Source organism: Mesorhizobium sp. M0296 (genome assembly GCF_040321675.1).
In the GTDB taxonomy this organism is placed as follows: domain Bacteria; phylum Pseudomonadota; class Alphaproteobacteria; order Rhizobiales; family Rhizobiaceae; genus Mesorhizobium.
The window spans coordinates 57,672-113,578 of sequence record NZ_JAMYRZ010000016.1; the positions used below are offsets into that span (position 1 = coordinate 57,672).

At 61.5% G+C, this 55,907-nt stretch carries 51 protein-coding genes and 10 pseudogenes (1 of these 61 only partly in view); 35 read left to right on the forward strand and 26 right to left on the reverse strand.

The window, feature by feature from the left end:
- Positions 1–22: 22 nt before the first annotated feature.
- Positions 23–1,363: an oxygen-independent coproporphyrinogen III oxidase gene (gene hemN / locus NKI97_RS17210; RefSeq protein ID WP_352835474.1), complete on the forward strand. Its 1,341-nt coding sequence runs from the start codon at positions 23–25 to the stop codon at positions 1,361–1,363.
- 227 nt (positions 1,364–1,590) lie between these two features.
- On the opposite strand, the pseudogene NKI97_RS17215 reads toward hemN (NKI97_RS17210), so the two are convergent.
- Positions 1,591–1,818, reverse strand: a pseudogene (locus NKI97_RS17215) (PIN domain-containing protein); the annotation flags it as partial.
- On the opposite strand from NKI97_RS17215, the pseudogene NKI97_RS17220 reads away from it, so the two are divergent.
- A pseudogene (locus NKI97_RS17220) lies at positions 1,815–2,156 on the forward strand (transposase); the annotation flags it as partial. The pseudogenes NKI97_RS17215 and NKI97_RS17220 overlap by 4 nt on opposite strands.
- Before the next feature lie 4 nt (positions 2,157–2,160).
- On the opposite strand, the gene NKI97_RS17225 reads toward NKI97_RS17220, so the two are convergent.
- Positions 2,161–3,123 carry an NUDIX hydrolase gene (locus NKI97_RS17225; RefSeq protein ID WP_352835477.1) on the reverse strand — a complete coding sequence of 321 codons (963 nt, stop codon included), beginning with the start codon at positions 3,121–3,123 and terminating at the stop codon, positions 2,161–2,163.
- A 147-nt stretch (positions 3,124–3,270) separates the two neighbouring features.
- On the opposite strand from NKI97_RS17225, the pseudogene NKI97_RS17230 reads away from it, so the two are divergent.
- Positions 3,271–3,483, forward strand: a pseudogene (locus NKI97_RS17230) (3-methyl-2-oxobutanoate hydroxymethyltransferase); the annotation flags it as partial.
- Between the two features lie 261 nt (positions 3,484–3,744).
- On the forward strand, positions 3,745–4,362 hold the full coding sequence (locus NKI97_RS17235; RefSeq protein WP_352835480.1) for a cold-shock protein: 618 nt from the start codon (positions 3,745–3,747) through the stop codon (positions 4,360–4,362).
- Between the two features lie 116 nt (positions 4,363–4,478).
- Here NKI97_RS17235 and NKI97_RS17240 read toward each other — a convergent pair whose 3' ends face one another.
- The 5 genes and pseudogenes from NKI97_RS17240 to groES all read right to left on the reverse strand — a co-directional run bounded on the left by NKI97_RS17240 (position 4,479) and on the right by groES (position 8,997).
- Positions 4,479–5,561: an HPP family protein gene (locus NKI97_RS17240; RefSeq protein WP_352469026.1), complete on the reverse strand. Its 1,083-nt coding sequence runs from the start codon at positions 5,559–5,561 to the stop codon at positions 4,479–4,481.
- An 820-nt stretch (positions 5,562–6,381) separates the two neighbouring features.
- Positions 6,382–6,540 (reverse strand): hypothetical protein, encoded by a 159-nt coding sequence (locus tag NKI97_RS17245; RefSeq protein WP_352492851.1) that lies wholly within the window; start codon positions 6,538–6,540, stop codon positions 6,382–6,384.
- A pseudogene (locus NKI97_RS17250) lies at positions 6,537–6,812 on the reverse strand (ABC transporter permease); the annotation flags it as partial. The gene NKI97_RS17245 and the pseudogene NKI97_RS17250, both read right to left, overlap by 4 nt.
- 167 nt (positions 6,813–6,979) lie before the next feature.
- Positions 6,980–8,635 carry a chaperonin GroEL gene (groL, locus tag NKI97_RS17255; protein WP_352835483.1) on the reverse strand — a complete coding sequence of 552 codons (1,656 nt, stop codon included), beginning with the start codon at positions 8,633–8,635 and terminating at the stop codon, positions 6,980–6,982.
- 65 nt (positions 8,636–8,700) lie between these two features.
- Positions 8,701–8,997: a co-chaperone GroES gene (gene groES, locus NKI97_RS17260; RefSeq protein WP_352453535.1), complete on the reverse strand. Its 297-nt coding sequence runs from the start codon at positions 8,995–8,997 to the stop codon at positions 8,701–8,703.
- A gap of 443 nt (positions 8,998–9,440) precedes the next feature.
- On the opposite strand from groES, the gene NKI97_RS17265 reads away from it, so the two are divergent.
- Positions 9,441–9,785 carry a S46 family peptidase gene (locus NKI97_RS17265; protein ID WP_352708404.1) on the forward strand — a complete coding sequence of 115 codons (345 nt, stop codon included), beginning with the start codon at positions 9,441–9,443 and terminating at the stop codon, positions 9,783–9,785.
- A gap of 4 nt (positions 9,786–9,789) precedes the next feature.
- Positions 9,790–10,496 (forward strand): annotated as a pseudogene (locus NKI97_RS17270) (S46 family peptidase).
- Between the two features lie 566 nt (positions 10,497–11,062).
- On the opposite strand, the gene NKI97_RS17275 reads toward NKI97_RS17270, so the two are convergent.
- From NKI97_RS17275 to NKI97_RS17325, 11 genes and pseudogenes are all read right to left on the reverse strand, one after another.
- Positions 11,063–11,206: a hypothetical protein gene (locus tag NKI97_RS17275; RefSeq protein ID WP_352823275.1), complete on the reverse strand. Its 144-nt coding sequence runs from the start codon at positions 11,204–11,206 to the stop codon at positions 11,063–11,065.
- A 105-nt stretch (positions 11,207–11,311) separates the two neighbouring features.
- Positions 11,312–11,607 (reverse strand): annotated as a pseudogene (locus tag NKI97_RS17280) (aspartate 1-decarboxylase); the annotation flags it as partial.
- A 60-nt stretch (positions 11,608–11,667) separates the two neighbouring features.
- Positions 11,668–12,651 (reverse strand): 3-oxopimeloyl-[acyl-carrier-protein] synthase BioZ, encoded by a 984-nt coding sequence (gene bioZ / locus NKI97_RS17285; protein ID WP_352835486.1) that lies wholly within the window; start codon positions 12,649–12,651, stop codon positions 11,668–11,670.
- Positions 12,648–13,913, reverse strand: a complete 1,266-nt coding sequence (locus NKI97_RS17290) for an adenosylmethionine--8-amino-7-oxononanoate transaminase (protein WP_352503072.1) — start codon at positions 13,911–13,913, stop codon at positions 12,648–12,650. The genes bioZ and NKI97_RS17290 overlap by 4 nt, the downstream gene beginning before the upstream one ends.
- Positions 13,913–14,548: a dethiobiotin synthase gene (gene bioD, locus NKI97_RS17295; protein WP_352740758.1), complete on the reverse strand. Its 636-nt coding sequence runs from the start codon at positions 14,546–14,548 to the stop codon at positions 13,913–13,915. Before bioD ends, NKI97_RS17290 begins: the two co-directional genes overlap by 1 nt.
- An 11-nt stretch (positions 14,549–14,559) precedes the next feature.
- Complete coding sequence (locus tag NKI97_RS17300; protein WP_352503071.1) at positions 14,560–15,699, reverse strand: 8-amino-7-oxononanoate synthase; 1,140 nt, start codon at positions 15,697–15,699, stop codon at positions 14,560–14,562.
- On the reverse strand, positions 15,696–16,694 hold the full coding sequence (gene bioB / locus NKI97_RS17305) for a biotin synthase BioB (protein ID WP_352835565.1): 999 nt from the start codon (positions 16,692–16,694) through the stop codon (positions 15,696–15,698). Before bioB ends, NKI97_RS17300 begins: the two co-directional genes overlap by 4 nt.
- Before the next feature lie 95 nt (positions 16,695–16,789).
- Positions 16,790–17,644, reverse strand: coding sequence for a carboxylating nicotinate-nucleotide diphosphorylase (nadC, locus tag NKI97_RS17310; protein WP_352503117.1), 855 nt, complete (start codon positions 17,642–17,644; stop codon positions 16,790–16,792).
- Positions 17,644–19,185, reverse strand: a complete 1,542-nt coding sequence (locus tag NKI97_RS17315) for an L-aspartate oxidase (RefSeq protein ID WP_352610563.1) — start codon at positions 19,183–19,185, stop codon at positions 17,644–17,646. The genes nadC and NKI97_RS17315 overlap by 1 nt, the downstream gene beginning before the upstream one ends.
- Positions 19,182–20,156 (reverse strand): quinolinate synthase NadA, encoded by a 975-nt coding sequence (gene nadA / locus NKI97_RS17320; RefSeq protein WP_352610560.1) that lies wholly within the window; start codon positions 20,154–20,156, stop codon positions 19,182–19,184. Before nadA ends, NKI97_RS17315 begins: the two co-directional genes overlap by 4 nt.
- A gap of 66 nt (positions 20,157–20,222) precedes the next feature.
- Positions 20,223–21,191: an NUDIX hydrolase gene (locus NKI97_RS17325; protein ID WP_352835568.1), complete on the reverse strand. Its 969-nt coding sequence runs from the start codon at positions 21,189–21,191 to the stop codon at positions 20,223–20,225.
- 173 nt (positions 21,192–21,364) lie between these two features.
- On the opposite strand from NKI97_RS17325, the gene panB reads away from it, so the two are divergent.
- The 8 genes from panB (at position 21,365) to NKI97_RS17365 (ending at position 28,801) form a co-directional block, all read left to right on the forward strand.
- Complete coding sequence (gene panB, locus NKI97_RS17330; RefSeq protein ID WP_352835489.1) at positions 21,365–22,225, forward strand: 3-methyl-2-oxobutanoate hydroxymethyltransferase; 861 nt, start codon at positions 21,365–21,367, stop codon at positions 22,223–22,225.
- On the forward strand, positions 22,222–23,082 hold the full coding sequence (panC, locus tag NKI97_RS17335; protein ID WP_352496587.1) for a pantoate--beta-alanine ligase: 861 nt from the start codon (positions 22,222–22,224) through the stop codon (positions 23,080–23,082). The genes panB and panC overlap by 4 nt, the downstream gene beginning before the upstream one ends.
- Positions 23,083–23,176: 94 nt before the next feature.
- Positions 23,177–23,902, forward strand: coding sequence for a LuxR family transcriptional regulator (locus tag NKI97_RS17340; protein ID WP_352496586.1), 726 nt, complete (start codon positions 23,177–23,179; stop codon positions 23,900–23,902).
- A gap of 93 nt (positions 23,903–23,995) precedes the next feature.
- Positions 23,996–24,646, forward strand: a complete 651-nt coding sequence (locus NKI97_RS17345) for an acyl-homoserine-lactone synthase (protein ID WP_352835492.1) — start codon at positions 23,996–23,998, stop codon at positions 24,644–24,646.
- Positions 24,643–25,017, forward strand: a complete 375-nt coding sequence (locus NKI97_RS17350; protein WP_352835495.1) for a transcriptional regulator domain-containing protein — start codon at positions 24,643–24,645, stop codon at positions 25,015–25,017. Before NKI97_RS17345 ends, NKI97_RS17350 begins: the two co-directional genes overlap by 4 nt.
- A 157-nt stretch (positions 25,018–25,174) precedes the next feature.
- Complete coding sequence (locus tag NKI97_RS17355) at positions 25,175–25,486, forward strand: DUF2285 domain-containing protein (protein WP_352835571.1); 312 nt, start codon at positions 25,175–25,177, stop codon at positions 25,484–25,486.
- An 815-nt stretch (positions 25,487–26,301) separates the two neighbouring features.
- Positions 26,302–28,125: a glutamine--fructose-6-phosphate transaminase (isomerizing) gene (gene glmS, locus NKI97_RS17360; protein WP_352717904.1), complete on the forward strand. Its 1,824-nt coding sequence runs from the start codon at positions 26,302–26,304 to the stop codon at positions 28,123–28,125.
- Between the two features lie 421 nt (positions 28,126–28,546).
- Positions 28,547–28,801, forward strand: a complete 255-nt coding sequence (locus NKI97_RS17365) for a helix-turn-helix domain-containing protein (protein ID WP_352835499.1) — start codon at positions 28,547–28,549, stop codon at positions 28,799–28,801.
- A 693-nt stretch (positions 28,802–29,494) separates the two neighbouring features.
- Here NKI97_RS17365 and NKI97_RS17370 read toward each other — a convergent pair.
- Both NKI97_RS17370 and NKI97_RS17375 read right to left on the reverse strand, forming a co-directional pair.
- Positions 29,495–30,840: pseudogene (locus tag NKI97_RS17370) on the reverse strand (IS1380 family transposase).
- A gap of 97 nt (positions 30,841–30,937) precedes the next feature.
- Positions 30,938–31,039, reverse strand: a pseudogene (locus tag NKI97_RS17375) (LysR family transcriptional regulator); the annotation flags it as partial.
- A 575-nt stretch (positions 31,040–31,614) separates the two neighbouring features.
- Here NKI97_RS17375 and NKI97_RS17380 point away from each other — a divergent pair.
- Positions 31,615–31,890, forward strand: coding sequence for an acyl carrier protein (locus NKI97_RS17380; RefSeq protein WP_023679611.1), 276 nt, complete (start codon positions 31,615–31,617; stop codon positions 31,888–31,890).
- Entirely contained in the window at positions 31,891–33,096 is a 1,206-nt protein-coding gene (locus NKI97_RS17385) for a beta-ketoacyl-[acyl-carrier-protein] synthase family protein (RefSeq protein WP_352835502.1), read from the forward strand. It begins immediately after the preceding gene.
- Here the strand turns inward: NKI97_RS17385 and NKI97_RS17390 are convergent.
- The 4 genes and pseudogenes from NKI97_RS17390 to NKI97_RS17405 form a co-directional block, all read right to left on the reverse strand.
- Positions 33,083–33,247: pseudogene (locus NKI97_RS17390) on the reverse strand (LysR family transcriptional regulator); the annotation flags it as partial. The gene NKI97_RS17385 and the pseudogene NKI97_RS17390 sit on opposite strands and share 14 nt — an antisense overlap.
- A gap of 168 nt (positions 33,248–33,415) precedes the next feature.
- Positions 33,416–34,300, reverse strand: a pseudogene (locus NKI97_RS17395) (IS1380 family transposase); the annotation flags it as partial.
- 514 nt (positions 34,301–34,814) lie between these two features.
- On the reverse strand, positions 34,815–34,943 hold the full coding sequence (locus NKI97_RS17400; RefSeq protein WP_023722056.1) for a hypothetical protein: 129 nt from the start codon (positions 34,941–34,943) through the stop codon (positions 34,815–34,817).
- A 32-nt stretch (positions 34,944–34,975) separates the two neighbouring features.
- On the reverse strand, positions 34,976–35,365 hold the full coding sequence (locus tag NKI97_RS17405) for a hypothetical protein (RefSeq protein WP_352835504.1): 390 nt from the start codon (positions 35,363–35,365) through the stop codon (positions 34,976–34,978).
- Between the two features lie 611 nt (positions 35,366–35,976).
- Here NKI97_RS17405 and queC point away from each other — a divergent pair.
- The 3 genes from queC to queE are packed head-to-tail and all read left to right on the forward strand — an operon-like array spanning position 35,977 to position 37,762.
- Positions 35,977–36,675: a 7-cyano-7-deazaguanine synthase QueC gene (gene queC, locus NKI97_RS17410; RefSeq protein WP_352835507.1), complete on the forward strand. Its 699-nt coding sequence runs from the start codon at positions 35,977–35,979 to the stop codon at positions 36,673–36,675.
- On the forward strand, positions 36,675–37,031 hold the full coding sequence (gene queD / locus NKI97_RS17415; RefSeq protein WP_352457393.1) for a 6-carboxytetrahydropterin synthase QueD: 357 nt from the start codon (positions 36,675–36,677) through the stop codon (positions 37,029–37,031). The genes queC and queD overlap by 1 nt, the downstream gene beginning before the upstream one ends.
- On the forward strand, positions 37,028–37,762 hold the full coding sequence (queE, locus tag NKI97_RS17420; RefSeq protein ID WP_352684181.1) for a 7-carboxy-7-deazaguanine synthase QueE: 735 nt from the start codon (positions 37,028–37,030) through the stop codon (positions 37,760–37,762). The genes queD and queE overlap by 4 nt, the downstream gene beginning before the upstream one ends.
- A 557-nt stretch (positions 37,763–38,319) precedes the next feature.
- Here the strand turns inward: queE and hemN (NKI97_RS17425) are convergent.
- Complete coding sequence (hemN, locus tag NKI97_RS17425; RefSeq protein WP_352835511.1) at positions 38,320–39,663, reverse strand: oxygen-independent coproporphyrinogen III oxidase; 1,344 nt, start codon at positions 39,661–39,663, stop codon at positions 38,320–38,322.
- Positions 39,664–39,817: 154 nt separating this feature from the next.
- Here hemN (NKI97_RS17425) and NKI97_RS17430 point away from each other — a divergent pair, with 154 nt between their 5' ends.
- The 11 genes from NKI97_RS17430 (at position 39,818) to NKI97_RS17480 (ending at position 53,097) form a co-directional block, all read left to right on the forward strand.
- On the forward strand, positions 39,818–40,564 hold the full coding sequence (locus NKI97_RS17430) for a Crp/Fnr family transcriptional regulator (RefSeq protein ID WP_031194961.1): 747 nt from the start codon (positions 39,818–39,820) through the stop codon (positions 40,562–40,564).
- Positions 40,565–41,169: 605 nt separating this feature from the next.
- Positions 41,170–42,801: a cytochrome-c oxidase, cbb3-type subunit I gene (gene ccoN / locus NKI97_RS17435; protein WP_352835515.1), complete on the forward strand. Its 1,632-nt coding sequence runs from the start codon at positions 41,170–41,172 to the stop codon at positions 42,799–42,801.
- Complete coding sequence (ccoO, locus tag NKI97_RS17440) at positions 42,792–43,523, forward strand: cytochrome-c oxidase, cbb3-type subunit II (protein ID WP_023722047.1); 732 nt, start codon at positions 42,792–42,794, stop codon at positions 43,521–43,523. The genes ccoN and ccoO overlap by 10 nt, the downstream gene beginning before the upstream one ends.
- A gap of 11 nt (positions 43,524–43,534) precedes the next feature.
- Positions 43,535–43,684 carry a cbb3-type cytochrome c oxidase subunit 3 gene (locus NKI97_RS17445; protein WP_352484158.1) on the forward strand — a complete coding sequence of 50 codons (150 nt, stop codon included), beginning with the start codon at positions 43,535–43,537 and terminating at the stop codon, positions 43,682–43,684.
- Between the two features lie 2 nt (positions 43,685–43,686).
- Positions 43,687–44,550: a cytochrome-c oxidase, cbb3-type subunit III gene (gene ccoP, locus NKI97_RS17450; protein WP_352835519.1), complete on the forward strand. Its 864-nt coding sequence runs from the start codon at positions 43,687–43,689 to the stop codon at positions 44,548–44,550.
- Positions 44,551–44,791: 241 nt separating this feature from the next.
- Positions 44,792–46,351 carry a cytochrome c oxidase accessory protein CcoG gene (gene ccoG / locus NKI97_RS17455; protein ID WP_352835522.1) on the forward strand — a complete coding sequence of 520 codons (1,560 nt, stop codon included), beginning with the start codon at positions 44,792–44,794 and terminating at the stop codon, positions 46,349–46,351.
- Complete coding sequence (locus NKI97_RS17460; protein WP_352835524.1) at positions 46,348–46,845, forward strand: FixH family protein; 498 nt, start codon at positions 46,348–46,350, stop codon at positions 46,843–46,845. Before ccoG ends, NKI97_RS17460 begins: the two co-directional genes overlap by 4 nt.
- Positions 46,842–49,130: a cation-translocating P-type ATPase gene (locus tag NKI97_RS17465; RefSeq protein WP_352835527.1), complete on the forward strand. Its 2,289-nt coding sequence runs from the start codon at positions 46,842–46,844 to the stop codon at positions 49,128–49,130. The genes NKI97_RS17460 and NKI97_RS17465 overlap by 4 nt, the downstream gene beginning before the upstream one ends.
- On the forward strand, positions 49,127–49,279 hold the full coding sequence (gene ccoS, locus NKI97_RS17470; protein ID WP_023722040.1) for a cbb3-type cytochrome oxidase assembly protein CcoS: 153 nt from the start codon (positions 49,127–49,129) through the stop codon (positions 49,277–49,279). Before NKI97_RS17465 ends, ccoS begins: the two co-directional genes overlap by 4 nt.
- A gap of 435 nt (positions 49,280–49,714) precedes the next feature.
- Positions 49,715–50,896 carry a 5-demethoxyubiquinol-8 5-hydroxylase UbiM gene (ubiM, locus tag NKI97_RS17475; RefSeq protein WP_352835574.1) on the forward strand — a complete coding sequence of 394 codons (1,182 nt, stop codon included), beginning with the start codon at positions 49,715–49,717 and terminating at the stop codon, positions 50,894–50,896.
- Positions 50,897–51,189: 293 nt separating this feature from the next.
- The gene (locus NKI97_RS17480) at positions 51,190–53,097 is read left to right on the forward strand and encodes a putative bifunctional diguanylate cyclase/phosphodiesterase (RefSeq protein ID WP_352484163.1); all 1,908 of its coding nucleotides are present in this window, start codon (positions 51,190–51,192) and stop codon (positions 53,095–53,097) included.
- A gap of 95 nt (positions 53,098–53,192) precedes the next feature.
- Here the strand turns inward: NKI97_RS17480 and NKI97_RS17485 are convergent, their stop codons facing one another.
- Positions 53,193–53,462, reverse strand: coding sequence for a DNA -binding domain-containing protein (locus NKI97_RS17485; protein ID WP_023722036.1), 270 nt, complete (start codon positions 53,460–53,462; stop codon positions 53,193–53,195).
- A 117-nt stretch (positions 53,463–53,579) separates the two neighbouring features.
- Here NKI97_RS17485 and NKI97_RS17490 point away from each other — a divergent pair, with 117 nt between their 5' ends.
- The 5 genes from NKI97_RS17490 to NKI97_RS17510 form a co-directional block, all read left to right on the forward strand.
- On the forward strand, positions 53,580–53,831 hold the full coding sequence (locus NKI97_RS17490) for a helix-turn-helix domain-containing protein (RefSeq protein ID WP_023722035.1): 252 nt from the start codon (positions 53,580–53,582) through the stop codon (positions 53,829–53,831).
- Between the two features lie 135 nt (positions 53,832–53,966).
- Complete coding sequence (locus tag NKI97_RS17495; RefSeq protein WP_023722034.1) at positions 53,967–54,194, forward strand: hypothetical protein; 228 nt, start codon at positions 53,967–53,969, stop codon at positions 54,192–54,194.
- Positions 54,167–54,493, forward strand: a complete 327-nt coding sequence (locus tag NKI97_RS35500; protein WP_502904626.1) for a sunset domain-containing protein — start codon at positions 54,167–54,169, stop codon at positions 54,491–54,493. The genes NKI97_RS17495 and NKI97_RS35500 overlap by 28 nt, the downstream gene beginning before the upstream one ends.
- Before the next feature lie 425 nt (positions 54,494–54,918).
- Positions 54,919–55,881 (forward strand): ArdC family protein, encoded by a 963-nt coding sequence (locus tag NKI97_RS17505; protein ID WP_352835533.1) that lies wholly within the window; start codon positions 54,919–54,921, stop codon positions 55,879–55,881.
- Positions 55,878–55,907: the beginning of a hypothetical protein gene (locus tag NKI97_RS17510; RefSeq protein ID WP_352502724.1), read on the forward strand. The gene runs 174 nt beyond the window's last position; the window shows 30 of its 204 coding nt (coding positions 1–30); the start codon lies at positions 55,878–55,880; its stop codon lies off the right edge, out of view. The genes NKI97_RS17505 and NKI97_RS17510 overlap by 4 nt, the downstream gene beginning before the upstream one ends.

Genomic DNA, 55,907 nt, shown 5'->3' on the forward strand with positions numbered 1-55,907 from the left:
TATCAGCATGGGACGGTAACTGTTGCAGACCACAAAATATCGCGAGGCCGGCCTGCCTTGGTACACTATCTATCCGACTGTGTCAGAGTTCTCTGGGGCGGTCGGCGCCGAGGCTTATGAGGAATGGCTCAGGAACCTGCCGGCTGACGATCCGGTGTCGCTCTATTTCCACGTTCCGTTCTGCCGATCAGCTTGCTGGTATTGTGGCTTCCCCACCACCATCACCCGCCATGATGCGCCGATCCTCAACTATCTGGCGGCCCTGCGTGACGAGATCCGTTTGGTCTCGGAGCGAGCGCCGCAGACGCTGCCCGTGAGCGACATGCATTTCGGCGGCGGAACGCCGTCTCTCATAGGACCAGCCGAGTTCCTGGCTCTGATGGAGTTCCTGCGACGCCGCTTCGCTCTCACGAAAACAGCTACGGTTGCCGTCGAGATTGATCCGCGCACGTTCACGGCCGAGATGGCCGAGGCCTTAGGAGCAGCCGGCGTGAACCGTGTGAGTCTCGGCGTGCAGAGCTTCGATCCCATTGTTCAAAAAGCAATCAACCGGGTTCAGAGTGAGGCGCAGACGTCGGCTGCCGTGGAAATGCTGCGCCGGCATGGAGTAAGCCGCATCAACTTCGACCTCATCTTCGGTCTCCCGCATCAAACGGTGCAGTCCTGCGTCGAGACCGCGAGGGCGGCGGTCGCAATGCGCCCCGACCGGCTTGCGGTGTTCGGCTATGCGCACATCCCGTCGCTTATAAAGAATCAGCGCCTCATCGAGGAGGCAGTTCTTCCGGGCAGCGCTGCCCGCGCCGAACAGTATGCGGCCGTGGCCGCGACGCTGATTGCCGCCGGCTACCGCGAGATCGGGCTCGACCATTTCGCCTTGCCGGACGACGAGCTCGCGCTGGCACAGAAAACGGGTCGCGTGCGGCGTAACTCGCTGGGCTACTCGGCCACCACCTGCAGAACCCTGATCGGTTTCGGCGCGTCGGCTATCGGCCGCGTCGGCGAGGGGTACGTCCAAAACGAAGTTACACGGGATTCCTACATCCAGCACATCGCAGCTGGCCGTCTGGCGACGTCAAAGGGCTATCGCCTCACCGACGACGACCGCGTGCGAGCCGCAATTATCGAGCGACTAATGTGCGATCTCGAGGCCGATGTGCAGGCAATCTGTGCCGCCCACGGATCTGATCCGATCCGTCTTCTCGATTCAGCTGAACGCTTGGCGATGCTGGCCGAGGACGGGATACTGGACTTCGAAAACGGTTTTGTCCGCGTACGGCGGGAGCATCGCTTTGTAATTCGCGCTGTCGCTGCCGCGTTCGATGCTTTTCTCGATCGGGATGGCCGTAAGCATAGCCACAGGTGAGGGCAAGCATCCAACCGGAAGCTAAACTCGACGCCCTTGGCCGAGGCCTGTCATGAAGCGCGCGTCAAGGATGCGAAAAGCAGAGCTGATCCGCCTATTTCATCTCATCTTCAATGACATCGACCTCGTGGCTGCCACCGAGGCGTTTCCATATTGATCGTGGTAGGTGCGGGATATCTGGGTGTTTCGCCGTCAGCGCATGAAGATCCCCGCGAAGCGATGGGTCAGGAGATCGCGGTGGCTGCGATCAGCCCGTCCATCGATGACAGACCGCGGCCACGCCGCTTCGCGAGGCCCGTCAGGTCGCCCCAGGCCAAGGCAACCAGTTCGTCCACCGGCAGGCCTCTCGACTCGAAGCGCTGCGGCAGGTCCCGGGCGAGCCATTCGGCCAGTGCGTCACGTTTCCGACCTTTGTCCATGAGGGCAGCGCCGCGCCGGATCTCGGCGATCGACACAGACCCGCATTGACCCTACGCGGCTGGTCTTCCTGGATGAAACATGGGTCAAGACCAACATGGCGCCGTTGCGCGGCTGGGGTGTGCGCGGCAAGCGGCTGATGGCCCACGCACCATATGGCCATTGGAAGACGATGACCTTCATCACCGCGCTGCGGCAGGATCGGGTGGAGGCGCCTTGGGTCATTGACGGACCCATCAATACGCAGGCCTTTCGCGTCTATGTCGAAACCGAACTCAACAAAACACTGAAGCCGGGCGACATCGTCATTCTCGACAATCCCGGTTCTCACAAGGGCCAAGCCATCCGCGACATCGTCAGGGCTGCTGGCGCAAGGCGGGTCAAGCCCGCGAGAGCGGCAATTTTGTTCCGGCTATCACCCTCTCGTCGAGAACGGCGTGACGGAAGCGATAAAGTTGCGCCGGCCGGCCGCCGGTTTCCGCGGTTGTCTCACCGGTTTCCTCGACCAGCTCCTGCTGCTCGATTAGCCGGCGAAAGTTCGGCTTACGCACGAGCCTGCCGGCAAGCGCCTCCACGGTGCGCTGCAGCTGCAAAAGCGTGAAGACCGGCGGCATCAGTTCGAATACGACCGGCCGGTATTTGATCTTGGAGCGCAGCCGCGCAATGCCGGTCGCCAGGATGCGACGATGATCGGCGATCATCGATCTGCCCGAGACCGAGGTGGGCGCAGCGGAATGTCCGGCGCGTATTGCTTCGTCCACCAGGGCGGCTTCGTAGAGCAGCTCATAACGTTGAAGCGCGAGTTCCTCGTTCCAATGGCGGTCGTCAAAGCCGAAGGCGATCGCCGCCCGCCGTCGTCGGTCGAGGCGTGTCGTACCGTCGTCAGTGCCATCCGCCCATTCCATCAGGCGCGGCCGCAATTCGTCCAACACGACCGCCGGTGTGCCGGAGCGGTGATCCTCCCACGGGAAATAGTCGTACCAGCTTCCCCAGTGTCGCCCGGCCGGGTCGCCAGCTTCGTCTTGGTGGGTGAGCGCCAGATAGCTGATAGAGACCACGCGGTCGTCAGCGCCAACCCTGTCGCGATCGGCGAAGGTGTAGAGCTGTTCGATATAGCCGAGCGGCTGGCCGGTCTGTTGTTCCACCCATCCCCTGAGGCCCGACTGCAGCGAACGGTGAGCAAGCTCGAACGGGCCCGAGGGCAGGGCGTTTGCCTGCGGGATGGTCAGAACGCAGGGGGCGCTGCTGTCCATGGCGACCACAACGGCGATCAAGTCCGCATTGACGTCGTTGGCCTTGCCTCCAGCTCCGCCTTTCCTAATCCCTTTTGCGCGATCGTCCATGGTCCCCGACGTTGTTGAGCAGAGCCCCTGCCGCGTAGCGGCTGAACCGATTGAATTCCGTTTTTGTCTGATAATTGTCGGCGCGTCAACACCACCTGTCGTGGCGATTTTAGCTCTTCGCAGCTGCACAAAAAGTGCCAACGCGACATCCGTGCTTGGGGAAGGAGGCCCATTGAGTGCGCCGATTCAAAGCTCGTCGATCGACATTCCGACGTTGTTCTCGTCGGCGACAGCGCGGCATGGTTCTCCACGGCTTGGCGTCGACGCTGGGCGTGACGCTGGAGATGATGATCATGCACGGTCAGGCCTGCGCTCCTGGAGCCGGCGCAAATGGTCGTCGACCCGCCGTTCGGTTCGTTTTGAAGAAACCCGGAGCAGGCTTTCCGCAATGCCTGATAAAGCCCTTCCAGTGCGCCCGCGCCAGCATCATCGCACTCGCACTCCAACACAACCTATGCGAGTCAGTAAATCGACTCGCCGGCACTATTGTTTCAGGGGAAATGAATCTAGTTTCAAAGGGTTCGGCCGATAGGCCGGGCACAGCTGCGGCCTTCACGGCCTTTTTGACATAAACGCGTCGCCCGATTGAGATTATCTTGACGGTAGCGCAGTGCGCCATCCATGCCACTCGAGATGATCATGGGCAAATATCGAGACCATCGCGAGCCACACTGGCATCGCTATGACGATGACCCCGTTTCCTTTTCGGAACGGACTTCCGAGCCAAGCTATTTTCAGCGCCCGCCGCCCGTGACGGCAGATCCTGTCGATGCGGAGGTATTGTGGTTCACAGTCAGCAAGGGTTTTGGCTTCGTCAAACTGTCGGACGGCACGGAGGCCTATCTGCACGTGCGAGTGTTAGAGGCGGCCGGAAGCCGGGATGTTGCCGCGGGGACGCCTCTCAAGATCACGGTCGAAAAAAGTCCAAAAGGTCATCAAGTCGCGCAGGTGCTGGAGATCGGCGACCACCGCTCGAAAACTCCGTCACATACGCGCGTCGCTGGAGGGACCTTCGTTGAAACCGGTGCGCAGCTGGAGAGCGGGGGCACGGTCAAGTGGTACAAACCCGAAAAGGGCTTCGGCTTCATTGCTCCTGACAACGGTGAGAAGGACGTCTTCGTTCATGCCAGCGCCCTGACGCGCTCAGGGCTCAGCGTGCTGGTGGCGGGACAGAAGGTGTTTGTCGAAGGCGGGCAAGGCAAGAAAGGCTGGGAAGTCCGGAGCATTCGCCTTGCCTAGACGGCGATGCATTGCTCGCCTCGAAGGAGATGCCGGAGAGCGTCGGGCGGCCGCCATACTGCTATCCTATTGGCGCCCCATCGGGTTCCCGGATTGAGCAAGTCCGGATCCCTATTTTATGCCGCTGCCAGCGTTGTGTCCGCCATGTGCACGCGCGCTGCCGCTGCCAGCAGGTCGGTCTGGGTGATCAGCCCAATAATGCGTCGCTCGGCATCGACGATGACCACGGCATGGCTGCGGCCGTCGGTGAGCACCGGCAGCAGGCTCATGGCCGGCGTATCGGGAGAGGCGGTGCCAGCCTTCGACATCACAGCCCTCACCGCGTCGGTCGCCTTCGTCAGCTCGCGCAGGCCAACTACACCGACCAGCCCGCCCTCGGCGTCGGTCACCGGCAGCGTCCGGATGTTGTGATCGAGCAGCAAGTGACGCGCCTGGTCGGCAGGCGCATGTTCATCGACCGAAATCACATCGCGCGACATGATGTCCTCGCACAGCAGGGTCCGGTGGGAGCGCACCATCGCCTGCAACTCGACCTGCCGTAGCAGCCGCTCAAGATCGTTGCGGTCGATATCGAAGGTTTCCTCCAGCGCGCCGAGCGCGGCATCGATATCCTCGGGCTGGAAGCCGACCCGCTCCCGCGCCGGCGGATCGATGGTTCCATGCGCGCTTTTAAGGGCGGGAGCCGCCACATGCGGATAGTTGCGCCGCGACAGTTTATGGATGCCGTAGCCGAGTGCGACGAGCACGATCGAGTTCAGCGCTACCGGAACGAAGGGAAACAGCAAGCCCGAGCTGAAGACGGCCGGTCCGCCGAACACCGCAGTTAAGGCGGCGGCGCCACCCGGCGGATGCAGGCAGCGCGTGAACGACATGGCGGCGATCGCCAGCGCCACCGCAATACCGGTAGCAAGGACGGGTTCATGCACGAAATGCGCCACGATCACCCCGACCAGCGCCGAAATCGTATTGCCACCGATAATCGACCAAGGTTGCGCCAGCGGGCTTGAAGGCACGGCAAAGAGCAGCACGGCCGATGCTCCCATTGGAGCAACCAGCAGTGCGACATGTGGGCCAGACCCGTTCGCCAGCGCACTGATCACGCCAGTCAATGCGATGCCGATCATGGCCCCGATGCAGGCGAGCAGCCGCTCGCGCAGCGTTGCACCGGCAAGGATCGGAACAAAGAGACGAAACGCCATGGCATACCCTTGGGCGAGTGGTCGGAACTCCGCGCTCCGCAATGCAGGCAAAGCCACAGATTTGGAAGTTAAGCCAATTCGGAAAGTCGGCTCACGGGGGAAAACTTTTGCGCGAAGCGGCCATTGCCAAATGGGTGCAGACATTTTGATCAGCCAGAGGAGGCGGACGGCACGCTGATCCGCTCGAGCGCAGCTAGAGGCCAAGGGCTGCCGTGCCGCGGGCAGCCGGAATGGGGATGGTCGGAGGTCGAGCTGGGATGGACACTAAGGAATTCAGAGGCTTCGAAAAGCGTGCTGACAATGTCGGCATGGCAAGACAAATCAGGCCCTTGTCGCTCCACTTCCGAGGCGAACTCCAGCGGAGTACGGCTTCTACGCGGTGCTTGGTCTGCCTGTCCTTGCCACCATCGGATTCGTTGGCTGCTGAAACGTCCACCTGTAGCCGCTGAGAAGACGACTGCCGCCAGTGCCGTCGTGGAACCGCCATATGACGGCGGCTTGGTTACAGAGCCGGCTCGTGTCGATCGGGCGGGAGAGCCTGATGTGACGTACATGGTCCAGAAAGTGGCCAATGAAGGTGCTGGCATCGTCAACGTGATCAGGTCACGTAATAGCGGTAATACAACCGCGACCACGAGCCTCTCAGGCGTTCGATGAGGCGGGAAAATCCGATCACCAGACCAAACGCGTTTCCGCCACACTGCCACACACGAAACCGATCAGGGTTCCAGGCTCGCCAGAAGATTGGAGCCAAGGCCACCTCGGCTGAACTCTGCCATGCCGCGGCCGCCACCTCTTCCAGCCGCGGTAGAAACGTGGGTCAGCAGCGCCGGCATGGGCGAGCAACTCCCAAAATCGCGAGCAGCGCCATCGGCTCCGCAAGCGGCCGCAGATGTCGGCCGATGAAGCGGAAGGGCGGCGGTGCGATGGAAGCGCCGTGCGACAGCCTATCCAGACCTGTAATCGTGATCAGGCTCATCTGGGTCTCCGGACGCCAGCGTTGCAGATGGTTTTAGGCAAGCGTGAGCAGGCCGTGGGTCCCAATCCGGTCAGGCCGACCACGATCATGGCCGAAAGAACGAGTTCCAATTGAAAGAGCTGACGACCATAGGCGATCAGGTATCGGAGCCTTTCGAACGATGCGATGAGTTCTACCGCAACCAGGGTCTGCCAGCCGTTGGCAAGGCCTTCTCGCAGCCCTGTAAAGATCGACGGCACGGCGGAAGGCAGCACGAGTTTCGACCAGCGGCTGAACGAAAGGACACGGCCAGACCCCGTCTCACGACGACGCCGTTGCGCTTCGCTGCCATCAGGCTGGGTAGAGGACTTGCACGTCTAAAGCTGTCGATCATGCTCGGCACACAAAAAAGGGCGGCATTGCTGCCGCCCTTTCCGCTGTAGGTTGATAGAGGGCTGGATTAGAAATCCATACCGCCCATGCCGCCCATGCCACCGCCGGGCATACCAGCCGGCATGCCGCCGCCAGCCGACTCCTTCTTCGGAGCCTCCGCAATCATGGCTTCGGTGGTGACCAGCAGGCCGGCGACCGAGGCCGCGTCCTGCAGAGCCGTGCGCACAACCTTGACCGGATCGACGATACCCATGGCGATCATGTCGCCATATTCGCCGGTCTGGGCGTTGTAGCCGAAGGTCGCGCCCTTGTTCTCAAGGATCTTGCCGGCAACGATCGATGCTTCCGCACCGGCGTTGGCCGCGATCTGACGGGCCGGAGCCTGCAGCGCGCGACGCACGATGGCGATGCCGGCGGTCTGGTCGGAGTTGGCGCCAGTGACGGTGATGGCCAGCGAAGCGCGCAGCAGTGCGACGCCGCCGCCGGGAACGATGCCTTCTTCGACGGCCGCACGGGTCGCGTTGAGGGCGTCATCGACGCGGTCCTTCTTTTCCTTGACTTCCACTTCGGTCGCACCGCCGACGCGGATGACGGCAACGCCGCCCGCCAGCTTGGCGAGACGTTCCTGCAGCTTCTCCTTGTCGTAGTCCGAGGTGGTCTCCTCGATCTGCTGCTTGATCTGGGCGACGCGGCCCTGGATCTCGGCCTTCTTGCCGGCGCCGTCAACGATGGTGGTGTTCTCCTTGGAGATCGACACCTTCTTGGCGCGGCCGAGCATGTTGAGGCCGACATTCTCGAGCTTGATGCCGAGGTCTTCGGAAATGACCTGGCCACCGGTGAGGATGGCGATGTCTTCCAGCATGGCCTTACGGCGATCACCAAAGCCCGGCGCCTTGACGGCGGCGATTTTCAGGCCACCGCGCAGCTTGTTGACGACCAGCGTGGCCAGGGCCTCGCCTTCGACATCTTCCGAGATGATGACCAGCGGCTTCGAGGTCTGCACGACGGCCTCGAGGATCGGCAGCATGGCCTGCAGGTTGGAGAGCTTCTTCTCGTGGAGAAGAATGTAGGCGTCTTCCAGATCCGCAACCATCTTCTCGGCGTTGGTGACGAAGTAGGGCGAGAGATAGCCGCGGTCGAACTGCATGCCTTCAACGACTTCAAGCTCGGTCTCGGCGGTCTTGGCTTCCTCGACGGTGATGACGCCCTCATTGCCGACCTTCTGCATCGCTTCGGCGATCATCGAGCCGACCGAAACGTCGCCATTGCCGGCGATGGTGCCGACCTGGGCAACCTCTTCCGAGGTCTTGATCTTCTTGGCGTTCTTGATCAGCGTCGCGACGACGTCGGCGACGGCGAGGTCGATGCCGCGCTTGAGGTCCATCGGGTTCATGCCGGCGGCAACCGCCTTGTGGCCTTCCTGGACGATCGACTGCGCCAGAACGGTCGCGGTCGTGGTGCCGTCGCCGGCGATGTCGTTGGTCTTCGAAGCAACTTCGCGGACCATCTGCGCGCCCATGTTCTCGAACTTGTCCTCCAGCTCGATTTCCTTGGCGACGGTGACGCCGTCCTTGGTAATGCGCGGTGCGCCGAACGACTTGTCGATGACGACGTTGCGGCCCTTGGGGCCGAGCGTGACCTTCACCGCGTCGGCGAGGATGTTGACGCCGCGCAGCATGCGCTCACGAGCGTCGCGGGAGAATTTTACGTCTTTGGCAGCCATTTTTTACTCCTGGGCATTTCGCCCGAAATTCAGATTGGATGGTGCGGATGAAAGGCGGCGGCGTGTCAGCCGATGACGCCCATGATGTCCGCTTCCTTCATGATCAGAAGGTCTTCGCCATTGAGCTTGACTTCGGTGCCCGACCACTTGCCGAACAGGATGCGGTCGCCGGCCTTGACGTCCAGCGGGACGAGCTTGCCGACCTCGTCACGGGCGCCGGAACCGATGGCGATGATCTCGCCTTCCTGCGGCTTTTCCTTAGCCGTATCGGGGATGATGATCCCGCCGGCGGTCTTCGCTTCGGACTCAACCCGACGAACGACCACGCGGTCATGCAGCGGCCGGAAATTCGACTTTGCCATTTTTGGATTTCCCTGGTGCGGATGTTGAACGGTTCTCCGTTGCCGGAGCGTGGTTAGCACTCACCAGAAGCGAGTGCTAACGCGGCAGTGAGATAGGCCGTAGGCTCCTGCTAGTCAAGACGGAAGAGGGACGGGCGAAGAGCAAACGAGCGTGGAAGCACCGAGCCCTTTACGTGAAAGACGTCGGAGATCGGACATGGATGGGGCGGCTCACCATTTGTAACTGAAGGCTTTATTCAATTGGCACGATTGGTGCAGCGGATGATCCGCAAACGTTGCGCGCGACAAATATGAGAGGTGAACGCCATCAGGACTCTTGCGGTTAACGGGTCCACTCGGTGTTTACGGTGTTGGCCGCCGCGCGGGCGCCAGGACTCCGGCATCCCGATAGTCACCAATCCAATCTGCGGAGAACAGGAGGCAAGACGAGAGCGACAGTCAGCATGAACTCGAATTTGAAATGTTTGGCCAAAGCAACTGCCATCGCCTTGCTCTGGACGGTCACGGCTACATCGGCGGACGAAGGTATGTGGATGCCGGGCCAGACTGCGGAAGTGTGCGCGGCCATGCGCGCGGATGGGCTCCAGATCGATCCCGCCCAGCTAGGCCGTCTAGACGCTGACCCGCTCAACGCGATCGTATCACTGGGCGGATGCTCCGCCTCGTTCGTCAGTCCACAAGGGCTGGTCGCAACCAATCATCATTGCGTGTTAGAATCCATCCAATACCACAGCAAAGAGGGCCAGGACTATCTCACAGACGGCTTTCTGGCGAAGAGCCCTGGGTGAAGAATTGCCCGCGGCGCCAGGCAGCCGAATCCATGTGATCGAGGACATGCGGGATGTGACCGCCGAAATACTCAAGGGCGTCTCGGACAAGCTGAATGGGTTTGCCCGCTATGAGCGGCTCGCCACGAACCGCAAGGCCCTGATCGCCGCATGTGAAGGACAGCCCAATCGCCGCTGCGACGTAGGGGCCTATTATGGCGCGCCTCCTACTATCTCCAGCAGAAGCTCGAAATCGAGGACGTGCGCCTTGTCTATGCGCCCGCGCTCGGCATCGGTAACTTCGGCGGCGAAACGGACAATTGGATGTGGCCGCGCCACACAGGCGACTTCGGCTTTTATCGCGCCTATGTCGCTCCTGATGGTTCCTCCCGGCCATATGCGCGCGACAATGTGCCTTACCGGCCGAAGAGTTGGCTACCCATAGCCTGTGCAGGCGTCAAGGAAGGCGACCTTGTGATGGTCGCCGGCTTTCCCGGCGCAACCCACCAGTTCCTGACGGCGGATGAAGTCCGGTTCAACTTCGCGCAATTCGAACCGCGGTTGCAGCGTTCGCTCTCGGATTATGCCGCCCAGATCAAAAGGCAACGGCAGGCAATCGCGAGGCGCAGATCCATTGCCCGCCCGCTTCACAAATTGGCTCGGCCTAAAACGCATGGGAAAAGCAGAAAGGCAACAGATCGGCACCAGAATGAATATGGCCGCGCGAACTGACAGACGCGCCAACAATCGGCATCTCGCATGGTCGGTGGCACTGGACGTGGCTCCCACCCTGCTGGCGCGACTCCCCATCAGGTCGTCGGGGTTTCGCTGGCGAAAAAAACTTGCGCGTGTCTCTGCGCGATCCATCCCGCTTGCGCGTGCCTAGTCAACCAAAAAACTGACCATCTGCAGGATCAGGATCAGCAAAAAAAAGCCAAAGGCAGACGCCAAAACAGCTGCCAGCAGGACGATGCGTTGCGACACTCTCCAAGTGTTACTCGCACAAATCGAAACGTATCGCACATTTAGACGAACTGTACATTCGATACCGACTTTGACGCATGCGTTTTTGTCGGTATACATCCTTCACCGTTGCCGCAAGGCATTGGCCCACTCGCGCGGCACCTCCTTCACGACAAAGGTTGAAAGCCCGTCCTCGGGCGTTTCATTTCCAAGATCACTTCGATCCACTCATACGGGCTTCCCGAGCGAGACCGTGGGTTCGGACGGTGCGAATGAATTTCTCGTTATAATCGAATTGATTATAAGGGATATTTCTACGTTGAGTATAAAGGATGTCAAGCCCGCGCCAGCGGCAATTTTGTCCGGGCGACCTCCGTTTCGTCGAGGACATGGTGGCGGAAGCGATAAAGCTTCGCCGGCCGACCGCCGGTATCAAATGCACTTTCGCCGGTCTCCGCCACCAGTTCCTGCTGCTCCATCAACCGGCGAAAGTTCTGCTGAAGCGCCCCTGCCGATCTAATCGTCAACGCCGTCCGCGTCAGCGCATTGCCATCGGTCAGAAAGCCGACGACATAGTTGATGACGAATGTAACGATCCGCGGCTTCAGAGAGGAATGCGCGCTTCGTCCAGATGGATGGAGTGGGCTGGCAGGTCCGGGCGGCCGCGCCGTTGAGGATGCAGCATCGAGAGCCGCGCTCGCCGAGGATGACATAGGTCGAGATTCGCGCCGGAAGTCTTGCTCCATGTCTCCCATGAATCCATTGGCAGGATCCCGGCTTCTTCGCAGTGGTCAGGGTCGAGCGTTATCGAACCGTGGTAGTTGAGGTTTGCTTCGGTGACGTGGATGCCGTGCAGCTTGCCGGCGACTATTTTTCGCATTGGTCCCGTTGTCCTATTCATCTCACAAAGTCAGTCCTGATGTTGAGCAGCTTCGCTGGGCTAAATCCCGACGACGAGCGCCCCGCCGCTGAGTCCCGCACCTGCCGCCGCCAGGAGTATTTTCTTGCCCGGCCGAAACGGCTCCGCTTGATTGGCGAGCGACAGTGAGAGCGGGATCGTCGCGGCCGAAGCGTTGCCGTATTCGGCAATCGTCTTGACAATTGCTTGATCCGCTATGCCGAGGTTACTCCCGACAGCATCGAAAATGCGAGCATTGGCCTGATGCGGCACGAACCGGTCGACATCCTGTGGTCGCACTCCGGCAGCGGCTAGCGCGCTTATCGAGCAATCGGTCATCATCTCGACGGCCTTTGCGAACACTTCGCGGCCGTCGGTCATCGTCATTCGGGTTTGCGCGAGGTCGAGGTCACCGTGGAACGGGATGTTGCTTCCTCCTGCGGGAATCTGGATCAGGCCGTATCGCGAGCCGTCCGAATCCACGGAGGCACCGAGAATCCCCCGATCAGTATCCTCGCACGGACCGATCACGACGGCGCCCGCGGCATCGGCAAACAGCACGGCGCTGGCGCGCTCAGAGGGATTGATGCGGCGGCTGAGGATATTGGCGGCGATAACAAGGCTCGCTTTGCCGTGCAGGCGGGTAAATCCGTCCGCAAACATCAGCGCATAGATGAAGCCGGCGCAGGCGCCGGTCAGATCGACAGCGCCGGCGCGGCCGAGCCCCAGCCGATGTGCGACCAGCGGCGCGCTGGGCGGCAGGAGGTGATCGGGCGTCGAGGTGGCAAGCAGCAGCAGACCGATGTCGTGGCGCGCAATGCCGGCGCTGGCCAGCGCCATGGCGCCGGCCTGGGCAGCAAGACCAGACAGCGTGTCTTCGTCCGTTGCCCAGAAGCGCGACCGGATTCCAGTACGCCGCTCGATCCAGCCCGGTTCGAGGCCGAGATTGTTCTCGATTTCGGCATTCGTCACCTTTCGGCCAGGCGCATGATGGCCAAACCCGAGAAGGCGCGACAACCTGCTCATGGGCTCGAACCGAAGCGTTCGCCGGCCTCCTCGATCGCGTCATGGAGCCGATCGAGCTCGTCGCCGGTGACGCAATAGGGAGGCATGAGATAAAGGACATTGCCGAGCGGGCGCACAAGCAGGCCGAGCTCGAGGAAAAAGGCCCGCAGCTTAGGTCCGATCTCGGCCAGATAGCCGGCAGAGCCGGCGCGCAGGTCGAGAGCCAGGATCGTGCCGATCGCGCGGCTGTCGGTGAAGTTGGCATTGTCGCGAAAGCGTCGAAACCCGGCGGCCTGCCTCGCGCTCAGGGTGGCGATCCGCTCGGCCACCGGCTCGTCACGCCAGATCTCGACATTGGCGAGTGCTGCCGCGCAGGCAATCGGATTGGCCGTGTAGGAACTCGAGTGGAAAAACGTCTTCTTCCGGTCCTCGGAATAGTGAGCCTGGAAGATGGCATCGGTGGCGAGTGTGGCGGCCAGCGGGATTGCGCCACCGGTCAGGCCCTTCGAGGTGCACAGCATGTCCGGAGAGATGTTCGCCTGCTCGCAGGCGAACATGGTTCCGGTACGCCCCCACCCGGTCATCACCTCGTCGGCGATCAGCAGCGTGCCCGAGGCCTCAGTGATCCTCTTCAATTCGGACAGAACCGATGCCGGATACATCAGCATGCCGCCGGCGCCAAGCACCAGCGGCTCGACGATCAGCGCAGCGGCGCGCTGGTCGCGGCTGAGGGCCTCGAAACGATCTAGCGTTTCCTGTTCGCGCCCGGCGGCAGGGAAGGGAATGGTGTCGACCTCGAACAGCAAGGGTTCGTAGGCGGCGTTGAACACACCGCGGGCACCGACGCTCATCGTGCCGATCGTGTCGCCATGATAGCTGTGCTCCATGACGACGATGCGCGAGCGCGGCGCGCCGATGTTGCGGAAATAGCCGAGCGCCATCTTCAGCGCGACTTCGACGGCGGTCGAGCCGCTGTCGGAATAGAACACCCGGTCGAGGCCGGCGGGTGCGAGGTCGACAAGCGCCCTGGCCAGCCGTTCGGCCGGCTCGTGGGTGAAGCCCGCAAAGATGATCTGATCGAGGCTCGACGCGGTCGTCTCGATGGCCTTCATGATGCGGGGATGGCGGTGGCCATGGGTGACGACCCACCAGGAGGAAATGGCGTCCAGAATGCGCGCTCCGTCGGCCTTGTGGAGATAGGCCCCTTCAGTCAGCAGGATTTTAGGGGTCGAAGGCTCGAGCGCGTGCTGGGTGAAGGGATGCCACACACGGGAATGCGACATCACTCGCCTCCGGCAATCAAAGCGAGGTCGAAGCCGGCAATCATCGCTTGTCTCAGCGTTTTGTCCGTCAGCGGATCGAGGTGCGGCAGCCTGCCGAGTTGCGGCACGTCGCCGAATTCCACGATCGTCCGTTGCGTATCGGTCATCTCATGGCCGATGAAGGCGATGCCAGCCAGCGGGATAGCGCGCGCCCGCAGGGCCTCGATCGACAGCAGGGTGTGATTGATTGTTCCGAGCGCGGTGCGGGCGCACAGAATGACCGGCAACTGCCATTGCTCGAATATGTCGATGAACCTTGTCCGGCGGTTCAGCGGCACCATCAGCCCGCCGGCGCCTTCGATGACGAGCGGTGTCGGCAGGACCGGAAACGAAAGATCGGCAGCCTCGATCGAAACGTCGTCGATTTCGGCCGAACGATGCGGCGAAAGCGGGCTCTTCAAGCGGTAGGCTTCCGGCAGCACGCGCCCCGACGGCAGCCCGGCAAGTCGCGCAACCGCCTCGCTGTCGGTCTCGCCGTCGAGGCCCGATTGCACCGGCTTCCAGTAGAAACCGTCAAGCAGGCCGGCAAGCCCGGCCGAAAACACCGTCTTGCCAATTCCGGTGTCTGTTCCGGTGATGACGATGCGCTTGGTCATGTCGCCTCCGGTCATGTCTGGGCCAACACCTCGACGAGCGCCTCGACCATGGCGGAAATGTCGGCTTCGCCGATATTGAGCGTCAGTGAGATGCGCAGCCGTGACGTGCCCTCGGGCACGGTCGGCGGACGAATGCCGCGTATGTCGAAGCCGCGGGCCTGCAGGCGCGCCGACACTGCCATGGTGCGCCTGACATCGCCGATGACAAATGGCTGGATTTGCGAGCCGCTGGGCGTGACGCCGCAGCGATCGACCAATTGGCGGCCTGCGAGGGCAACGCGTTCATGTAGCTGAACACGCCGCATAGGCTCGTCGGCGAGCATTGCGAGCGCTTCGCGCGCCGCGACCGCCATCAGCGGCGATGGCGCTGTGGCGTAGATGAATGGCCGGCAACGGTTGATCAGATACTGGCACAGTGTCCTCGGCCCGGTCACGAGCCCACCAGATGCGCCGAGCGCCTTGCCGCAGGTGTGGAGCGCGACGATGTTGTCGCGGCCCTCGAAAGCGGCGGCCAGCCCCCGGCCGTCCGGTCCCCAGACGCCGGTGGCATGCGCCTCGTCAATGACGATGAATGCGTCGTGCCGATCGGCAAGCGCGACCAGGCTCTCCAAAGGCGCGCAATCGCCATCCATGCTGTAAAGGCTTTCCACCGCGATCCAGACGCATCCCATGCCGCCTTCGGCGCGCCAACGTGTGATCGCATCCTCGACAGCATCGACGTCGTGGTGCGCGGCCAGCACCAACTGTGCGCGCCCGGCCTGCGCACCCTCATGCATGCTGGCATGGGCGAGCTCATCGAGGATCAAAAGGTCGCCCTTCTGCGGCAGCGCCGTCAGCAGAGCGAAGTTGGCGATGTAGCCGCTGCCGAAGAACAGCGCGCGGTCGGCTCCAAAGAATGCCGCCGCGTCTGCCTCGAGCTGCTCGTGTTCCGGCGCATTGCCGCGCAACAGCCGCGACCCGGTGGCGCCAACCGGCGTGCCACGCGCAATCGCCGCCGCAACCGCTTCGCCAAGTCTTTTGGAGGCGGCAAGCCCGAGATAGTCGTTCGACGAGAAGTCGCGCCCGGCGCGCGGCTTCAGCGTCCGCAGCCGGTCCTTGCGCGCCAGTCCCTGCAAGGTCGCCTCATAGCGGGCAAGCGGTGCCCCGTTCATTGCGCCTCGAGTTCCATCGGCTCGATGCCAAGGCGCCGGAACAGCAGGGTATCCTTGTCCTCACCGGGATTGTCCGCCGTCAGCAGCGTGTCGCCGACGAAGATCGAGTTGGCGCCGGCAAAAAAGCACAGCGCCTGCATCTCGTCGGTCATGGCCGTACGGCCGGCGGAAAGACGGATATGCGATTTCGGCATCATGATGCGTGCCAGCGCGATCACGCGCACGAATTCGATCGGCTCGATCGGCTTGGCGTCGGCAAGCGGGGTGCCGGGGATCGGGATCAGCATGTTGATCGGAACGCTTTGCGGATGTTCCGGCAGGTTGGCCAGCGTCACCAGCATGCCGATCCGGTGCACCGGCTCCTCGCCCATGCCGACAATGCCGCCGCAGCAGACGTTGATGCCGGATTGGCGAACGTGCTCGAGCGTCTCGAGCCGGTCGGCAAAGCTGCGCGTGCTGATGATCTCGCTGTAGTAGCGTTCCGACGTATCGATGTTGTGGTTGTAAAAGTCGAGACCAGCCTGCTTCAGTCGAGCGGCTTGCTCACGATCGAGCATGCCGAGCGTCATGCAGGTCTCCATGCCCAGCGCCTTGACGCCTTCGACCATCGCCACCACCGCATCCATGTCGCGCGCCTTGGGGTTTCGCCAGGCCGCGCCAATGCAATAGCGGGTTGCGCCGGCGTCACGCGCTTTCTTCGCCTCGGCGACGACGCGCCGGACCTCCATCAGCTTCGACGCCTTCAGGCCGGTCTCGTGATGCGCCGACTGGCTGCAATAGCCGCAATCCTCCGGGCATCCGCCCGTCTTGATGCTGAGCAGCCGGCTGAGCTGGACCTTGTTGGGATCGAAATTCTGGCGGTGCACGGTTTGCGCGAGGAAGAGGAGATTGTTGAAGGGGGCATCGTGAAGTGCCTGAGCCTTCTCCAGGGTCCACGCTCCAGGGTCAGGGGATGGAGCCTGTGGCGATGTCTGCGTTGGACTGGCTGTTTGCATGTCCATGCTGTTCCTCCGGTTCTGCCTTGCTTTGCTGTCTGATTGACGACGATCGGAAAGGACAGTTGATTCGATCCTGTTCGTTCCTCAGACAATCATGAGCCCCAATAGTCGAGGCCGATATCCAGGATCGGCGCGCTGTGGGTCAGTCGGCCGACCGAAATCAGATCGACGCCGGTCGCGGCAATCGCTCGCGCTGTATCGGATGCGATCCCGCCAGAAGCCTCGGTGATAGCACGGCCGCCAACGATTGCGACGGCCCGGCGAAGATCGGCGAGGGACATGTTGTCGAGCAGAATCGCATCGGGAGCGAAGCCAAGTACCTCCTCCAACTGGGCCAGCGTATCGACCTCGACTTCGATCTTGACGAGATGACCGGCCCGTCTTCGTGCTCGCTCGAGCGCCGGGCGAACGCCGCCTGCGATGGCGATGTGGTTGTCCTTGATCAGAATTGCGTCGTCGAGGCCGAAACGGTGATTGGATCCGCCACCCGCGCGCACCGCATACTTTTCGACTGCCCTCAATCCGGGCGTCGTCTTGCGCGTGCAGACGATCTTCGCGCCATATCCACGAACCGCAGCGACGATCGATGCCGTTGCTGTAGCGATGCCGCTCAGATGGCACAAAAAATTGAGTGCCGTCCGTTCGGCTGTGAGAATGCCCCGGGCAGGGCCAACCACTGATGCAATGACCTCTCCATCCATGACATTGCAGCCGTCTGCCCGCTCCACCGAAATTTCGACATCAGGATCAATCAAGCGGAAAGCGAGCATCGCCAGATCGAGGCCGGCGACAACTCCGGACTGGCGCGCCGCCAGCACGGTTCCCGCTTGGTGTGCCTTCGGGATGATGGCCTCCGTGGTCAAGTCGCCGGCTCTGCCAAGGTCTTCAAGAAGAGCTGCCCTTACAAGCGGCTCAAGCATGACCGTGGGAAGCGGTGAGAGCGTCATCATTTTGCCCCTTCGAGGCTTGGCGAGTGTCCGAGTTCCCGCGCAGCGGCCAAGGCGGCTTCGAGGGTGATTTCGGACCGTCGGGCGACAGTCGCATGATGAGGAAAGTCTGTCCGGTAATGAGCGCCGCGGCTTTCTTCGCGCAACAGGGCGGCAACCGCGATCATTAGCCCGACAGCCGCCGGATCCGAGGCCGCGTCCTTGCTTTCGGCGAGCGGCAACAAGGCATATGCGGCTGCTTTCAGACCTTCACCATCCCGGACGATGCCGAGTGCGCGCGACAGGAAAACACGCACGGGTATCGGAGCGGGCGATGGGTGAACGTCCGCAACCGCAGGCCTTGTTCTGCGAGCAGGCGTTCCGGCGACACTTTCAGCGACCCAGCGCGCGCACACGACGGCCTCGGTCAAGGAATTGCTGGCGAGCCTGTTGGCGCCATGCAGTCCTGTCGAAGCGACTTCGCCGCAGGCCCACAGCCCCTTGACGGACGTCCTACCGGAGCCGTCCACGGCAACGCCACCCATGTGGTAGTGTTGGGCCGGACGAATGGGGATGAGATCGCGCGCGGGATTGATGCCGGCTCCACGACAGGCTGATGCAATTGTCGGGAAGTGTCGAGCAAATTCCGGGCCAGGCCGTTGCCGCGCGTCGAGAAAAACACGGTGGCCGTTGGCAAGATGGTTCCAGACGGCGCGCGCCAAGACATCACGAGGCGCAAGTTCCGCCCCTGACACGCTCTGGAGAAAAGCCTGGCCGGTTTCGTCGATCAGGGCAGCACCTTCGCCGCGGACGGCCTCGCTGACCAGCGCCATAGGGCGTTCCGGGCCGTCAAGCGCGGTCGGGTGGAACTGGATGAACTCGAGGTCGGCAAGGACAGCTCCAGCGCGGGCCGCAAGCGCCAGGCCCTGTCCGCAACTGCCCGAAGGATTGGTGGTGTCGAGAAACAGTCCCCCGATCCCACCGGTGGCGAGGACGACCCGCCGTGAGCCGAAGAAGACAGGTCCTATCGAACCGCTCGCCCAGACGCCTCGGATCGCATTCTCTCGCACCGCCAGTCGGCGCGCTTCCACGCCCTCCACGACAACAATCGACGGAGTGGAACGCACAGCCGCGATCAGGGCACGCATGATCTCACGCCCGGTGCCGTCACCATGCGCATGAACGATGCGACGTCGGCTGTGTGCGGCCTCCAATCCGAGGCACAGTGATCCTTTCGACGTACGGTCGAAGGGAACCCCAAAGCCCGCAAGCCCCTCTATCGCCTTGGGCGCGGCTTGGAGGATGCGGCTCGCCACGTCTGTGTCGCAGAGACCATCCCCGGCGGCAAGCGTATCGGCCAGGTGCAGTTCCGGATCGTCGTCTTCGCCGAAACTTGCAGCCAGACCACCCTGTGCCCACGTGCTCGAATTGTCAGCTCCCAGCAGCGTCCTGGACAGAAGCAGCACCGGCTCCGGCGCCAGTTGAAGCGCGGTCATCAGTCCGGCGATGCCGCCGCCGATGATGATCGGCCGCCCGAAGATGCTGCGGACATCGGCGCTCAAATTGCCAGCATCCGTTCGACCGCAAGCCGCGCGCGCCCGGCGATCCCGGGTTCGATGGTTACGATATGGTGGTTCTGCTCGAGCGCCATGCGGATGTTGGCAAGCGTGATCCGCTTCATGTGCGGGCACAAATTGCAGGGCCGGATGAACTCGACCTCTGGGTGCGCTAACGCGACGTTGTCGCTCATCGAACATTCCGTCATCAGCACGACACGTGCCGGCCTTTGCCTTTCGACATAGTCGGACATGGCAGCGGTCGAGCCGGAAAAATCTGCTTCAGCCACGACGTCGGGCGGGCATTCGGGATGCGCGAGCACGATCACGCCGGGATGGCTTTCGCGCAACTCGCGGATGTCGGCCGGTGTAAAGCGCTCATGCACCTCGCAATGCCCTTTCCAGGCGATGATCTGCACATCGGTCTGGGCGGCGATATTCTGGGCCAGATATTCGTCCGGCAACATGATCACCTGGGGAACGCCAAGGGATTGGACGACCGCCTTGGCGTTGCCGGACGTACAGCAGATATCCGACTCGGCTTTCACTTCGGCCGACGTGTTGACATAAGTGATGATCGGCACGCCGGGATAACGCTGGCGCATCAAGCGCACGTCTTCTGCCGTGATCGATTCCGCCAACGAACAGCCTGCCCGCAGGTCGGGAATGAGCACCGTCTTTTGCGGATTGAGCAGCTTGGCCGTTTCGGCCATGAAATGTACGCCGGCCAGCACGATGACTTGCGCCTCGATCGTCGCAGCCGTGCGGGCCAGTGCCAAGCTGTCGCCGACGATGTCGGCCACGCAATGGAAGATCTCGGGGGTCTGATAGTTGTGCGCCAGGATGATGGCGTTGCGCTCGCGCTTCAGTGCAAGGATCGCCTCGATATCCTCGACGAAAGCCGGCCATTCGATCGGCGGGATCACTCGTCGGACGCGCTCGTAGAGAAACGCGGTCGCAGGCAGCACGGCGCTCATCGACCCCTCCAGCTTATACTCTAGTTGAAAATAACCAGCATATACTTGCTGTGAGTATAAGCGATGTCAACCCCGCGCCAGCGGCAATTTTGTCCCGGCGATGACCCTCTCGTCGAGAACGGCGTGGCGGAACCGGTAAAGCTTCGCTGGCCGGCCGCCGGTCTCCGCGGTTGCCTCTCCGGTCTCTTCGACCAGCTCCTGCTGCTCGATCAGCCGGCGAAAGTTCGGCTTACGCACGAGCCTGCCGGCAAGCGCCTCCACGGTTCGCTGCAGCTGTAAAAGCGTGAAGACCGGCGGCATCAGCTCAAAGACGACCGGCCGGTATTTGATCTTGGAGCGCAGCCGCGCAATGCCGGTCGCCACGATGCGGCGATGATCGGCGACCATAGACTTGCTGGGCACCAGCGGAGGCAGCGTCGCGTCCCGTCCGCTTCCGGCCTCTTGGACCAGGCCTGCTTCGTAGACTAACTCATAGCGTTGAAGCGTGAGTTCCTCGTTCCAAAGGCGGTCGTCGAAGCCGAAGGCTATCGTCGCCCGCTGCCAGCGTTCATGTCGCGTGGCCGCGTCGCTGACGCCGTCTGCCCATTCAATCAGGCGCGGTCGCAGAACGTCCAGCACGACCGGAGGCGTGCCGGAGCGGTGGTCCTCCCATGGAAAATATTCATACCAGCTCTGCCAGCCGCACTTGGGCGAGCCAGCTGCCTGTTCCTTGCGGGTCAATGCGAGATAGCTGATGGAGATGACGCGCTGCTGGCGCTCGGCGCCGATGCGATCCCGATCCGCGAAGGTGTAGAGTTGCTCAATATACCCCAGCGGATGGCCGGTCTGCTGCTCGACCCACCCCCTCAAACCGGATTGCAGCGATCGGTGCTCAAGCGCAAATGGTCCGGAGGGAAGGGTGTCCGCCTGGCCGATGGTGAGGACACAGGGTTCACTGTCGTTTACGGCGACGACAAAGGCGATCAGGTCCACTTTGACTTCGTCGGCCTTGACGGCGGCTCTGTCTTTCCTGGGTCCTTTTGCCTGATCGTCCATGTTCGCGAAAGTGGTTGGCCAGCTCGGGGGCGCCTGAATCGATTTAAGTGTAAGCGCGCCTGTCCGCACGTCAACACCGCACAGCTGCACGGCCATTTTTAGCTCTTCGCACTTGCACAAAAATGTGGCAAACGCGACACCCGCGGTTGGTAACGTTGGGGAAGGAGGGTCCATTGAGTGCGTTTGGTGACACCAAGGCGATCACACCGCCGGATATTCGTTCGCGCAAAGGTGGGACGCCGCTCGTCTGCCTTACCGCCTACACGACGCCAGTCGCCCGGCTTGTCGATCCCCATTGCGATGTGGTGCTGGTCGGCGACAGCGTCGGCATGGTTCTCCACGGCCTGCCCTCGACGCTCGGTGTGACGCTGGAGATGATGATCACGCACGGCCAGGCCGTGCGCCGTGGCCTCGAGCAGGCGCTGATGGTCGTCGACCTGCCGTTCGGTTCCTTCGAGGAAAGCCCCGAGCAGGCTTTCCGCAATGCCGCGCGCGTCATGGCCGAGACCGGCTGCGCGGCCGTCAAGCTCGAAGGCGGCGAAACGATGGCAGAGACGATCGGCTTCCTCGCCGCGCGCGGCGTGCCGGTCATGGCCCATGTCGGCTTGACGCCGCAGGCGATCAACACCATCGGTGGCTACCGCGTGCAGGGCAGAGGCGGGGATGCCGAGCGCATCAGGCGCGACGCGCTTGCGGTGAGCGAAGCGGGCGCCTTTGCGGTCGTGCTGGAGAAGGTTCCCGAGGCGCTCGCCCGCCGGATCACCGGGGAGGTGGCGACCCCGACCATTGGCATCGGTGCCTCGGCAGCCTGTGACGGCCAGATTCTCGTCGTCGACGACATGCTGGGCCTCTTCGGCGACTTCCGGCCCAAATTCGTCAAGCGCTATGCTGAAATGGGGGAGGCCGCTGCGGCTGCGATCGCGGCCTATGCGCGGGAAGTGAAGGAGCGCCAGTTTCCGGCCGCCGAGCACGTGTTTGCCGATGCGCGCAAGCCCGCCGACGCGGACGCCACCAAGAACGGAGAAGCAGCGTGAGCGTGCCGATTGTCAGGAGCGTTGCCCAGCTTCGCGAAATTGTCGCCGCATGGCGCCGCGAGAGCGTGAGGATTGCCGTGGTGCCAACGATGGGCGTCCTGCATGAGGGCCATCTCAGCCTGGTGCGCGCGGCACTCGAGAAGGCCGACCGGGTGATCGTGACGCTCTTCGTCAACCCGAAGCAATTCAACAGCCAGGCCGATCTCGCCGCGTATCCGAGCACCGAGGACGAGGATGCCGCCAAGCTGGCACCGCTTGGCGCGCACCTGCTTTATGCGCCGGATGCAGAAGAAATGTATCCGGCGGCCTTCGCCACGACCGTTTCGGTGTCCGGTGTCAGCGAGGGCCTGTGCGGTGCCTTCCGGCCGGGACATTTTGATGGCGTGGCGACCGTCGTCGCCAAGCTCTTCCTGCAGACCAGCGCTGACTTCGGCTTCTTTGGCGAAAAGGACTTTCAGCAGCTTCAGCTAGTCAGGCGTATGGCCCGGGACCTGGATATTCCAATCACCATTGTTCCTTGTCCGACAGTCCGCGAAGCCGACGGTCTTGCACTATCATCGCGCAATGTCCGGCTCTCGCCAGCAGAGCGTGCTGTTGCCCCCGAGCTATCATCGGTCTTGCTCGAGACGGCTGAGCGGCTTGCCCGCGACTCGCCCGTCCTGCCAACGCTTGCCGAAGCGCGCGCAGCAATTCTGGCTGCGGGCTATCGCGAGGTCGAATACCTGGAACTTCGCGACGAGGCAGATCTGCGACCGATGACAAGCCTTGACCGACCTGCACGCTTGCTTGTCGCGGCCTGGCTCGGCGGTACACGGCTCATAGACAACGTCAGAATATCACGGGTTTCAACAGGTTAACGGGGTTCTCGGCACGCGCTGTATCCGTCCGGGATCGTTTAAAACAAGGTCTCTGCCTGGCATCGAGCGATCACGGAGGTTACGCAAAGCGCAAATGCATCGCGTGTTTGAGAACTTCGTCGAGCAACTGTCTGCAAGTGTTGATGCTGCCGATCTCCGTGAGGCAATGGCATCCGCTGCAGCCGGCTTCGATTTTCCGCTATTCGCCTATTTCACTTACCCGTCGGCCTCCGGCGACGCCCCGCAATTGATCTCAAACTATCCTTCATCCTGGACATCACGTTATCTGCAACAGCGATACCACAGTCTTGATCCGGTCATCCTGCGCGGGCTGCAAGGCTGGGATACCTTCGATTGGGGGGTGGATCGCGCGCGGCACTGTCTGCCGAATTCGCAGCAACAAATTCTGGAGAGTGCGGCTGAGTTTGGCATCCGCGGCGGCCTGACGATGTCCATGCATGATCATCGCGGCCGGTTTGCTGCCCTGACCTTTGCTTCCGACGAGTCCCGTCCGCCTCTGTTGCGGTCACTGACACGTTACGAAAAAGCATTGCAGCTGGTGGCCATCAACTTTCATATCCATGTCCGGCGCAGGCTCGCCGACGATCGCGTGGTGGATGGTGTAACGCTCACCCCGCGGGAGTTCGAGTGCCTGAAATGGGCGGCGCGCGGCAAGTCGGCTTGGGTTATCAGCCAGCTTCTCGGCGTCTCAAAGCGCACCGTGACCTTTCATCTGGAAAACGCCAAGGCAAAGCTTGGCGTTCGAACGATCAACCAGGCCGTTGCACGACTGGCTGCCTCCGGCCAGGCGAGATCCTGATTCGTCGGCCACGATAGCTGTAAACCTCTACAGGCTGCATCGCTGCCGGCTTTGCCCTTCGATGGCGGGAACACATCCCGCACGGAGGCGACCATGATGCAGCTGATAACACCAGACCTTTACGACGAGTTCGCAAGCGAGCTCAAAGAGATGCACGGGCTCAGGTTTCGGGTGTTCAAGGAAAGGCTCGATTGGGAAGTTGATACCGAAGACCAGATGGAAACAGACCCGTTTGATGGTCTGAAGCCTGTCTATCTGCTCCTCAAGGGATCCGACTGGCGAATTCGCGGTTGCGTGCGTCTTTTGCCCAGCACCGGACCCACAATGTTGCGCGACACGTTCCCGGTGCTGCTGGGTGCTGACGTCGTGCCCTCGACCTCCGACATATGGGAGAGCAGTCGTTTCGCGCTCGATCTTCCTCCGTCGGCGCCCAAGGCAGCGGGCGGACTGGCCCAGGCAACCTACGAGCTCTTCGCGGGCATGATCGAGTTCGGCTTGGCCGAGGATCTGACCCGGATAGTAACGGTGACGGACACGCGCATGGAACGGATCCTTCGCCTCGCGACGTGGCCATTGTCGCGCATCGGACAACCCAAGTCCGTCGGCAAAACGGAGGCGGTGGCCGGGTTTCTCGAGATTTCCCGCGCGAGCCTTTTGCGCATCCGCAGCAGGGGACGTCTGAGCGGACCGGTACTGTGGCAACCGGTTCTAGGCCCGTCGGCATTGTGGACACCTGAGCCGTGAAGGATGCTGGTCTGCCCAAGGAAGCGACGGTCGGTCTTGTATGCTGGCCGGACTGGCGTCGTCACGAAGCTTACCACTATAGCAGACGATTGCCACGCACTGCCTGGGCCTGGGAGTTTCTTCGGCGCAATCCACAATTCCAGCGCGACCACGCCAAAATGGCACCGTCCGCCTGCATTGTCGGAGCCCAGGCCGACATGAACATAATCGAGTTGACGACAGGATCATCTTTCCTAAGACAATGGAGCCTCCTTTTTCGCGGACGCGCCACAGTCGGACGCTACGTCGGCAAGGGTCTTTTGGGATCCGCGCGACTGCGACCGTATTCTACGAGCGGCCGCGGAGCTGGTTGGGCTCGACCACGATTTTGAACCGCTTGATCTTTCGTCGCTCTCATGCTGCAAGGACATCCTGCTGACACCTGCCGGCGTGCAGCACGTGCTGCTGAGGGAGGACTGCCGGAGTCTGCAGATCGCCCTTTCCGGTGCATCCGTTCTCCGCCCGTTGCGGCTATATGTCGACGCGATCGTGCAGCCGCAGCACCTGAAGTTCCATGTCGCTGCCCTTCAGTTCCTGAACCACATCAGTGGTTGCGGCCGCCTGGCAGCTGCTTGCTTTCCGCCGGAACCCCGCGGAGCGCGTCTGCGTATCGTGCTCCAGGCTTTGGATGGCTCGCTTGCGGGAGCATCTCATCAGGAGATCGCCATTGCCCTGTTCGGGAGACGCCGTGTCGAAGAAGATTGGTCTCATCCAGGTAGCCATCTTCGCGATCAGGTGCGTCGCGCCATCCAACGTGGCCGCTACCTGATGGGCGGTGGCTATAGACAGTTCCTGATGTAATTCGGGTGACAGCTCGGTGATTGTCTTATCCGAAAACGGGCAGGCATCAATCTCCATTTCTCACTGCTATTGTGCCTTGTACAAAACGTGACACGCGCCTAGTTCTTCCGCTGCGGGAATCGGGTTTGAGTAATACGGACGAAGCACTGAGAACCAACGCTTTCGTGATAGTGCATTCATGCCCCGAGAATCCTGATGACCGCTACGAACCCCAAGAAAGCCGGCGCTGACTGAAACGGTCGCTGAACGTGCTCTGTGGCGTGCGCCGCCTGACTCTCGGTTTCGGCCATGCCGACTAACAGCGTTTTGATAGGCCATCGCGGGCTAAGCTCTACCGGCGAAAGCCGCGTCAAAGCGGCAGGCAATCAGAAAGTTGATCGGCGGCGACGATGATTATGATCAACGTGACGAACACGTGAATCATGCCGACGGCGCCGACGTTGCCGATGATGATGATGCCGATCATGCGTCGCTGACGCTGCCTAACTACAGTGCTTGTGATCATGCCGATCACCGCGTGATCACGAGCGGCGGCGGTCCGTGGTCAGGTGCGTAGCCGGGATGGTTCGCGCATGGCCGATTGTTCCTTCGTGCCGCGGGGTGTGGGCTTGCGTTCGGGCATGAGGGCGTCAGGCGCAACGAGAAGTTAGATCAGGGCCCACAAACGCGGCTCATCCATGGGGTGGATGATAGTTATCCCTACAATCAATTGTACCAATATTACCGAATACTACTACAAGGTCCCCAATGAACGCGGCCGGATGGGTATCCGTCTCGCGTGGGCTGAAGCTGCCGGCAAGAATGGGGAGACGAACATGTGCGGGATTGTTGGCATCGTTGGGCAACAGCCGGTGTCGGATCGGTTGGTCGACGCATTGAAGCGTTTGGAATATCGCGGCTATGATTCCGCCGGCGTTGCGACGATCACCGAAGGTGCCTTGCACCGCCGGCGCGCCGAGGGCAAGCTCGTCAATCTCGAGAGGAGACTGAAGGAAGAGCCGCTGAGCGGCAACATCGGCATCGGCCACACGCGTTGGGCAACCCATGGGGCCTCGACGGAACACAATGCACACCCGCACTTTACCGACGGTGTCGCCGTCGTCCATAACGGCATCATCGAGAATTTCACCGAGCTGAAGGACGAATTGGCGGCGGCTGGCGCCGAGTTCCAGACCGACACCGACACCGAGGTCATCGCGCATCTCTTGGCAAGACACCGCCGGGAGGGCATGAGGCGGCAAGAGGCGATGCGTGCCATGCTGAAACGCGTCAGGGGCGCCTATGCGCTTGCCGTCCTCTTCGAAGATGATCCGTCGACCATCATGGCGGCGCGCAACGGACCGCCGCTGGCGATCGGTCACGGCGACGGCGAGATGTTCCTGGGCTCCGACGCGATCGCGCTTGCTCCCTTCACCAATGAAATTACCTATCTCATCGAGGGCGACTGGGCCATTGTCGGCAATTCGGGCGCCCATATCTTCGATTTCGACGGCCATCCCGTCGAGCGTCCGCGCCATACCTCCACGGCCGCGGCCGATCTGGCCAGCAAGGGCAATCATCGCCACTTCATGGAGAAGGAAATCTACGAGCAGCCCGAAGTCATCGCCCATGCTCTCCGTCACTATAGCAACATCATAGAGAATCGCGCCGACATGGTTTCTGGCATCGATTTCGCCAGGATCCCGAGCTTGGCGATCTCGGCCTGCGGGACCGCCTATCTCGCCGGACTGATCGGAAAATACTGGTTCGAGCGCTATGCGCGCCTGACGGTTGAAATCGACGTTGCGTCCGAATTCCGTTACCGCGAGATCCCGTTGTCGCCGCAGTCGGCGGCTCTCTTCATTTCGCAGTCCGGCGAAACCGCCGATACGCTCGCATCGTTGAGGTACTGCAAGGAGCGTGGGCTGAAAATTGGCGCTATCGTCAATGCCTGCGAATCGACCATCGCTCGGGAGGCCGATGCGGTCTTCCCGATCCTTGCCGGACCGGAGATCGGCGTCGCCTCCACCAAGGCGTTTACCTGCCAGCTTGCCGTTCTAGCCGCACTCGCCATCGGCGCCGCCAGAGCCCGCGGGACCGTAACCGAAGACGAGCTGCAGGCGCTCGTCAGGAGCCTCGCCGAAGTGCCGCGCGTCATGGGCCAGGTACTCAACAGCATCCAGCCGGAGATCGAGTTCCTGTCGCGCGAACTGTCAAAGTGTCGTGACGTCCTGTATCTCGGCCGTGGCACCAGTTTCCCGCTAGCGATGGAAGGTGCGCTGAAGCTCAAGGAGATTTCCTACATCCATGCCGAGGGCTATGCGGCGGGTGAATTGAAGCACGGTCCGATCGCATTGATAGACGACAACATGCCAGTGATCGTCATCGCGCCCCATGATCGCTTTTTCGACAAGACCGTCTCCAACATGCAGGAAGTGGCTGCCCGTGGAGGGCGGATTATCCTCATCACCGATGAAAAAGGGGCAGCCGCATCGAAACTCAACACCATGCACACGCTCGTGTTGCCGGCTGTCGACGAGATTATCGCGCCGATGATCTTCTCGCTGCCGATACAGCTTCTTGCCTACCACACGGCGCTCTTCATGGGCACAGACGTAGACCAGCCGCGCAATCTCGCAAAATCGGTCACGGTCGAGTGATTGTGAACCTTTATAGGTGGCGATGCTTGTCCATCTTCGCTGCATCGGCGGTGGAAATTGGTCGAAGGTATCAGCGTCCGCGAGGCTGGGTGGACGGTGCCGCGAATAGCCACTGGAGGCGTCAGTGAGAGTTCGAGTTGCTGTTCAAGAAAGCCATCGGGGAGAATGAGTCGTGTAGGATCGCAGGTCGAATGCGCTACAGCCGATCAGGCCATCTCGTGGCGGGCAGGTTCTTAGAACTTGATCAGAAGCAGGTGAGCCGCCATATTCCGACCCGGCTGCCAATTTCAAGTGGCCCATTCCATGGATGAGGCCGGTCCGGCCGAATGGACGTCCATTTTTTTGATTTGCTGGGTGTGCGCCAGGGTCGGGGAGGAAATCTCCCGATTTGTCAGGCGCTCCCATCTTCTTGGAGATGTTTATGAAGGATTCGCGCATTCCCGAGCCAGTCTTGACGGCTATATCGCAGGGGACCCACATCATCCGCGCTTATCGTGAGCACCTTGGGTATTCAATCGAGGACCTCGCGGTCGCGTGCGGGCTTGCCGCTCAGGAAATCCAAAACATCGAGCGGGGTCTAAAGTACAATAAGGGCTATCGGAATCGGATAGCGAGATCGCTGTCCATACCTGTGGGAATTCTCGAGGCAGAGTCGGACATATCGGACGCCGCCTGATCAGTCGGATAATCTGCAATGGGTGGAAGACCGCTCTTGTGATGTGAAGTTTGCGGCTGATAGTCGTCGCTTGATTCCGTTGGACGCGAATGCCTTCTGGCGCAGTACCGCCAAGAGAATTCTCGTCCACTGTCCGATTCAGGAACTGCACACGGGCTCGCCGAACAGGAAGTTGGAACTTCGTCATGCTGTCTTCGGCGATATAGCCGCCCGGAGTGCTGCGACACGTGCACGATAGCATCGGCTCGCGACGATGGATTGCTAACGGCGAACTCATGCTGGTCGGCAAGGCGATACTGGCTGGAGCATCAACTCGGCCGACGAGAGTCGCAACCATCCTAGGCAGGATCGGCCGACATGGCCGGCATCGCGAGCCGCTCTGAAAAGAGCACAGCGGGCATCCAGACGCTGCCGGGTTGACTATGGGTGTCGGAACCGCAAAAAGGGGCCGCTCTTCATGAGTGGCGTGCGCCGGCAGTCTAACCCCAAGCCCCCCGCCAGGCTGCCGGCGCGCTTCTAGCCGCCTTGATGCACGGCAATAAGCTTTTGAAGGCCTGAAGCGACGTTGTGGTCGCCGTTGCGGTGCTTTTCCACGCGCCTCGTCAGGCGCCGGGATTGCTCCGTCGTGATGGCAGGCGGGGGTTTGCGGGTTGCGGTCGGCGGGTTCGTTTCGGGGCGTTGGCGCCCCGTCGGCTACGTCACGAGCTGCGGGATCCGATCAAGCACGATGCGCAGGATGCGCTGGTCCGGGCAGGAGGTCGGCAGGTGCAGGCGGATCTGGGTTTTCATCTCGACCACGCGCGCGGCGATCTTGATGAGGCGCAGTCGCAGCGTGTCGAATTGGGCGACTGCGAAGCTCGAGCATTTCGGCATTGGGGCGCGCAGGCCCCACATGAGCCAGTAGGCGCCGGCATGCAGGAAGAGCCGGAACTGGTTGGCCGTCGCTCTTGTGCAGGAGGTGCGGTCGGCGGCGAGATGCGTCTTCCACGACTTGATGTGGTTCTCGGCAGCGCCGCGCCGGCAGTAGACATCCTCGTAGAGCGCCTTGGCCTTGCCACCGGCAAGGTTGGTGACGATGAAGCGGGTGTCGGCGCCTTGGGCGCCGACCTCGACCCGGGCGATGATGCGCTCGACACGGCTCCAGCTGCCGGCGCCGTCAAAGAATTCCTTGAACCTGCGGACCTTGTCCGTCTTCGCCGACGCTTCAAAACGCGCCAGCGTGCGTGCTGACTTCCAGGTCCGCGACATGCTTGCGCAATGTGGTGGTGGACGCCACGCCGAGAATGAAGTCGACACCGTTGGCGCGGCACCAGTCGATGACCGGCGGACTGCAATAATGGCTGTCGGCCCGGATCAGGATCCGGGTGTTCGGCCAATTGCTCCGGATCGCCCGCACCAGGCGGCGCAGGTGGGGGCAGAGTTCTGCCCCCACTCGGCCGCTTGGCCGGCCGCAGAACCGCACCGACGAAGCGGCCATCGCCGTCGAACACCACGATCGGCTGGAAGCCGTATTCGTCATAATGGGCGTTGAACAGGCGCAATTGCTGGCCGCCATGCACGGCATCAAAGGTGTCGTCAATGTCGAGCACGATCCGCTTCGGCACCTGCCGGAACGAGGCGCAGTAGAGGTCGACCATCGCCCGCCCCATGGCGACCAGCTCCCGCACACCGGGCAGGTTCTCCAGCCTGCACATCGTCGATTGCGACGCCAGATCCCGACCCGACGGCAGCGCATCCTGGGCCATCTTGAAGACCGGATCGCGGCGCAGCCGGTTGGCGTCGTTGCCGTCCTCGTAGCCGGCGGCGATCATCTTCATGCGAAAGCCGATCATGTCCGCCAGGCTGTGGACGACCTGGTCCGGGCAGCGCGGATCGTCGATGCAACGCGCCAGACGCTCGGCCACCCGCAACCGCTTTTCCACCTCGGCCAAGGCCAGAACGCCGCTGTTGGACGACAGCATGCCGCCGTCGAAACGGGCGACGACGGACTTGCCGCCGACTGATGACAAACCGCTCAGCGGCAGCGCAAGATCGTTCATGGTGGGTGTGGTCTCCGGGAAATGGTTCGGATCGGCTTAAGCAACCAAATCCTACGTCATTTCAACGGCTTGCGCCACATCCACCAACCCCCATGAATTTGGTTAGGTTGATGCGGCGTGCCGCCGCCGTGAGGCCGCGCTCGCTCAGCAGCGCGTCGAGAACGACGAGAAGATTCAGATCGAGCCCTTTGAAACGCATGTCTTAGCTATCCATAGCGTGGATGCATTTGATTGAAACAAACGATTTTACCAATTTTCCGGAATGTCGCATGGACTTGGCAGGATCTCACGTGCGCCGATCACTGCCTCTATCGCGTGGCGAGTCCCTTGAGAAGAGCCCGAAAGAGGAAATCTGTCGCGTGCGGTGGAGATTGTACTGGGAATGAGAGGCAGCGCTCCGATCATGTCGAACTCTCCGACGAATGGCGGACCGGTACAATAGTTGATCGCAACTGGTCCGGAGCTATGAAACATCTCGATTACATATGAGGTGCCGAGTGAATACGCTGACAGCACCCACCGTCGCAGCGTTTAGCTGACGTTTTACGACGGTTCCTATCCATTTACACGCAGATTCTTGATGTGCTGGCGCAAAAGCGGGAGGCCGGCGACTTTTCTTCGTCATCGGGCTGACGCCGCAGAAGCCGGAACTCGTCCGGTTCCTATGGGCATTGGGCTTGGTCGGTCGCACAGGCTCTATGAGGGGCAATTTTGGCAACGCGACGCGACTCGGGTTTTGAACGACGCCGAAAACGCAAGCTGGAAAGGAACAAGATGGCAGATCAACTCGCCAACGAAATAATCGCCATGATCAAGAAGCGCGCCGCGTCGGAGGGCGGCATAGCGCCTGCCACAGGCGGCGAGATAACGGCTGCCACGGGACTGACTTCGCTCGGTATCGATTCACTGGGATTGGCGGACGTTCTCTGGGACCTGGAGCAGGCCTACGGCATCGAGATCGAGATGAATACGGCCGAGGCATGGTCGGATCTCCAGAATGTTGGGGACATGGTGGAAGCCGTGCGCAGCTTGCTCGCTAAGGGGGTGTGAATGGACAGGCGCGTCGTGATTACTGGGATTGGCGGTATTTGCGGGCTTGGGACCAACGCCGCCGCCATTTGGACAGAGATGCGAGAAGGCCGCTCCGCCATCGGCCCAATCGTCAACTCCGAGCTCCATGAATTGAGGGTCAGGATCGGTGCCGAGATCAAGGCGCTGCCGGAGCATGACATCGACGGCAAGCAACTCATCTCCATGGACCGCTTCAGCCTGCTCGCTGTGCTTGCGGCGCGCGAAGCCATGCGTCAGGCCGGACTTTCCTCCAAAGAGAGAAATAGCTATCGCTTCGGTGCGACGGTGGGCGTTGGCGGCTGCGGGTGGGATGCGATCGAGCAAACCTACCGCGCCATCCTTCTGGGCGGTAAGCGTGCCGCTCTCTTGACTGTACCCAAGGCGATGCCGGGTGCCGCTGCCGGCCAGGTCAGCATGAGTCTCGGCCTGCGCGGGCCGGTCTTCGGCGTCACGTCCGCCTGTTCCTCGGCAAACCATGCGATTGCCTGCGCGGTGGACCAGATCAGGCTCGGCCGGGCCGACGTGATGCTTGCCGGCGGCAGCGAAGCGCCGCTCATATGGGGTGTGCTGAAGGCATGGGAAGCGATCCGCGTGCTTTCGCCCGATACTTGCCGGCCATTCTCGGCCGATCGCCAGGGCCTGTCGCTTGGTGAAGGCGCCGGCATGGCGGTGCTGGAAAGCTACGAGCATGCCCTGGCTCGGGGCGCCACCATCCTTGCCGAAATTGCCGGTGCCGGCCTTTCCGCCGATGCGTCCGACATCGTCGCGCCGACTGTCGAGGGGCCGGAGGCAGCAATGCGGGCCTGCCTTGCCGATGCCAGGCTGGACGCCGAGGATGTCGACTATCTCAACGCGCACGGCACCGGCACCAAGGCCAACGACCAGATCGAGACGGCGGCGATCAAGCGCGTCTTCGGTCAGCACGCCTTCTCAATGTCCATTTCTTCTACCAAGTCCATGCACGCGCATTGCCTCGGCGCGTCCGGCGCGCTCGAGTTGATCGCCTGCGTGATGGGTATCCGCGAGAGCGTCGTGCCGCCGACTGCCAATTATCGTGAGCTGGACCCCGATTGCGATCTCGACGTCACGCCCAATGTGGCACGCGAGCGCAAGGTGCGCGTGGCACTGAGCAACTCCTTCGCCTTTGGCGGCACGAACGCGGTTCTGGCGTTCAGGCAGGTGTAGAAGCCATGAGAGATGCCTCCGGCAACATGATCTCTCGCATCCAGATGCTTGCCGGATAACTATTGTGAAGGGCGGGTCATTGACCGCCTCGGCGAATGCGGGAAGTGGCAGCGGAAGCTCGACGATCCGGGGGTATCGTCTTTGCGAAATTCTTAACTGTTGAAGCGGCTTGGACGTAACGCCGCCCCGTAAAAGGTAAGCGAGGCCCTGCGGGCTCGGCTTGAGGGTCTGAAGCTGTACACGACAATGTCTGGAAGCCGCAGGGTCGGCTCTGCGCCCGTTATAGTCGCCTGAGTGCTGCCGGCCCGGCCGCGCCGCGGGCGCCGTCAACGAACTCCTTGAACCTGCGGACCTTGCCTGTCTTGGCCGACGCTTCGAAGCGCGCCGTCGTGCTGGCCTCCAGATCCGCGACATGCTTGCGCAGGGTCGTGGTGGGCGCGAGGCCAAACATGAAGTCGACGTCGTTGGCGCGGCACCAGTCGATGACCTGCGGGTTGCAATAATGGCTATCGCCGCGGAGCAGGATTCGAATGTTCGGCCAGTTGATCCGGATCGCCCGCACCAGACGGCGCAGGTGGGGGGGATCTCAGCCCCACTCGGCCGCTTGGCCGGTCGCAGAACCGCACCGACGAAGCGGCCATCGCCGTCGAACACCACGATCGGCTGGAAGCCGTACTCGTCATGGTGGGCATTGAACAGGCGAAGCTGTTGGCCTCCGTGCACAGCGTCGAAGGTGTCGTCAATGTCGAGTACGATCCGCTTCGGCACCTGCCGGAACGAGGCGCAAATAGAGATCGACCATCGCCCGTCCCATCGCGACCAGCTCCCGCACGCCGGGTAGGTTCTCCAGCCGGCACAGCGTCGATTGCGACGCCAGATCCCGACCCGACGGCAGCGCATCCTGGGCCATCTTGAAGACCGGATCGCGGCGCAGCCGGTTGGCGTCGTTGCCGTCCTCGTAGCCGGCGGCGATCATCTTCATGCGAAAGCCGATCATGTCCGCCAGGCTGTGGACGACCTGGTCCGGGCAGCGCGGATCGTCGATGCAACGCGCCAGACGCTCGGCCACCCGCAACCGCTTTTCCACCTCGGCCAAGGCCAGAACGCCGCTGTTGGACGACAGCATGCCGCCGTCGAAACGGGCGACGACGGACTTGCCGCCGACTGATGACAAACCGCTCAGCGGCAGCGCAAGATCGTTCATGGTGGGTGTGGTCTCCGGGAAATGGTTCGGATCGGCTTAAGCAACCAAATCCTACGTCATTTCAACGATCAGATCCCGAGCAGCCAGCCAGTATTCGACCGTCGCTGGCGCCTCCGCCCACTGAGGCCTTGTGCTTCCTCCAGCGAGTCAAGCCGATCACCATGCGTGTCGCCAGTTTTGGTGCTCACCCACGTGCCATTTGCGATCTTGTGTCGGTGAGAGCACCGCAAGCACCTCCCCTGCTAGAGGGCAAGGCGGCTTGCGTCGCCCGTGTTGTTACTATTCTTCGCTGTGGTCGGAGTTTTTTCCTTGGCTTCGGAATCGGGACATTCGGCTTTGCAAAAAAATAGGCCACCGTGGTCGATCGTCACGCCCCCGAGTTCGGCGGCACGATGGGACGACAACGGCAGCGCAAGCTCCATTTGCGCGAGGGGCTCGTCCCTTCAAATACTTGATGCATTTGCGCTTTGCGTACCTCCGTGCATGTTGCTCGATGCCAGGCGGAGACCTCTGTCTAAACGATCGCGCATCGATGCAACGCCCACGCGTAGATCGCCATCATCGCGGCGATCGCTTTGCCGCGATCGCCGCAGCCGTTTTCGAGCACGACAATCATGCCGGCGCTGTCGGCAGCGATGCGCATGCAAAAATTCACAGATGCATTCTGGCCAAATGCTAGCTGCCCAGCAAATGTCCGGCATTTCGCAAGGCCCCTAGGAAGAGACTGGCATGGCCGTTGGCATCGATCTTGGCCTGCATCGACAGGGGCATGCTGTGCCAGGTCTCCAAGGGCGCAATGAAATGTGAGAACGTACCGTTGACGATGCAATGGTGGGTAACAAGGCCCTGTCTGTCCAACGCCAGCACGCCGATCTGGTCGCCCTGATATCGGATGGCTGCGACCCGCTGGACCCCCGCATGACCGTCGACCCGCACGTCGAAAAGCAGGATGCCGCGGCTCCTGGTGGCTACCTCGGCGGCCTTTTCAGCGAAGCTTAAGGAGAGCGAGCGGACGCTTTCGACCGCCAGCTGTAAAACCATCAAATCCAGTTCATCCACTGCCATAAGGTACCTGCGCGCAACACATGGGTGATAGCAATCGACCACACCGCTTGTTCACAGATGTCGGTTCACGACCGATCATTCAGGCTGTTGCCGGACGTCCATTGACCGAGGGAGTGCTCCGGTTCGAACCGATCCTGAAGCGGAATGCGCTGGATCTACGGAACCCGAGGAGCAGGCCAGCCAAAGTTGCCGCGACAATTGATGTCGTGATCATTCCAGACATCTGCATCGGCGTCGCTGAACATCCTACTGGTAAGTTCGTTGTTTGCGGCAAGCCCATCCTTGGGCCGTCTAGTACCTGAAACCCTCGCGGTGGCGTCCCTCGAAGCTCGGGACCGCCGGGCGCTTGATCGTCGAGAACTTTGTTTACGAAGGTCGGGACCTCCTGCAGAGCTTATTCTGGTGCGCTCGCCTTTGAGCATTCCGCTGAAGCGTGACGTTTCGCTAGTCAGTGTTCCTTGCAGGCTCACCGCGAGGGCGCCTTGCACACAGCTGCACGTCAGCGCATGAAACTCGTCCCCCGTTCACTTCACAAAATGGATTTCCTGAAGTACTGGGAGCGCAGAGAAATCTCCGGTCGCAGCCTACCCGGTTAAAACAAGGACCCAAAAATGAAGACTCTCGTCGTCTGCTCCGGCGGATTGGACTCCGTTACCCTTGCTCACAAGGTGGCAGCGGAGCACGAACTCGCCGGCCTCCTATCTTTCGATTACGGCCAACGGCATAGGAAGGAATTGGGCTTCGCCGCCCTTTGCGCGGAGCGACTGAGCGTCCCGCACCGCGTCATCGACATCCACGAGATCGGCGGCGGCCTTTCCGGCTCCGCGCTGACCGATAATGTGGACGTGCCCGACGGGCACTACGCCGAAGACACGATGAAGGTCACGGTGGTGCCGAACCGGAACGCCATCATGTTGGCCATTGCCTTCGGCTTCGCCGCAGCGCACGGCGCTGAGGCGGTGGCGACGGCCGTGCATGGTGGGGATCATTTCATTTATCCCGACTGCCGTCCGGCCTTCATCGACGCTTTCCAGATGATGCAGGACCACGCGCTCGACGGCTACGCGGAGATTCGCATTTATGCACCCTATGTGAATCTCACGAAGGCGGACATTGTTAGGAATGGAGCAGCATACGGCACGCCGTTTGCGCAGACCTGGTCCTGCTACAAGGGCGCCGAGCGTCACTGCGGGAGGTGCGGGACCTGCGTCGAGCGGCGCGAGGCGTTTCATCTCTCTGGGCAGCCGGACCCCACCGACTACGAGGACTCCGACTTCTGGCTCGATGCGCTGCGAAGGAGGACCGCGTAATGTTCCGCATCACCAAGGAATTCCACTTCTCAGCCTCGCATCAGCTCACCTCGTTGCCACCCGATCACCAATGCGCGCGCCTGCACGGGCATAACTACATCGTTGAAGTGGAGCTTTCAGCGAATGGACTGAACGAGAACGGCTTCGTGCGCGACTATCACGATTTGGCGCCATTCAAACGCTACATCGACGAGAGCTTCGACCATCGACATCTCAACGACGTGCTGGGACATGAGCAAGTCACGGCGGAATATCTGGCCAGACATTTTTATGAATGGTGCAAGGCACGCCTGCGCGAAACCTCGGCCGTGCGTGTGAGCGAAACGCCGAAAACCTGGGCGGAATACCGGCCATGACCGATACGCATCCCGCAATCCGCGTGAGTGAGATTTTCGGGCCGACGATCCAGGGCGAGGGCGTGCTCATCGGTTTGCCGACGGTCTTCGTCAGAACCGGCGGGTGTGACTATCGCTGTTCCTGGTGCGACAGCCTGCATGCGGTGGACAATCAATTCCGCCATGAATGGGAGATGATGTCCATTGGCGCGGTGTGGCAAAACGTGCTTGCGCTTTCCGGTGGCCGCCCGCTGATGGTATCGCTGTCAGGCGGCAATCCGGCCATCCAGCCGCTCGGCGCGCTCATCGAGCGAGGCCATGGTGAAGGTTACCGTTTTGCGCTGGAAACCCAAGGTTCGGTGGCCAGGGACTGGTTTGCCGACCTTGACGTGCTAGTCCTCAGCCCAAAGCCGCCGTCAAGCCAAATGACGACCGATTGGGCCGCTTTCGAGGCGTGCCTCCAGGCGGCACAAGGCAGGCCGCAGGTCGTGCTCAAGCTCATTGTTTTCGACGAAAGTGACTACGCCTACGCGAAAGACGCCGCTGCGAGATTTCCGCGGCTTCCGATCTATCTGCAACCCGGCAATCACACGCCGCCACGCCCCGCAAATGAAGACGCGCCTGTCGACCTTGACGGAATATTGAAGCGCATGGAGTGGCTGGTTGATAGCGTGACCCGCGACAGGTGGTTCGAAGCCCGTGTGCTGCCGCAGCTGCACGTTATGCTCTGGGGTAACAAGAGAGCCGTGTAGCCTAGGCGCGCTTTTCACTGAAACTGCGCCGGCGGATATTCGGGTGGACGGGTTGTCCCACGCTTGACGGCGCTGCCGGGGTGCTTGCGGACTTCTGCCACCGGCACCAAGAGCGTGGCCAGCCGCTTACGACTCGGATTGTTGCCGAGGCTCGGTTTCGACGGGCGTCCCTGGCGCGAACCAATCAAAGGGTTAGCGCGAGCCACGGGTGGATAGTATGGTGGTGCGATGCGGCGGCGCCTGCTGCAGCTGGCACTGTCCTTGCGGATTCTTGTTGCAAGGCCGAAGGGAGCTGTCGGCCGACAACCATGATCTGGCCAGGACGATTGTCGACTGCTTCCGATACAGAAAAGAGGCCGGACTCGACGTGGCGCTTCAGGGACTGCGAAATGGAATACGGCGCCGGAAGGCACGACCGGACGATATCGTCACTATGCCAAGACGCGTCTGGTCCGCTCCGAATCCTGTTTCGACACGACGGTCGCCGATCAACAGTGAAAAACATAGCGCAATCGGTTCACGATCGACTGAGAACCATGACCGTTCCTCTGCGGTGCTCAGACTGCCGCTGAGTGCCTGGCCGTTCCACTTTCGAAATATTTGTCGAACTTTGCCGCGATGCTCCTGACAAAGGGCCGGCTTTCCGCAGGCACGACGAAGTGGTCACCATCAAGTTCAAGCAGCCGCGCAGGACCATGAAGAGCCGTGGAACTCGCCTTGAGGAGAAGTCTTTGGCCGGCTTCGCCAAAGCGCTCCACCAGCTCAATCGCCGAGAAGGCGAAGTCACACATCAATCGCTCCCAGCCGCGAACGCGGTCGTCTTCGGAAAGCGCAATGCCTCGGACCGCTGCCAGCCCTCCTTCTGCAACCATGCGTCCATATTCGGCGGTCGAAGGCATGTTCTGTGCATAGCCCTGGCGAAACTGGCTGATGGATGACGGGCCAAGGCCGATCAAGGTCTCGCAGCGATCCTCGGTATAGCCCTGGAAGTTCCGGTGCAGTGTTCCGGCGCGGGCGGCAAGCGCGAGGGCGTCGCCCGGTTTGGCGAAATGATCGAGCCCGATTGCTTCGTATCCCTGGTCCATGATCGCCCGCGCCGCCAATTGCGATTGGGCAAACCGCCCCGCCGGACCCGGCAACCAGGCCTCGTCGATCATCGTCTGATGTTTCTTGAACCACGGCACATGGGCGTAGCCAAAAAGCGCGATCCGATCCGGTTCCAGCGTCAGTGCCTGCGCGACGGTGGAGGCGACGCTCTCCCTGGTCTGATGCGGCAGCCCGTAGAGCAGATCGAGATTGACGGATTCGACGCCGCGCGAACGAACGCCGTCGACTACCGCTTTGGTCTGCAAAAAGCTCTGCTCGCGGTTGATCGCTTTCTGCACCTTCGGGTCGAAATCCTGGACGCCGAGGCTCGCCCTTGTCATGCCGATTTCGGCAAGTGCATCGAGGCGGGCATCGTCCATATCATTGGGTTCGATTTCAACGCTGATCTTTGCGCCGGGAGGAAAGGTGAAGCTGTTGCGCAGGACGGTTCCCAGCGCCACCAGATCCTCCGGTTTGAGCATCGTTGGCGAACCGCCGCCGAAATGGACGGCACGCACGCGGCCCTTGCCTGCGACAAGACTGGCGACGGTGGCGATCTCGGCATGCAGTGAGCGAAGATACGTGCTCACCGGTTCGTAGTGGCGTGTCTGCTTGGTATGGCAGGCACAGAACCAGCAAAGCTTGTCGCAATAGGGAATATGCAGGTAAAGCGATATCTCGTCACCACCTTGGAGCGCCTCCAACCAGCCTCGGTAAACGACGGCATCGACCCCCGCATGGAAATGCGGCGCGGTCGGATAACTGGTATAGCGCGGGACGTTCTCGCCAAGTCTGGCAGCTAGCTCCAGTCGCATGTCGTGGTCCACCGTGTTTGCGTCGCCGGAACTGTGGATGCTTGGATGAGCCTAAGCCCTGATTTCGATCAACCTTCAGCACGGACAAACTGCCGCAAGGATTTTTCTACCGTCGATTGCTATCCTGCCCGCACTGGACCGGTAGAGCGATCGAATGACATTACGGCAGGACATTCACAGTTCCGGCATTCCCGTTCTTTGCCTGTCTTGCGAGGCACGGCACCGCGGTGTCTGTGGTGCGCTCGAACCAGACCATTTGGCTCAGCTCGCCAAGACGTCGTCGCGGCACAATATCGAGCCGGGGGTCGAACTGATCGGCGACGCCGAGGCGGTCGACTGTTATTCAAACGTGCTTTCAGGCGTAGTGAAGCTCACGAAGAGCCTTTCGGACGGCCGCCAGCAGATCGTCGGTCTCCAGTTCGCGCCGGATTTTCTGGGACGGCCCTTCAAGATGAAAAGCGCGATCAATGCGGAAGCGGCAACAGCTGTCTCGCTATGCTCGTTTCCGAGAGCGGCCATCGAACGGATGATGAAGGAATCACCGGAATTTGTGCATCGCCTGCTCAAGCAGGCGCTGAACGAACTCGACGAGGCACGCGAATGGATGGTGACTCTGGGGCGCAAGACCGCACCGGAGAAGGTGGCGAGCTTTCTCCTCATGATCGCCCGGAACATCGGTTCCAGTGTTGACCCAGCGGCCAGGTCGGCGTGCTTCGAGCTGCCGATGACGCGTGCCGACATCTCTGACTTCCTTGGAATTACAAACGAGACCGTGAGCCGTCAGCTGACCAGCCTGAGAATGGACGGCGTCATCCGGATCGAGAACAACCGCCGTGTCACCGTGGACAGCATGAGCCGGCTGGAACGGCGCTGCGGCGGCCGAGGCGCAACCGCCGTTTGAATGACACCGAAGCTGCATGGCCTACGTCACTTACTTCGTTCGGGGCAGGGCATGCTCGCGTTGCGCTTAGAAGAAGTCGCATAGCGACAGCCCGCTCTCCATCTGATCGCCTGAGCCAGGTGCGTTTCGGCCAACTCGTCGGCGAAGTATCCATCCTCGAGGTGCTCGACGTGCAACCGGCTGTTCCAGGCAGGATTGCATTCGGCCGAAGTCAATACGCCTCATACGCAGGGGAAAATCGCCGTCTGCCCGAACCATGAATGTCACGAAGGCAGCGCAACGCTGGCGTTGGCTGTCCCAAGGCATTGGAACGATCGACGTTCGGCAAGGCATCGGCCATACTCTCCAGCGTCGCAGACGCGCGCTTCCTCACCCGTCCGCAATCGCCTCCACTCCGGCCCGGCCCGGGGACGCCGGACCTGTCCATAAGCGTGGCGGCCGGTGCTGCGTTTCCTCGTCGATCGCCACAGTCTGATCGCACCGAACTCGATGCTGCTCGAAACAAAATCGTGCGGCTCTGACATGGATCAGGGCGAGCAGGCCACGGCTGCGCAATTAAGGCACCGCGGTTTGGTGTCCGCCGGAATTGGAAATCGGGACTTGCGATGAAATTCGGCAAAGAGATCGTCCTTCTAAGCCTGTTCGCATTCGCGGCTTTGGTGGCCGCCGGCTTCGGCGTAGATGAACCTTTTCGCCAGCATATGTGGGTTTTGTTCTTCGCCGTGGCTGGCTTCACTGCGATTCTGTTGCGCAACACGGAGTTCAAGCCGGCAGTTCCGATCGACCCCACCGCTTACATGGATGGGCCGATCCGCTACGGTGCCATCGCCACCGTATTCTGGGGCGTCGTCGGCATGCTGGTCGGGGTGGTCATCGCCCTGCAGCTTGCCTATCCGGATCTCAACGTCGAGCCCTGGTTCAATTTCGGCCGCCTGCGGCCCCTGCACACGTCGGGCGTCGTTTTTGCCTTCGGCGGCAATGCGCTGCTTTGCACATCCTTGTATGTCGTACAGCGAACCTGCCGCGCGCGGCTGTTCGGCGGCGATCTCGCCTGGTTCGTGTTCTGGGGCTATCAGCTCTTCATCGTCATGGCCGCGACCGGCTACCTGCTTGGCATCACTGAGAGCCGTGAATACGCCGAACCCGAATGGTATGTGGACTTGTGGCTAACCATCGTCTGGGTCGCTTATCTTCTGCTGTTCCTCGGCACCATCCTGAAGCGGAAGGAACCGCACATCTACGTCGCCAACTGGTTTTACCTCTCCTTCATCGTGACCATCGCGATGCTGCATGTGATCAACAACCTGTCGATGCCGGTCTCCTTGCTGGGCGCCAAGAGCTATTCAGCCTTCTCCGGCGTACAGGATGCCCTGACGCAATGGTGGTATGGCCACAATGCCGTCGGCTTCTTCCTCACCGCCGGCTTCCTCGGCATGATGTATTATTTCGTGCCCAAGCAGGCGAACCGGCCGGTCTATTCCTACCGCCTCTCTATCATCCACTTCTGGGCGCTGATCTTTCTCTACATCTGGGCTGGTCCCCACCATCTCCACTACACGGCCCTGCCCGATTGGGCGCAGACGCTCGGAATGGTGTTCTCGATCATGCTCTGGATGCCGTCATGGGGCGGCATGATCAACGGCCTGATGACGCTGTCCGGCGCCTGGGACAAGCTTCGCACCGATCCCATCATCCGCATGATGGTGATGGCCGTCGCCTTCTACGGCATGTCGACCTTCGAAGGCCCGATGATGGCGATCAAGACGGTCAACTCGCTCTCGCACTACACTGACTGGACCATTGGCCACGTCCATTCCGGCGCACTCGGCTGGGTCGGCATGATATCGTTCGGCGCGATCTATTACATGGTGCCGAAGCTTTGGAACCGTGAACGGCTTTATTCTATGCGGCTGGTGACCTGGCACTTCTGGCTGGCGACACTCGGCATCGTCGTCTACGCCGCTGTCATGTGGGTGTCCGGCATCATGCAGGGCCTGATGTGGCGCGAGTACGACGAGCAGAGCTTCCTCGTCTATTCCTTCGCCGAGACCGTCGCCGCCATGCACCCTTACTACATCATGCGTGCCATCGGCGGCGCGATGTATCTGTCGGGCGCCCTCATCATGGCCTGGAACATCGCCATGACCATCCTGGGCTACCAGCGCGAGGAGGATCCGATGCCGCGCTCCATCCCCGCCCTCCGGTCTGTACGATCAGGAGCCAGCAAATGGGCCTGATGGACAAACACAAGGTTATCGAGAAGAACGCTACACTTCTTCTCCTCGGGTCCCTGCTGGTCGTAACAATCGGCGGCATCGTCGAGATCGCGCCGCTCTTCTATCTCGACAACACCATCGAGAAGGTCGAAGGCATGCGGCCCTACTCGCCGCTTGAGCTCGCCGGACGCAACATCTATGTGCGTGAGGGCTGCTACCTCTGCCACAGCCAGATGATCAGGCCGTTCCGCGATGAGGTCGAGCGCTACGGCCACTACAGCCTGGCGGCCGAGTCGATGTACGATCACCCGTTCCAATGGGGATCGAAGCGAACCGGACCGGATCTGGCCCGCGTCGGCGACCGTTACTCGAACACCTGGCATGTGCAGCATTTGTCCGACCCGCGCTCCGTGGTGCCGGAATCGATCATGCCGAGCTACGGCTTCCTCAAGGACACGCCGATCGAGGTGAAGGACTTCTCGACGCACCTCGTCGCGAACAGGCGGGTCGGCGTTCCCTATTCAGACGAGATGATCGCTCATGCCAATGCCGATCTGATGGCGCAGGCCGACCCGAATGCCGATAGTTCGGGCCTCGAGGCTCGCTATCCGAAGGCCAAGACCGGAGATTCCGACGGCGATCCGCAGCAGGTCACCGAAATGGATGCCCTGGTCGCCTATCTCCAGATGCTCGGCACGCTGGTCGATTTCAAGAACTACGATGAGGCCGCCGGCTACCGCTGAGGAGAATGGCGATGACGTACAATTTCATGCGGGAGTTTGCCGACAGCTGGGGCCTGCTTGCCATGGCGCTTTTCTTCGTCGGATGCGTTGCCTTTGCACTTCGTCCCGGCAGCCGCAGGCACGCCGACAAAGCCGCTCAAATTCCTCTCAAGGACGACTGATCATGAGCCGCGAGCATATCGACGAGGTTTCGGGCATCCCGACGACCGGCCATGAGTGGGACGGCATCAAGGAACTCAACAACCCGCTTCCGCGCTGGTGGGTCATCACCTTCCACATCACCATTGCCTGGGCGATCGGCTACACCGTCGCCTATCCGGCATGGCCGGTGCTGACTTCCGCGACCAAGGGTGTGCTGGGGTATTCGAGCCGCAACGACGTCAAGGATGAACTGGCGGCCGCCGAAGCGGCCAAGGGCAACTATGTCGCTGCCATTCAGGCGAAGCCCGTCTCCGAGATTACTGCCGACGACGCATTGCGCGAATTCGCCGTTGCGGCTGGCGCAGCCACGTTCAAGGTCAATTGCGTGCAGTGCCATGGCTCGGGCGCTCAAGGGTCCAAGGGTTTTCCCAATCTCAACGACGACGATTGGCTGTGGGGTGGCAAGGCCGAACAGATCCAGCAGACTATTGCGCACGGCATCCGCTTCGCATCAGACCCGGATACGCGCGTGTCGGAAATGCCTGCTTTTGGGGACATCATCACGACGGATCAGATCAAGCAGGTCGGCGCCTATGTCGCCAGCCTCTCCGGTCCTGTTCAAGACACAAGCCTGATCGAACCCGGCGCCAATGTTTTCGCCGAGAATTGTGCCGGCTGTCATGGTGAGAATGCAAAGGGCAACAAGGAGTTCGGCGCACCCGACTTGACTGACGCGATCTGGCTCTATGGACCGGGCGAGACGGCTATTGCTGCGCAGGTTCGCGCGCCGAAGCACGGCGTCATGCCGGCATGGATCGGGCGTCTCGGCGAGATCAAGGTCAAGGAACTCGCGGTCTATGTCCATTCGCTTGGCGGCGGAGAATAGGAAGGCAAGCCTATTCTCGTCCTCCCCCCACCGCCATGCGACGAGGCCCGGCGCGAGCCGGGCCTCGACATCAAAGGCCAAGGAACGAGCAGTCTAAGTGCATTCGCTTGGCGGTGGCGAATAGGAACGGAAGCCTATTCTCCTCCCCCCTCGCCAAGCGACGAGGCCCGGCGCAAGCCGGGCCTCGACATCGGATGCGTCGGGCTTCCGGCGAAATCGTCGCTGGTGACTGGAGCTTCTCGTGCTTGATAACACGCAAATAGAACGGCTCGAAGCCGATGCGGTCAACTCCGCCAACACCCGTCAGCCGCTCTATGCCGCACGCAAGAAGATATTCCCTAAGCGGGCCTCTGGCAGCTTCCGCCGCTTCAAGTGGTCGGTGATGGCAATCACGCTGGGGATCTACTACCTGACGCCCTGGCTGCGGTGGGATCGCGGGCCATTTGCCCCGGACCAGGCCGTGCTGGTCGATCTTGCCAATCGCCGCTTCTACTTCTTCGTCATCGAGATCTGGCCGCAGGAATTCTACTATGTGGCCGGCCTGCTGGTCATGGCCGGTATCGGCCTTTTCCTGATCACATCCACCGTCGGCCGGGCTTGGTGCGGCTATACGTGCCCGCAGACCGTATGGGTCGATCTGTTTCTGGTCGTCGAGCGAGCCATCGAGGGCGACCGCAACGCGCGCATGAAGCTAGATGCCGGGCCCTGGACTGCGCGCAAACTCGTGCTGCGAACATCGAGACACGCCATTTGGCTGGTCACAGGCGCGGCGAGCGGCGGCGCCTGGATCTTCTATTTCGCCGATGCGCCGACGCTGGTCGTCGAGGTCATCAAGGGCTCCGCCGCGCCCGTGGCCTATGTCACCATCGCCGTGCTGACGGCGACCACCTACACGTTCGGCGGACTGATGCGCGAGCAGGTCTGCACCTATATGTGCCCCTGGCCGCGCATCCAGGCAGCCATGCTCGACGAAAACTCGCTCACGGTGACTTACAACGGCTGGCGCGGCGAACCGCGTTCGCGTCATGCCAAGAAGGTGCTGGCCGCGGGGCAACCGGTCGGGGACTGCGTCGATTGCAATTCCTGCGTGGCGGTCTGCCCGATGGGGATCGACATTCGCGACGGCCAGCAGCTCGAATGCATCACCTGCGCGCTCTGCATCGATGCCTGCGACAGCGTCATGGACAAACTGGGCAGGAAACATGGGCTGGTCTCCTATGCGACATTGTCCGACTACAACGCCAACATGGCTATCGCCACAGCGGGCGGCTCGCGCGCGGTGGACCCCTCGCTGGTGCGAACCGCCGATGACTCCTTCTCTGACAGGCTGGCGCATTTCCACATCCGCAAGATCTTCCGCCCGCGCACCTTCTTCTATCTTGGCGCCTGGTCGGCGGTCGGGTTCGCGCTGCTTTATTCGCTGCTGACCCGCGAGCGGCTCGAGCTGAATGTCCTGCACGATCGCAACCCGCAATTCGTGACGCTCTCCGACGGTTCGATCCGCAACGGCTACACCGTCAAGCTGCTCAACATGATTCCCGAGCCCCGGGCGATCATTGTCACCTTGCAGGATCTGCCGGGTGCCGAGATGAGCGCGGTCGGTGTCGATCGTTCTCCTGCACGCTCCTTCACCACACTGGCCGATCCCGACCGGTTGAAGTTGCTGAAGGTTTTCGTGCGCCAACCGGCGGATCAGATCAAGGGAGTGACACAGAGCTTCAAGTTCCGGATCGAGGATGAAGCAGGCCTCGAGTCCGCCGAATACACGGCCACGTTCAATGCACCGGAGATCGCCAGATGAGTGCTCATTCGCAGAAATCCCGCGAATTCACCGGAAGGCACATGCTGTTCACCATCCTTGGCTTCTTCGGCGCCGTCATTGGCGTCAACGTGACCATGGCAACACTCGCCAATACGAGTTGGACCGGCCTTGTCGTCGAAAATACCTATGTGGCGAGCCAGCAATTCAACGAAAAAACCGAGGAAGGGCGCGCGCAGGCAGCGCTTGGCTGGACCGGCAAGCTGACGATTGCTGGCGGCGAAGTCCGCTACAGCCTCGCTAATGCCGGCGGCAAGCCGATTGCCTTGCGTGGTGTCAAGGTGCTGTTTCGCCACCCTGCCTACGAGGCCGAGGACAAGGCCGTCACGCTGGCCCCCATCTCGGGCCAGGAATTCACGACCCGGCATACGCCGAAGGACGGCGTCTGGATCGTCGAAGTCGATGCCGATGCCGGCCTTGCCGAGCCCTATCGCGACGTACGCCGCATCATGATTTCCAGGGGAGCGCTGCAATGAGCTGCTGTGCGGCGGGCGCCGAAAAGGCGCTGGACCTGGACAAGGTCGTACTGGCCCTGCCTTCTAGCCAGGAAATCAGACTGGCGAGCCGCTCGATTGGCGATGATCTTCGCCAGACCGACCTTTCCGTGCCGGCCGTGCATTGTGCGGCCTGCATCCAGACGATTGAGACGGCGATCGGCAAGCTGGATCGCGTCGAAGGCGCTCGTGTCAATCTTTCGACGAAACGTGTTTCGGTCCGGTGGCGCGGCGACGAGGTTCCGCCATTCGTCGCCTCGCTGGGACGGATGGGTTATGAGGCGCACCTGTTCGATCCCGAGGCGGACGGTAGGGACAAGACGCTTTCTGAACTGATCCGCGCCGTTTCGGTCGCCGGCTTTGCGGCGGGCAACATCATGCTGCTTTCAGTTTCGGTCTGGTCCGGCGCAGAAGGCGCGACCCGCGATCTTTTCCATTGGGTCTCGGCGCTGATCGCCATTCCCGCGCTCGCCTTCTCAGGCGGCATCTATTTCCGCTCGGCCTGGAATGCGCTGCGCCATGGCCGCATGAACATGGACGTGCCGATCGCGGTCGGGGTATCGCTCGCTTACGCCATGAGCCTCTACGAGTCGATCAACCATGGCGACCACGCCTATTTCGACGCGTCGGTGTCGCTGCTGTTCTTTCTGCTGATCGGCCGCACGCTGGATCACGTCATGCGGGAACGGGCACGGACGGCCGTGAACGGACTGGCTCGGCTGGCGGCGCGCAGCACCATGGTGCTGCGCGAGGATGGTTCGCGCGACTACTTGCCGGTTGGCGAGATCGAACCAGGCATGCAGCTCTTGATCGCGGCCGGCGAGAGGGTTCCCGTCGACGGCCGGATCATTGGCGGGGCGTCCGATCTCGACTGCTCTCTAGTCTCGGGCGAGAGCACGCCCAGAAACGTGGCGCCAGGCGAACCCGTACAGGCCGGCGTACTCAACCTTACCGGTTCGCTGACCGTCGAGGCGACGGCCGCCGCGAAGGATTCCTTCCTGGCCGAAATGGTTCGGCTGATGGAGGCCGCCGAGGGCGGCCGCGCGCATTATCGCCGGATCGCCGACCGCGTTTCAGTGCTTTATGCCCCTGTGGTCCACCTGACCGCTTTTGTGACGTTTCTCGGCTGGATGGCGGCGACCGGCGACTGGCACGGGGCAATGACCATCGCCATCGCCGTCTTGATCATCACATGCCCGTGCGCGCTCGGTCTCGCCGTGCCGATCGTGCAGGTGGTCGCTGCGCGCCGGCTGTTCGAAAGCGGCGTCATGGTCAAGGACGGCTCCGCCATGGAGCGCCTGGCGGGGATCGACACGGCATTGTTCGACAAAACCGGCACGCTTACGCTCGGACTGCCCCGGCTGATCAATGCGCCGTCGATCGACCCGATAATGCTGGCCTTGACGGCCGACATGGCAGCGCATTCCCGCCATCCTTTTTCGAAGGCAATCGCTGGCCTTGCAGCCTTTGCCGGCCAGCCGAAACTCGCGTCCGTCAGCGAGCATCCGGGCTTCGGCATCGAAGCCACCGCCCAAGGCAGCACCTGGCGGCTGGGTCGCCGCGGATGGGCTGAGTGGAAAACCCGGACCGGCGGCGAAGGCGAACATGGCCATGGCGGAACGGTTCTGGCGAAAGACGGGATCATTGTCGCGTCCTTCGTTTTCGAGGATGCGTTGCGCGCCGACGCCAGGGCGGCCCTCGAACTCTTGAACAGCGCCGGCGTATCGGTGGAGATGCTGTCGGGCGACACAGAAGCGGCCTGCGGCGAAGTCGCGGAAGCACTGGGCATCGAGCGCTTTGTTCCCGCGTTGCTTCCCTCCGGCAAGGTAGAACAGATCGAAGCATTGACGCGAACCGGCCACAAGGTGCTGATGGTCGGCGATGGGCTCAATGACACGCCTGCGTTGGGCGCCGCACACGTTTCGATCGCTCCGGCCACGGCGGCGGATATCGGTCGCAACGCCGCGGATTTCGTGTTCCTGCGTGAAAGTCTTCTGGCGGTCCCGCTTGCTGTAGACGTTTCGCGGAAGGCTGGACGGCTGATCCGGCAGAACATCGCCATCGCGATCGCTTACAATGCCGTCGCCGTACCGATCGCCATTCTGGGACACGTTACGCCACTGATCGCGGCGGTCGCGATGTCCGCCTCGTCCCTCCTGGTCATCGGCAATGCGCTGCGCCTGCAAGGCTTCGTGTCAAGCGCATCGGCGCAAGATGCCCGGCATGACATTCAAGACGGCGCCACCCAATTGGAACAACTCCAATGACGACGCTCGCCTACCTCATACCCGTGGCCTTGCTTCTTGGCGCTCTTGGCCTCTGCGGCTTTCTGTGGGCCTTGAGGAGCGGTCAATACGAAGATCTCGATGGCGCCGCCGAGCGAATCCTGATCGACCGCGACGAACCGCGCAGCTGAACCAGATCGCTTTGCCGACGACTGCGCGGATGCCGGTCGTCGCCGACCGAGACCGTCTGGTCGCGATTGCTTTGGCGTCATGTCGATTCGGCGCGCGACGGGTGCGAAGAACGGATGAGCCAGAATGCGTTGCCGAACTTTCGGCTGGGAAAGGCCGCACCGAAGGGGAAGCCGCACGTTCCATGATGACCAGACCATGGCCAACATTTTCGTGGCGATCGACCCATCACCGTGAACCGCCATTGCTGGGTTTGTCGAGCCTGGTTGATCCAGATCAGGGTTATCTCTTCATCGGCGTGGTTTCATTGGGACCTTTGAAGGGGCGCGCATGTCCAACGGACGGTTAGGTCGCGCGATAAGCCGCAAACCGTGGATCGATTGCGATGCGTTCCAGTGCCCTTCGTCGCAGATAGCCGACGCAATGACGGCACGCTGATGGCCGGCTCTGTCGATAGATTCGACGTCATTGTCGTCGGAGCCGGGCCGGTCGGACTTTCCTTCGCCGCATCGCTTGCCCAGAGCCGACTCAAGGTGGCAGTGGTTGAACGGCAGTCGCTCGAAAGCCTGGCGAATCCGGCTTTCGACGGTCGCGAGATCGCGCTGACCCACGCATCGGTTGAAATCCTTCGCGAGCTCGGCGCCTGGGATATCATCCCCGCTTCGGACAAATCACCACTTCAAGGCGCGCGTGTGCTCAACGGATCGAGCCCTTTCGCCCTGTGCTTCGATTCTCCCAGCGGATCTGGGGAACCACTCGGAATTCTGGTCCCAAATTGTCGGATCCGCGACGCCCTGTTCAAGATTGTCCACTTCCAGGGTCATGCCCAGCTGCTGTGCGGCCACTCGGTCGTCAATGCAACAACCAGCCACAAAGAAGCAGTCATAAGGCTCTGTGACGGCAGGCAATTGGCCGCTCGGCTGCTCGTTGCAGCGGATTCGCGTCTGTCCGCGACGCGCGACCTGCTCGGCATTGGGGCCGACATCAATCGGCTTGGCAACTCCATGCTGATTTGCCGGGTGAGGCACGAGCGCGCCCATCACCAGATCGCGGTCGAATGGTTCGATCACCATCAGACGATAGCGATGTTGCCGCTCATGGAAGGCGTGTCGTCGCTGCTTCTCACGTTGCGCTCAAACGAGGCCGACAGACTGCTTGCTCTCGACGACGACTTGTTCCTCATGGAATTGACGAGCCGGTGTCGAGGACGCCTCGGAGAGATGACCTTGGCAAGCACCCGCCATGCCTATCCGCTGGTCACGACCTGGGCGCACAAGTTCTGGGCTCCGAGTGCGGCACTGATCGGCGATGCTGCCCTCGGCATGCACCCGGTGACCGCGCATGGCTTCAACATCGGCCTCAGTGGCCAGAAGCAACTCGCCGATAGAATCCTGGCGGCATGTCGCGAGCGCCGCGACATTGCTGATCCCGACATGCTCGGCAGATACGAAAGCCGGCTGCGTCTGTCGGCGGCACCGCTCTATCATGCTACGAATGTACTTGTCGCTCTCTACTCAGGCGAGCACCCGGCGGCACGGCTTGCAAGACATGCGGGGCTTCGCTTTGCCCAATATCTTCCCTTTATCCGCCATGGCATTTCGGCCATGCTCAGGCGGTGAATCGCAGGCAGCGCTGCCGCTCTGGAACGCTATCTCGGCCCGGCTTCCTTTTGTCTCGCCGGGCGCGTTTGATGCCGTTCGTAAGGCTGCTTCGATGCCGATCCTGGGATGGTTCGGATCAAGGCATAGCACCGTCAAGATCTCGATGGTCAGCCGGCAATCCTAACAGCAGACGTGCGACCCGGAGCCATGGTGAGCGCACTGGTTACCCCCGCTGGATAGTTAACCCGTCCTTCAGTGGGCTTGCGTAAGCTTGTCGTCGCGAACAACGATGGGAGCAAGCCGGTCCGTCCATGGCCCCGAAAAATGAAGACACGCTGGAGGCCAAAATCCGTCAGGATCAGCTTGCTGACCTGAGGACCGGCCTCTTCGTGTCGATGCCGATAAGCGCTATCCTGTCAGGCCTGATTTGGGCGGTGCACGCCCTTTCTGGCAGCGGCTTTGCCGCTGCAATCTGGTTCCTGGTCGTCAATGCAATAAATGCCGCCCGCCTTGCACTCGCGCGTTATCAGCTAAAGGAAACAGGGCGCCATGACAATTTCGTGGGGGTTTTGCCGCGGCTTCGCTGGTTTGGCATCCTTGCTCTTCTGGCAGGGTTTGCCTGGTCCTTCCTGGCCGTCCTGACTGTTGGATACACGACACCTCAAGCACCGCTGCATCTGGTCATTCTGGCGGGCATTTCCGCTGGTGCGGTTACATACGGCAGTTCGTATGCCGCGGCGGCGATCAACTTCATCACACCTCCGCTCCTTATCACGGTGGGATGCCTTTTGGCGAAAGGCAATTTTGAAGACTACATTCTGGCTTTTACCGTTCTGCTTTTCATGGGCGGCTTGGTTCGAGCTTCGTGTGTTGGGCAAGCACGGTTCCGCGAAGCGAGCCGCCTGAGGCATGAGGCCGAGCGGCTTGCGGCGGAGATGAAGGCCAGTTCCAGGCAGGACCACCTGACGGCCCTTCTCAACAGGCGTGGCCTCGAAGACGCAATCGGACGTTTCGAGACCGCGGATGGCCCCTTCGTGGCAATGCTGGTTGATCTGGACGGGTTCAAATCCGTCAACGATACCTACGGTCACAGGACCGGTGATGAACTGCTTGTAAGGATCGCCCGCCGCATAGAGGAGGAAGCACCGGAAGGCTCAACGCTCGCTCGTATCGGCGGCGATGAATTCGTGCTGTTTTTTCCCTCAACGAGGGTTTCGCTTTCTGCCAGTGATCTCGCCTCCAATATCATAGCCAAAATTGCCCGACCCTATATCGAGGTCGCGTCCGTCCGTGTCGGGGCATCGATAGGAATATACTTGGCGCAGACGCCGGGCCTGACGGAAATGTTGTTGCGGGCGGATATCGCCCTTTATACGGCCAAGCGTCGTGGCAGGAACGAATTTTGCCTGTTCGATGCCGAACTCGACAGGGAACTGCAACGCCGCCAGTCCGTCGAACGGGACCTTCATTCGGCGATAAAGACGAGAAGCTTGCAACCTTGGTTCCAGCCGATCGTGAAACTCGACACCGAGGCCGTGGTCGGTTTTGAAGCCTTGCTGAGGTGGTCCCATCCGACTCATGGCGCCATCTCTCCACCCGAAATCATCACAGCTGCACGCGAAACCGGAATGCTTCAGCTGCTGACGCAAACCGTATTCGCCGACTGTTGTGCTTTTATCGACGGCTTGGTGAAAGCTGACTGTCGTGATCTCCGTGTGGCGATGAATGTTTCACCGCGCGAACTGGAAGCCGGCGATATCGACGACATGGTTCTGGACGGTCTGGCGGCAAAAGGCCTCCCTGCAACGATGTTCGAAATCGAGATTACCGAAGAATCCCCGGTAGACCCGGACAGAGTGGATGAAAAGCTCGGACGGCTTTCACATGCCGGCATTTCCATCGCGCTCGATGACTTCGGCACCGGCTTTTCCACGTTGGCATCTCTCAAGGACAGTCGGATACGCAAGGTGAAAATAGACCAGGGCTTCATTCGCGGCTTGGCCAAGTCCCGAGAGGACCGACTGCTTGTCAAATCGGTCATCGATCTCGGTAACATGCTCGGGATCGAGGTCATGGCCGAGGGCGTCGAAACAGAGGCGGATCGGCAAACCCTGCACAAGCTTGGCTGCAGGACCGCTCAGGGCTTCCTGTTCTCGAAGGCGGTGCCTCTGAGCCAAGCACTGGAAATGGCAGTCAAACAGCACGCGAACCAGTTGTGACCGCTCCAGCCGCGCTGTGTCTCGCGGCCGTGCGCTCATGAATGGCGGGTATCTGAACTTCCTTGTTTGAAGAGCATGACAGTCCGTGCTGTGCGTCAGCCGGCGAACAGTTCCTTGTAGCCAGTCGTCACCATCCAGTTCGCCCGGTCGATATGGCTGCGAAGAGCCTTGCGGGCGCGGACCGGCTCAAGGGCCGGGTCGATGCCGAGAATGAGATCAGCCATCTCCTCTTCGCTGGCATTGTCGGCGCAGGCATCCAGGATCCGCAGGTAGATCGTGAAATGCTCCCTGTCGTAGCTCGTGAGGTTCTCCGACCAGGGGACTTCGTCGCACAGAGTTGAGTTTCGAGTCTCATCTGTTCCCATTGATCGATTCATGCCTGCGAACCTCGCCTGTTAAGCGCCCGCAGCATATCCCAAAATGGGATAATCCGAAACCGGGATTAGTCGCTGATCCGGTCTTTACCCGACCGGTTCGCCTAAATGCCCAAATCTCTTCGATCGCCCCGCCACCAGCGGTTTCTGGCCCAGTTGGTTTCCCTGCGCAAGGCCAAAGGCCTGACTCAGGCGCAGGTGGCCGAGAAGCTTGATCGTCCCCAATCCTTCGTGGCCAAGTACGAGGGTGGAGAGCGGCGTCTCGACGTCATCGAGTTTCTCGACTTAACTGCGGCGCTTGACGCTGATCCGTGCGAGATTCTGTCCAGCCTGCGGGCTAACGGGCGCCTGCGCGTCTAACGGCTCGCGCCGGTACCGTGAACCGAGCGTGCTTTTCTTCGGCAAGCTGCCATTCCGCTGCGGGTGGGTCTTTACCAAGCCATGCCGATATAGGATGATAATCCTAGGTGGGGCGAATCCTCAACGGAGATCGCAATGGCTAGGACCAAACTTTCCAAGCAGCTTTCACAGGCTGAAATCGAGCGCTTTCTGGCGGAGGCGGAACGGCTGCACAAGAGCATCGTCCAGCCGCTTCTATCACCTAGCAGCAACCATTACCGGGCTCTCCAACGCACCCATGAAGCGCTGTTAAAGACGGTGAAGGATATCACGGGTAAGGATGCGCCGTTCATTCAATGGTTCGGAACAGGACCGGTGAATTAGACCCGACTTGTAGACTCCACGCTGCAAACGTCCCATTCTCTCTTCGGAGGGAAGGGGCGTGGGCAACCATCGCTTTCAAGACAACTCCTGGCTGGCTTTCTTGCCTTCGAATCGACCCTGCCGCTGTCGGCTGCAACATCAAAGCCAATATAAGCTACAAAACGGGCGAGCGCGTCTATCATGATCCCGGACAGGAATATTACTGGGACACGCGCCTCAACCTGTTGAAAGGCGAGCGCTGGTTTTGTTCGGAGCAAGCCGCGCGCACGGCGGCGATGTCGTCGAGTTTCTCGGCGTAACTGCGGCGCTTGACGATGATCCGTGCGAAAAATCTGTCCAGCCTGCCGTCCTGGCGGGCGCCCGCGCGCCTGACGACGCGCACCAGGTGCTCGTGAACCGAGCCCGCTTTTCTTCGGCAAGCTCAGGCGGTCTCGGCCATTCGGCTTCGCCCCTTGGCGTGGGCAGCCCTTCGGGCTGAGACGGCCGCCGACCTTGCGGGCGGCGCGGTTTGTCTGTTGGCCGTTCCCGGTGCGCGGGGTGGGCGGCACTCCCTTCTAGGCCCGCCGCGGCAGCCCGCAACCCTTCGCTGCCGCTCAGGGTCCTCCTCTTCGTTCCGGTCCTTCGGATGCGGTCCGCCTACCACGGCGGGCCTTTCCGGTCGCGACTCGCCGCCCACCCCGCTTCCGGGGAAAGGCGCGGCGATTGGCGAGCGGAGGATGAGACGATGCATGCAAACAGCAAGCGTACCCCGAGCGGAGAGGCTGGCGCAGGCAAGGGCGGGCGCCCCGGCGCCAGCCTTTATCAGGAGATCACCGACCGCATCATTGCCGAACTGGAGCGCGGCACCGTGCCATGGGTCAAGCCATGGGGCAGCGCAAAGGCAGGCCTTGGCCTGCCGAGGAATGCATCCTCTGGGCGCATCTATTCCGGCATCAATATCCTCATCCTGTGGGGCGCGGTCATCGAGCGCAGCTATCCCAGCCAGAACTGGCTCACCTTCCGGCAGGCGCTCGTCCTTGGCGGCAATGTCAGGAAGGGCGAGCGCGGCACGACCATCGTGCATGCCGACCGCTTTGTCCCCAAGGACGAGAAGGAGCGCGCACGCCACGAGGGCGATGAACCACAGGCCGTGCCTTTTTTAAAGCGCTTCACCGTCTTCAATGTCGCGCAGTGCGATAATCTTCCTGAAGACCTCTATGCCGCCGCCGAGCCGCTGCCTCAGTGCGAGATCGTGCCGCACGCCGAGACGCTCATTCGCGCCAGCGGTGCGGATTTCAGGGTCGGCGGCGATCGCGCTTTCTACATGCCGGGCAGCGACCACATTCAGGTGCCGCCGCAGCCGGCGTTCCATCACCAGATCGACTATTACCGGACCTGCTTTCACGAGCTTGGCCACTGGACCGGCCACCCGACGCGGCTTGCTCGCGACCTCTCCGGCTCGTTCGGCTCCAAGGCTTACGCGCGTGAAGAATTGGTCGCCGAAATCACTGCCGCCTTCGTCTGCAGCAAGCTCGGTATCGAGCCGACCGTGCGTCATGCCGATTACATCGGCTCATGGCTAAAGGTGCTGCGCGAGGACAACCGCGCCATCTTCCGTGCCGCCAGTCTTGCCTCCAAGGCCGCCGATTTCCTGCTTGGCCTTCAGGCCGATGCCGAAGGCGAGGCGCAGGAAGGGATTGCGGCATGACGATGCGCGATCCTCAACTGACCGCG

Excerpts from the sequence above, each read along its gene's own strand:
- NKI97_RS17405 (WP_352835504.1), bottom strand. The coding sequence starts at position 35,365 with ATGGCAGTGGATGAACTGGATTTGATGGTTTTACAGCTGGCGGTCGAA.
- NKI97_RS17495 (WP_023722034.1), top strand. The coding sequence starts at position 53,967 with ATGGCTAGGACCAAACTTTCCAAGCAGCTTTCACAGGCTGAAATCGAG.
- ccoP (WP_352835519.1), top strand. The coding sequence starts at position 43,687 with ATGAGCCGCGAGCATATCGACGAGGTTTCGGGCATCCCGACGACCGGC.
- hemN (WP_352835511.1), bottom strand. The coding sequence starts at position 39,663 with ATGCGACTGGAGCTAGCTGCCAGACTTGGCGAGAACGTCCCGCGCTAT.
- ccoO (WP_023722047.1), top strand. The coding sequence starts at position 42,792 with ATGGGCCTGATGGACAAACACAAGGTTATCGAGAAGAACGCTACACTT.
- NKI97_RS17385 (WP_352835502.1), top strand. The coding sequence starts at position 31,891 with ATGGACAGGCGCGTCGTGATTACTGGGATTGGCGGTATTTGCGGGCTT.
- glmS (WP_352717904.1), top strand. The coding sequence starts at position 26,302 with ATGTGCGGGATTGTTGGCATCGTTGGGCAACAGCCGGTGTCGGATCGG.
- NKI97_RS17485 (WP_023722036.1), bottom strand. The coding sequence starts at position 53,462 with ATGGGAACAGATGAGACTCGAAACTCAACTCTGTGCGACGAAGTCCCC.
- NKI97_RS17275 (WP_352823275.1), bottom strand. The coding sequence starts at position 11,206 with ATGGAGCAGCAGGAACTGGTGGCGGAGACCGGCGAAAGTGCATTTGAT.
- NKI97_RS17400 (WP_023722056.1), bottom strand. The coding sequence starts at position 34,943 with ATGCGCATCGCTGCCGACAGCGCCGGCATGATTGTCGTGCTCGAAAAC.
- groES (WP_352453535.1), bottom strand. The coding sequence starts at position 8,997 with ATGGCAAAGTCGAATTTCCGGCCGCTGCATGACCGCGTGGTCGTTCGT.
- NKI97_RS17460 (WP_352835524.1), top strand. The coding sequence starts at position 46,348 with ATGAGTGCTCATTCGCAGAAATCCCGCGAATTCACCGGAAGGCACATG.
- NKI97_RS17490 (WP_023722035.1), top strand. The coding sequence starts at position 53,580 with ATGCCCAAATCTCTTCGATCGCCCCGCCACCAGCGGTTTCTGGCCCAG.
- bioB (WP_352835565.1), bottom strand. The coding sequence starts at position 16,694 with ATGCAAACAGCCAGTCCAACGCAGACATCGCCACAGGCTCCATCCCCT.
- bioZ (WP_352835486.1), bottom strand. The coding sequence starts at position 12,651 with ATGAGCAGGTTGTCGCGCCTTCTCGGGTTTGGCCATCATGCGCCTGGC.
- ccoS (WP_023722040.1), top strand. The coding sequence starts at position 49,127 with ATGACGACGCTCGCCTACCTCATACCCGTGGCCTTGCTTCTTGGCGCT.
- NKI97_RS17240 (WP_352469026.1), bottom strand. The coding sequence starts at position 5,561 with ATGGCGTTTCGTCTCTTTGTTCCGATCCTTGCCGGTGCAACGCTGCGC.
- NKI97_RS17345 (WP_352835492.1), top strand. The coding sequence starts at position 23,996 with ATGATGCAGCTGATAACACCAGACCTTTACGACGAGTTCGCAAGCGAG.
- NKI97_RS17235 (WP_352835480.1), top strand. The coding sequence starts at position 3,745 with ATGCCACTCGAGATGATCATGGGCAAATATCGAGACCATCGCGAGCCA.
- NKI97_RS17245 (WP_352492851.1), bottom strand. The coding sequence starts at position 6,540 with ATGAGCCTGATCACGATTACAGGTCTGGATAGGCTGTCGCACGGCGCT.
- ubiM (WP_352835574.1), top strand. The coding sequence starts at position 49,715 with ATGGCCGGCTCTGTCGATAGATTCGACGTCATTGTCGTCGGAGCCGGG.
- ccoN (WP_352835515.1), top strand. The coding sequence starts at position 41,170 with ATGAAATTCGGCAAAGAGATCGTCCTTCTAAGCCTGTTCGCATTCGCG.
- queC (WP_352835507.1), top strand. The coding sequence starts at position 35,977 with ATGAAGACTCTCGTCGTCTGCTCCGGCGGATTGGACTCCGTTACCCTT.
- NKI97_RS17430 (WP_031194961.1), top strand. The coding sequence starts at position 39,818 with ATGACATTACGGCAGGACATTCACAGTTCCGGCATTCCCGTTCTTTGC.
- NKI97_RS17290 (WP_352503072.1), bottom strand. The coding sequence starts at position 13,913 with ATGTCGCATTCCCGTGTGTGGCATCCCTTCACCCAGCACGCGCTCGAG.
- queE (WP_352684181.1), top strand. The coding sequence starts at position 37,028 with ATGACCGATACGCATCCCGCAATCCGCGTGAGTGAGATTTTCGGGCCG.
- NKI97_RS17340 (WP_352496586.1), top strand. The coding sequence starts at position 23,177 with ATGCATCGCGTGTTTGAGAACTTCGTCGAGCAACTGTCTGCAAGTGTT.
- NKI97_RS17225 (WP_352835477.1), bottom strand. The coding sequence starts at position 3,123 with ATGGACGATCGCGCAAAAGGGATTAGGAAAGGCGGAGCTGGAGGCAAG.
- NKI97_RS17300 (WP_352503071.1), bottom strand. The coding sequence starts at position 15,699 with ATGAACGGGGCACCGCTTGCCCGCTATGAGGCGACCTTGCAGGGACTG.
- NKI97_RS17380 (WP_023679611.1), top strand. The coding sequence starts at position 31,615 with ATGGCAGATCAACTCGCCAACGAAATAATCGCCATGATCAAGAAGCGC.
- queD (WP_352457393.1), top strand. The coding sequence starts at position 36,675 with ATGTTCCGCATCACCAAGGAATTCCACTTCTCAGCCTCGCATCAGCTC.
- NKI97_RS17465 (WP_352835527.1), top strand. The coding sequence starts at position 46,842 with ATGAGCTGCTGTGCGGCGGGCGCCGAAAAGGCGCTGGACCTGGACAAG.
- nadA (WP_352610560.1), bottom strand. The coding sequence starts at position 20,156 with ATGAGCGCCGTGCTGCCTGCGACCGCGTTTCTCTACGAGCGCGTCCGA.
- NKI97_RS17365 (WP_352835499.1), top strand. The coding sequence starts at position 28,547 with ATGAAGGATTCGCGCATTCCCGAGCCAGTCTTGACGGCTATATCGCAG.
- NKI97_RS17265 (WP_352708404.1), top strand. The coding sequence starts at position 9,441 with ATGAACTCGAATTTGAAATGTTTGGCCAAAGCAACTGCCATCGCCTTG.
- bioD (WP_352740758.1), bottom strand. The coding sequence starts at position 14,548 with ATGACCAAGCGCATCGTCATCACCGGAACAGACACCGGAATTGGCAAG.
- NKI97_RS17445 (WP_352484158.1), top strand. The coding sequence starts at position 43,535 with ATGACGTACAATTTCATGCGGGAGTTTGCCGACAGCTGGGGCCTGCTT.
- nadC (WP_352503117.1), bottom strand. The coding sequence starts at position 17,644 with ATGACGCTCTCACCGCTTCCCACGGTCATGCTTGAGCCGCTTGTAAGG.
- NKI97_RS35500 (WP_502904626.1), top strand. The coding sequence starts at position 54,167 with ATGGTTCGGAACAGGACCGGTGAATTAGACCCGACTTGTAGACTCCAC.
- NKI97_RS17505 (WP_352835533.1), top strand. The coding sequence starts at position 54,919 with ATGCATGCAAACAGCAAGCGTACCCCGAGCGGAGAGGCTGGCGCAGGC.
- NKI97_RS17480 (WP_352484163.1), top strand. The coding sequence starts at position 51,190 with ATGGCCCCGAAAAATGAAGACACGCTGGAGGCCAAAATCCGTCAGGAT.
- NKI97_RS17325 (WP_352835568.1), bottom strand. The coding sequence starts at position 21,191 with ATGGACGATCAGGCAAAAGGACCCAGGAAAGACAGAGCCGCCGTCAAG.
- groL (WP_352835483.1), bottom strand. The coding sequence starts at position 8,635 with ATGGCTGCCAAAGACGTAAAATTCTCCCGCGACGCTCGTGAGCGCATG.